Origin of the sequence: Sinimarinibacterium thermocellulolyticum (assembly GCF_040327995.1) — a bacterium.
In the GTDB taxonomy this organism is placed as follows: domain Bacteria; phylum Pseudomonadota; class Gammaproteobacteria; order Nevskiales; family Nevskiaceae; genus Solimonas; species Solimonas thermocellulolyticum.
On sequence record NZ_JBEPIJ010000009.1, the window covers coordinates 1 to 56988 of the forward strand.

The window sequence follows — 56988 nt, forward strand, 5'->3', positions numbered from 1 at the left end:
GGGGAGCTGCGTCCAAAGCGCCGAAAATACCCTCACCGTGTCGTCAAATTGGTCATTCCGAAACCAGAAAGCCTCCGCCCGTGCTCCAGGCGCGTCTATCGGCTCGCTGGTGACGGATCCGGGTTAGCTGCCAGCCCTGCATCTTCCGGGTGTGGCAGTCCATCACCGAGGCCAGTGTCAACCAGCCATCGTGACCGCCCCGCGCTCGGCACAGATCGGCGGCCCGGTGTTCCTCCGGCGCCGGGCGACCGTCGGCAGCGCGCTACATGGCCTCTCCGCCCCGAGATGAGCCTTGGCGGTAATCGGCGTTACATCACCCTCTGGCGCTGGTCGCGTAGGCATGAACGGGTTATCTTGACGTTTGCCCACCGCTGAATCAGGTCAAGGGGTAATCCGCGTGACTGCCGCGCATCCGTTCCGCAACGACGACCATGAAGCCTTCCGCCAACAAGTGCGCCGCTTCGTCGAGCGCGAGATCGCGCCGCACGTGGAGCGCTGGGAGGCCGAGCAAACGCTGCCGCGTGAGCTGCACCGCAAGGCTGCCGAGGCTGGTCTGTTGCAGATCGGTTTTCCGGAGGCCTACGGCGGCGTCGAGGTACCGGACCTCTACTACCTGATCGTGCTCACCGAGGAACTGGCGCGTGCCGGCAGCGGCGGCGTGATCGCGAGCCTGATGTCGCACGGCATCGGCACCCCGCCAATCGTGCATGCCGGCACGCACGAGCAGAAGCAGCGTTTCGTAGCACCGGTGCTCGCCGGCGAGAAAATTGCCGCCCTGGCCATCACCGAACCGAGCGGCGGTTCGGACGTCGCCAACTTGAAGACGCGCGCCGTGCGCGACGGCGATCACTACATCGTCAACGGCACCAAGACCTTCATCACCTCGGGCCTGCGCGCCGATTTCATCACCACCGCCGTGCGTACCGGCGGTGACGGCATGGGCGGCATTTCCCTGCTGGTAATCGAGGGCGATACGCCGGGCCTGACGCGCACGCCTCTGCGGAAAATGGGCTGGTGGTGCTCGGACACGGCAACGCTGTATTTCGACAACTGCCACGTGCCGGTTGCCAATCGCATCGGTCCCGAGAACGCCGGCTTCATGGCGATCATGATGAACTTCAACCACGAGCGCATCATGCTCGCCGCGCAGGCGCTGGCCTTCGCCCAGGTCTGCTACGACGAGTCGCTGGCCTACGCGCGCGAGCGCCAAACCTTTGGTCGTGCGCTGATCAAGAGTCAGGTGATCCGCCACAAGCTGGTCGACATGCGCATGCGCATCGAAGCCCTGCGCGCGAATCTCGACGTGCTCGCCTGGCGCGTCGCGCGCAAACAGATGCCGGTGGCCGAGGTCTGTCTGCTCAAGAACCTGGCGACGACGACGCTCGAATGGGTCGCCAACGAGGCGCTGCAGATCTTCGGCGGCGCCGGCTATCTGCAGGGGGCGAAGGTCGAGCGCATCTACCGTGAAACCAAGGTGCTGACGATCGGTGGCGGTTCACTGGAGATCATGAAGGATCTTGCCGCGCGGCAGATGGGGTATTGACGCGGTCGCACGGCGGCTCCCGCACCCACGCTCGCCCGCCACGCGGCGGGCTCACGGCACCGTGTCGCCGCCGCACCGCTCGCCCAAGGTGCCTACGATCGGTGGCGGCTCGCTGGAGATCATGAAGGATCTCGCGGCGCGGCAGATGGGGTATTGACGTCCGCACGTTGACAATCAACTCGGCGACACCGTAAGACGGCCCTCGACAAGACGAGACCCGGGCAACACGCCCGTTACGGAGGAGAGTCGCCATGGACCGACGATGCCGTGCTGCCGTCGGCGCCGTGCTGTCATCGTGCCTGTTCGTTGCCTGCGGCAGCAGCGAACCACCGACATCAATCGACACGCCGCAGGCACCGTTGGTTGGCTCTCTGTACAACGGCCCCGAACCGCGGCCCGGACCGCCGATCCTGTACGCCCCGCCGCCGCGCGCACCGCAGCTCGAGAACACGGGTGTCTGGCGCGCCCCGCCGATCCTGATCTCCGGCGCCTCGGCCTACCGCGACGGCGAGTTCCTGTATCAGGACTTTCTGTTCGACGATCACGGCGCCAACGGCACGCTGGAGAACGTCGTCGACATCGCCGCCGGACTCGATGGGGTCGCCGACGACGTCTTCTCGCGTCGCGGCGGCAGCTACCGCTACCCGCTCGATCCGGTGTATGCGAACAACGCCGCTGATCTGGTCGAGTTCCGTGTACGCGCACTCGACGAGGCCACGGCGTTCCGCGTGACTCTGAACACCCTACTCGATCCCGACCGCGTCGGACTCACACTGGCGCTCGGTGACAGCGCCGAGCCGCGTGTGCTGCCGCGCGGCGCGAACGTCGTCGTACCGGCACGCTGGGCGCTGACGGTGTTCGAAGCGCAGGCGGAACTCGTCGATCTGGACACCGGGGAAGTGCTCGCCAGCGATCTGCCGGTCGACGTGGATCTCGAACGCGCGCAGATCCAATGGCGCGTGCCGCGCAGCGTCAGGGATCCGGGCCGCGAACGCATCGCGATGGCGTTCGGCGTCGGTCTGTGGGATACGACGGCCGATGCGTATCTGCTGCCGGGCGCGGTCGCCAGCGAGACCAGCCCCGGTGGCGCCCTCGGCTTGAGCGGCCCACCCGCGGCCTTCTTCAATGTCGCCTTTCGTTACGACGAGCCCGGGACCGAGCTTTTGCCGTCGCTGTTCACGGACCTCGTGCTCAACACCGCCTGGTGGCGCAACCAGCGCCAGGGCGCGGCGCTTGCCGCCGGCGACATCAGCGAGTTCCGCGCCATGGTGGACTTCGGCCGCCTGCGCGACGGTGTCCGCGACGACATGCCCAACCAGCCGGGCGGCACGCCGACGGTCGGCGCGATCAGCCGAATTTTCGCCAGCCGCTTCACGCATGCGCCCGGCATCGATCCGGCGAACGACTGCGGCACCGCCCAGGGCTGCCTCGGCCGTTTCGGCGGTCAGTTGCAGCCCTACGCGCTGTACGTTCCGGATCGCGAAGCCCCGGACGGCGGCTTCGGCTTCACGCTGCTTTTGCACTCGCTGGCGGCCAATTATCACCAGTACCACGGCACCCGCCATCAGCGGCAGCTCGGCGAACGCGGTCGCGGATATCTGGTCGCGACGCCGGCGGGCCGCGGTCCGGACGGCTGGTATGTCGAGACCGCCGGAGCCGATGCCTTCGAAGTCTGGAACGATGTCGCCCGGCACTATCCGCTGAATCCCAACTACGCGGCCGCGAGCGGTGTATCGATGGGTGGCTACGGCAGCTACCGCTTCGCGACGCGCTATCCGGATCTGTTCGCGCGCGTGCACACCATCGTCGGCCCGCCTGCGGTCGGCATCTGGGTGCCGCCGCTGCAGCCGAGCCCGGGCCCGCAGTCGAACACCTTCGAAGCGCTGGCGTCTTTGCGCCATGTGCCGACGCTGATCTGGGCAGCGACGACCGATGAGCTGGTGCCCTATCCCGGGCCGCTGACACAAGCCCAGGAGCTCGATCGGCTCGGCTATCGCTATCGCTTCGAAAGCTACGCGCCGGCCGAGCATCTGACGTTCTCGTTCAATGACGAGTACCAGCCCGGCGCCGACTTTCTGGGCGATCACGCGGTCGTGCGCAATCCGGCGCACATCAGCTACGTGGTCAACCCGCGCATGGACTTTGCGAACGTCGGCATGGTCGCCGATCACGTCTACTGGCTGTCGGCACTGGCCACACGCGATGGCGAGCCCGGCAGCATCGACGCGGTTTCCGAGGGTTTCGGCGCGAGCGACGCCGAAGTATTGCCGACGCAGTTCGGCGCCGGGCTTTTGACCGGCGGCAACCTGCCGGCGATTGCCTACCTCAGCCAGTCACGCGATTGGGGTGATGCCCCCGCGGCCACGGCGGCCGACCGGCTGCGGCTCGTGCTGCGCAACATCGCGAGCCTCACCGTCCACCCCGAGCGCGCGCGCTTAAGCTGCGCTGCCGAACTGCAGGTCGACAGCGACGGCCCGGTGGAAGTCCGCTTCGCCGGCTGCGATCGCGTCGAGCGATATTGAGGCGCCGGCGCGACTAGGCGCCGACGCATCCTCCTACTCCTCTTGCGGCTCGCGCGCCACCGCGCAGCTCGAATGCACGTTGAGCGTCGCCGCAGCTGACAGCAGGCCGCCGGAGAAGGTCAGGCGCAGGCCGTTGGCGGCGGCGCTCGCCTCACCCAGCGGCGGCGTCGACAGCAGGTTCACCTCCTCGCCGCCGATGACCCCAAGCAGCGCCAGATACAGCGGCGCGAAACCCACGCCGAAGCTTTCCTGCACGGTGCAGTTCGCGCCCTCGGCATCACAGGTGACGGTGTCGATCGTCACCTCGGACAGCAGTTCGGCGCTGAGCAACGAGGCACTGCGGCTGACCAAAAAGCCAGCCGGCCGGCCCACACGCAGCGGACTGGTCGGCGTCTGTGACACCGTCACCGAGACGCTGGACTGCGTGAGCAGACCGAGCGGGATGCTCATCGTGCCGAAGGTCTCGACATTGGCATCGAAAATCGCCGCCGGCTGCTGCACCTCACAGCCGAGGCAGGCCATCGAGGCTTCGTCGCTGAATACCGAGGGCGGTGCGATGAACTCGGTCTCGCAGAAGGCATTGAGCGGCTCGACCACGAGGGTCGCCGATGCGGACGCCGGGCTGATGCCCTGCGCATCGGCGATCGCACCGGTGATCTGCGCCGAACCGACGGCGAGAGTGCTGAAGTTGTCGTCGTCGGCCGGGTTGTCGGCGACGCTGGCGTCGCTGCTGGTCCAGGTGACGTCGAACATGCTCTCGTCGATCCGGCGCACCTGACCATCGGTGAACGCGCCGTAGATGTCGAACGGCACGTTGGCGCCGGCGGCGACGGTGTAGCGGTCGGCCGGATCGCGTGCCGTCGCCGACTGCGGGCGCACGTGATCGACCCCGACCAATTCGGCATCGGTGACGGTGACGAACGTCGACGCGCTTCGATCTTGGAACGTCGCCGTGATGCGCTGCGGCGTGGTGCTGGGTGCGACGCCGAGCACGACGCCGCGATCGTCAACGGTGGCGATCGCCGTGTCCATTTCCTGCCAGTCGACGCGCTCGGTCACATCCTCGTCGACGACGATCACGCCGTCCTCGGCACCTTCGGTTCCGGGGGGGACGGTCTGCTCGAACGTGGCGATGGCGCGAAAGCTCAGCGTGGTACCGGCCGGAATCTGCGAACCCTGCTGCGGATCGAGGGGCTGCACGCGCAGGCCGGTCAGGGTGACGATCGGCGTGAAGTCGGGGCTACGGATCCCGCCGTCTCCGCAAGCGGACAAAGCGGCTGCCAATGCAGCCGAAACCCAAAAACGCAACGCATTCATCTGCCGACTCCCGCGCAAGAACCAGTGATGTCGAGTGGGCTGACCCAACTCTGCTTATTTACGGCTTTCGTGTGTCTCATCATAATGCATCTGCTTGCGCCGCAGCGGAACCGGCGGCGGCAAAACGTCAACTCAATTCACGGTAGAACCGCGACCTCCACACGCAATCGCGGGCGGTGGCCGGGGCCATTTCAGGGATCGGGAGATCGTCAAGATGTCGAAGCATGCTCGGCTCGCCGCCGCTACAGTCCTTCTGGGCATCGTGGCCGGCGCGTCGGCCAAGGAGTTCGATGACCGCCTCTACGTCACCCCGATGATCGGCGGCGTGTTCGCCGATTCCGATGTGGGTCCGCTGGGCGGCATCGTCGTCGGCAAGAACGTCTCGCCGCGGTTCGGTGTCGAGCTGGATCTCAACTACAGTGCCCTCGACGTCAGCCACCTGCCCGCGGAAAACGATTACGAGCGCCTCACGCTGGGCGTGAACCTGCTCGGCTACTTCGCTGCGGATACCGCGAACGTGCGTCCGTTTCTGCTCGCCCACGGCAATCTGCGCAGCCTCGACTTCCTCGGCGTGGGGCTGGACGGAGCCGGTGTCGCCGTCGGAGGCGGCGCGCTGTTCAAGCTGGCGCCGAAGTGGGATGCGCGTCTGGACGTGCGCTACAACCTCGATTTCATCGGCGAGCGCACCGAGAACAACGTCACCGTGCCCGAGGACACCTTCTACCTGTGGAGCACCGGGCTGGGCGTGAGCTACAAGTTCGGCGCCGACCCGTACGACGCCGACGGTGACGGCGTGCCCGACCACCTCGACAAGTGTCCGGACACGCCCGCGGGTGTCGCCGTGTACTCCGACGGCTGCCCGATGGACTTGGACGGCGACGGGGTGCCGGACTACCTCGACAAATGCCCGAACACGCCCAAGGGCGTGCTCGTCGGGCAGGACGGCTGCGAGCTCGACAGTGATGGCGACGGCGTGCCCGACAGCCTCGACCAGTGCCCGAACACCCCGCGCGGCGCCCGCGTCAATGCGGTGGGCTGCCCGCTCGATGCCGACGGCGACGGCGTGCCGGACGGCCTCGACCGCTGCCCGGATTCCCCGCCCGGCCTGCCGGTCGGCCCCGACGGCTGCCCGCTGGATTCGGACGGCGACGGCGTGCCGGATCACCTCGACGAGTGCCCGAACACACCGCCGGGCGCCAAGGTGCTACCAAACGGCTGCGCACTCGAGGGCGACTGCCGCAAGCCGCGCCCCGGCGAGCAGGTGGACGCCAACGGCTGTGCTATCGACCGCAGCTTCATCCTGCGCGGCGTCAAGTTCGAGTTCGACTCGGACCGCCTGACGCCGGAGGCGCGCGAGATCCTCAACGAGGTGGCCGAGACGCTCAAGGCCTATCCCAACATCGACGTCGAGCTCGAAGGCCACACCGACGCCATCGGCTCGGACAACTACAACCTCGGCTTGTCGGAGCGCCGCGCGATCTCGGTCAAGGCCTACCTCGAAGGCCGCGGCATCCAGGCACGGCGCATGCGCCCCGTGGGCTATGGCGAGAGCCAGCCGATCGCCAGCAACGACACCGAGGAAGGCCGCGAGGAGAACCGTCGCGTCGAACTGACGGTCATCGAGGACTGAAACCGAAACGGCCGTCGTGACGAAGAACCCCGCTCGCGAGCGGGGTTCTTCGTTTGCGCCGGCAACGGCGTCAGTCGGTCTGCGGCTCGACCTGGACCAGCAACTGACGGTTCTTGACCTGCTGTCCGGCCTGTGCGCCGACTGCGATGACCTTGCCTGCGACCGGCAACGAGAGCTGGAACTCCATCTTCATCGCCTCGAGCACCGCCAGCGTCTGACCCTTGGCCACGGTGTCGCCGACCTGCACGTGCACGGCGACGAGCTTGCCGTCGGAGTGCGCGAGCAGACGGCCATCGGAACCGGCGGATGCGGCCTCGACCGGCGCCAGGGTGACATCTTCGTAGCAGTACACCTCGCCTTCGGCATCGAGCCACATGCGATTGCCGTCGCGCGCGGTTCTGGCCTTGCCCTGCACTCCGTCACAGATGTAGTGGAACTCGTGCGCGAGATTGCGCACGACGTCGATCACCAGCGTCTGCCCCGAAATGACGATGGTGAATACATGGCCGTCGTGCACGAGCACCTCCAGATCGTGCGTCTGGTCGCGCCACTTCAGCCGGTAGTCCGCGGGCGACTCGTGCGAGCTGTGCCAGCCGATGAACTCGGGCGCGAGATCGTGCGCCGCGGCGAGCGCGAAGGCCTCGTCCATGTACAGCGCCACCGCGGCCAGCGCGTAGTGACGCGGCGTCGGCTGCATCGCCGCAATCGTCTGCGTAGGGAAATGCTGGCCGATGAAGCCGGTGGAGAAGTCGCCGCCGGCGAAGGCCTCGTGTGCGAGGATGCGCCGCAGATATGCCTTGTTGCTGACGACACCGAGCAGGGTCGTGTCGTCGAGGGCGTGCAGCAATCGCGTGCGCGCGGTGTCGCGATCCTCGCCCCAGGCGATCAGCTTGGCCTGCATCGAGTCGTAGTACGGACTGATCCGCTGACCTTGCTGCAGATAGCTGTCGACGCGGATGCCGACCCCGGACGCCGGCCGCCAGGCGAGCACGGTGCCGGTCTGCGGCAGGTAGTTCTGCAGCGGATCCTCGGCGCACAGCCGCACTTCGATGGCCCAGCCGCGGCGGCGTGCCAGCACCTCGTCCTGCGACATTGGCAGTACCTCGCCCTGGGCGACGCGTAGCTGCCACTCGACCAGATCGATGCCGTAGACGAGCTCGGTCACCGGGTGCTCGACCTGCAAGCGCGTGTTCATCTCCAGGAAATAAAACGCGCCGTCGCGTGCGAGCATGAACTCCACCGTGCCTGCGCCGACGTAGTTCACCGCTCTGGCGGCCGCGACCGCGGCCGCGCCCATCCGCGCACGCAGCGTCTCGTCGACCGCGGGGCTCGGCGCTTCCTCGACGACTTTCTGGTTACGGCGCTGCACCGAGCAGTCGCGCTCGCCCAGATGGATCACGTTGCCGTGGCGATCGCCGAACACCTGGATCTCGACGTGACGCGCATCCAACACCGCCTTCTCGATGAGCAACTGGCCGGAACCGAAGGCGTTCTCGGCCTCGCTGCGCGCAGAGCGGATGTTCTCCAGCAGCGCGGCCGCGTCATGAACCAGACGCATGCCGCGACCGCCGCCGCCGGCGGCGGCCTTGATCATCACCGGCAGGCCGATCTTCTTCGACTCCGCCACCAGCGTCTCGTCGGACTGATCATTGCCCTGATACCCGGGCACGCAGGGCACGCCGGCCTCGATCATGCGGATCTTGGAGGCCGACTTGTTCCCCATCGCCTCGATCGAGGCCGGGTCCGGGCCGATGAAGACGAGTCCCGCGTCCTGCACCGCCTGCGCGAAAGCCTCGCGCTCGGACAGGAAGCCGTAGCCGGGATGGATCGCCTGCGCGCCTGACGTCCTCGCCGCGGCGATGATCTTGTCGATCGCCAGATACGAGTCCTTGGCCGGCCCCGGACCGATGTGCACGGCCTCGTCCGCCTCCAGCACGTGCAGCGCATCGGCATCGGCGTCGCTGTAGACCGCGACGGTGCGGTAGCCGAGGCGCTTGGCCCCGCGGATCACGCGCACTGCGATCTCGCCCCGGTTGGCGACCAGTACCTTGTCGAATCGTTTGGTCATTCGTCTGTCCCGTCAAAACGCCGTGCAAACCGTTCTTGCGCATCCGTGCGCGATTCGGCCTCTCCCTGCCCGGCCAACCCCGTTCGGGCGCTCGCAGCGCCGACTGCCACTCGCCCACGCGGCCTCAAGTGCCGCGCGCCCACTTCGGCGCGCGCTTTTGCATGAAGGCCGCGATGCCTTCCGGCGCCTCGGGCCCGCGCACACAGCGCGCGAACTGCCGCGCCGCATCGTCGAGCACCGCGTCCATGTCCATGCGTGCGACCTTGAGGATGATGTCCTTGGTCACCGCATTGGCCTGTGGTGCGCAATGCAGAATCTGCTCGAGGCTGGCATCGAGGCGCGTCTGTAGCTCGGTTTCGTCGTCGAAGCATTCGTGCACCAGACCCAGCGCCAGCGCCTCGCGGCCACGGAACTGCGCGCCGGTCAGACACAGCCGCCGCGCCTGCGTCAGGCCGATGCGTTCGACGACGAAAGGCGCGATCTGCGCCGGCGGCAGGCCGCGCGTCGTCTCCGGCAGGCCGAACTTCGCATCGACCTGCGCGAACGCGATGTCGGACACGCAGGAAAAACCGAGGCCGCCGCCGAGTACCGCGCCTTCGCACACCGCGATCAGCACCGCCGGCAACTGTCCGGCCTTGCGCAGCATCGCGCCGAAGCGGCGCGACCAGGCTTCGATCGGATCGGCCTCGCCCGGCGCCGGCGCCTTGAGGCCGCCGGCGATCACCTCCTTGAGATCGGCACCGGCACAAAAATGCCCGCCGGCGCCACGCAGCACGACGGCGCGCACCTCGCGACTCGCCGCGATCGCGTCGAACACCGCGTCGAGCTCATCGATCATCAGCGCATTGAGGGCATTGCGTGCGTCGGGTCGGTTGAGCGTCACATGCAGCACGCCGTCATCCGCGCGCAGCAACAGCGTCGTCGTCTCCGGCCAACGCATCGTCTCAAACCTTGCGCTTGCCGCCGAAGCCCAGACGCTTGCTGATGATGCCCAGCATCACCTCGTCGGCACCGCCGCCGATCGAGTGCAAGCGCAGATCGCGGTAGAACTGGCTCACCGGGTTGTCCCACATATAGCCCTGCCCGCCCCAGAACTGAAGGCAGCCGTCGGCGACCTCGCGCGCGACGCGCGCCGTCTTGAGCTTGGCCATCGACGCGGTCAGGGTGACATCGCGGCCGGCGATCAGCTCCTCGGTCGCCCGATGCACCAGCGCGCGACAGGCCTCGATCTCGGTGGCCAGCTCGGCGAGCCTGAACTGCACGTACTGGTTGTCGAGAATGCTCTGGCCGAAGGCGGCCCGCTGGCGCGTATACTCGGCGGTGGTGTCGATACACCGCTGCATGGCGGCGAGGATGCTCGCCGACAAGAACAGCCGCTCCTCCTGGAACTGCTGCATCTGGTAGACGAAGCCCTTGCCTTGCTCGCCGATCAGGTGCCGCGCCGGCACGCGCACGTCGTCGAAATAGATGATCGCGGTATCGCTGGAACGCTGGCCGAGCTTGTCGAGCTTGGTCTTGCGGTCGATGCCCTTGGCATCGAGCGGTACGACGAGCAGCGACTTGTTGCCGTGACGGCCGCCGTCGCCGTCGGCGGTGTTGGCCAGCAGGCACACCCAATCGCCCTGGGTGCCGTTGGTGATCCACATCTTCTGGCCATTGATCACGTACTCGTCGCCCTGGCGCAGCGCGGTGGTCTTGATGCCGGCCACGTCGGATCCGGCGCCCGGCTCGCTGACGCCGATGCAGGCGACCATCTCGCCGGCGATCGCGGGCTTGAGATAGTTCTGCTGGAGATAGTCGCTGCCGTAACGCGCCAGCGCCGGCGTCGCCATGTCGGTCTGCACACCGATCGCCATCGGCAGGCCGCCGACCGTGCAATGACCCAGCCCTTCGGCAAAGGCGACCTGATAGCTGTAATCCAGCCCCAGGCCACCGACCGCCTCGGGCTTGTTGATGCCGAGCAGGCCGAGCGCGCCCATCTTGCGCAGCACCTCGCGCGCCGGCCAAATACCGGCTCGCTCCCACTCGGCGGCGTTCGGGTTGATCTCGTTTTCGACGAACGTCTTGGTCGTCTCGAAGATCTGCCGGTGTTCGTGGGTGTACTGCATGGCCGCTCCTACAGACGTGCGACGCCGAAGCTGTTGGGGAAGGTCTGGCGCAGCTGCGCTTCGCGGCACACCGACAGGCACAAGCCGAGCACGCGGCGGGTGTCGCGTGGATCGATCAGGCCGTCGTCGAACAGGCGCGCGGTGGCGGCAAAGGCGTGGCTCTCCTTGTCGAACTGCGCAACCACCTGGTCGTACAGCGCCTTGAGCATCTTCTCGTCGGCCTCCGACATCTTCTTGCCCTCTTTGGCCCATTTCTCGCGCGTGATGATTTCCATCACGGCGGCGGCCTGTTCGCCGCCCATCACTGCCGTACGCGAGTTGGGCCAGGCAAAGATGAAGTGCGGGCCGAAACCGCGACCGCACATGCCGTAATTGCCGGCACCGAAGGAACCGCCCATGACGATGGTCAGTTGCGGCACGGTGGCATTGGCCACCGCCTGAATCATCTTGCTGCCGTGCTTGACGATGCCGCCCTGCTCGCTCTCGGTGCCCACCATGTAGCCGGTGGTGTTCATCAGATAGACGATGGGGATGTTCGCCTGACAGCAGAGCTGGATGAACTGGCCCGCCTTGGTCGCGCCCTTGGTGGTGATCGGGCCGTTGTTCGAGATGATGCCGATCTGATGCCCGTGCAGCACCGCGCGGCCGCAGATGGTCTGCTGGTCGTACTCGCTCTTGAATTCCAGGAACTCCGAGCCGTCGACGATGCGCGCGATGACCTCTCGGCAATCGAAGGGCTTGCGGTAGTCGGGCGACACCACGCCGCAGAGCTCGTCGATGTCGTACAGCGGCGCGCGCACTTCGCGCAGTTCGAGCTTCGGCCGCTGCGCGTTCCAGTTCAGGTTCCTGACGATCTCGCGGGCGATGCGGATGCCGTCGGCGTCGTTCTCGGCGATGAACTCGGAGGTGCCGGCGATCTGGCAGTGCATCTCGGCGCCGCCCAGATCCTCGTCATTGGCGATCTCACCGGTCGCGGCCTTGAGCAGCGGCGGGCCGGCAAGGAACACCTTGGCGCGCTTGCGCACCATCACCACGTAGTCGGACAGACCCGGCATATAGGCGCCGCCGGCGGTCGACGAGCCGTGCACGACCGTGATCTGCGGGATACCCGCGGCCGACAGCCGGCACTGGTTGGCGAAGGTCTTGCCGCCGGGAATGAACACCTCGGCCTGATACAGCAGATTGGCGCCGCCGGATTCGATCATGGAGATCACCGGCAGCTTCTGCTGCAAGGCGATCTCCTGGATGCGCAGTCCCTTCTGCACACCCCAGGGCGTCATCGTGCCGCCCTTGATCGCCGAGTTGGACGCAGAGACCATGCAGCGCACACCGGACACGTAGCCGATGCCGCAGATGGTGTTGCCGCCGGCGAGCGAGCCGTCCTTGTCGTCGTGCATCTTGTAGCCGGCGAGCGTCGACAGCTCCAGCCACGGCGAGCCGCGGTCGAGCATCAGGTGTACACGCTCGCGCGGCAGGATCTGGCCGCGCTTGTGGTAGCGCTCGCGTTTGGATTCTTCCTCCTTGCGTCCCTTGGCCTCGATCGCGCGCCATTCTTCGATCAGTTTGAGCAAACCCTCGCGGTTCTGCCGAAACTGCGCGCTGCCAGTGTCGATCTTCGATTCGATGATGGGCATATCGGTCTGCGGCTGGCGGGCCGTGCGGGATACGGGACGGGTCATCCTACTCAAGCCTGAGGAAGAAGTGAAGCGCGATTCATTTCTTGAATCTTGGCTCAGGCCGCGACAGACTGGCGCATGGCCTATCGCCGTTCCGCGTTGATGCAAGAGCGCCTCGCCGACAATCGCGAGCGCATCCTCGCGGCTGCCCGCCGGCGCATCGCCGCGCAGGGTTACCGCGGCATGCAGATCGCCGCGGTGGCCGCCGAGGCCGGCATGTCCACCGGCATGATCTACCGCTATTTCCGCTCCAAGGCAGAGCTGTTCGTCGAAGCCTTGTCCGCGGCGATCGGCCAGGAGCTCAAGCTGCTGAACGCGATCGCCGACGGACCCGGCAGCGCCCGCCAGCGACTGTACGCCGCGGTCGAATGCTTCACCCGCCGCGCCCTCGCCGGGCCGGGTCTGGCCTACGCCTTCATCGCCGAACCCGCCGAGGCCGAAGTCGACGCCGCCCGCATCGAGGTGCGGCAGCGCCTCGGCGATGTCATCAAGCGCATCCTCAGGCAAGGCATCGACGCCGGCGAGTTCCCGCCACAGGACGTCGATGCCAGCGCCGCCTGTATCGTCGGCGCCTACACCGAGGCGCTGATCGGACCGCTGGCGCCGCGTGCCGAACGGGTCAAGGACCGTGACCGGCTCACGCGCGCGATCTGTGATTTCTGCGTACGCGCGGTCAGTGCGCCGGCAGACGGGCGCGGCAGGCCTTGATCAACGCAGGGCCTTGGGTTTGACCGCACGGTGAAAGCCCGTGTAGGGCTTGGAGTTCTGGTGGTCGAGCAGCGGAAACGGCCCCACGCCGAGGCTGGCGCCGCCATCGATCTTGATGCAGGCGCCGGTGATGAAGGCCGCAGCCTCGCTGAGCAGGAACACGATCGCGCTCGATACCTCGGCCTCCTCGGCCATGCGCTTGAGCGGGGCAAGGCCCGCGAGCTTGGGAATCACTTCCTGGGCGAAGGCCGGGTCGTAATGATCCATGCCACTGGAGGCGACGAAACCGGGCGCGACTGCGTTGACGCGCACGCCGGATACGCCCCATTCGATGGCCGCGGTCTCGGTGAAATTGAGCATGCCGGCGCGCGCGGCGCCGCTGTGGCCCATGCCCGGCATGCCGCCCCACATGTCGGCGATCATGTTCACGATCGCGCCACCGTGCTGCTTCATGCACTGCTTGTAAGTCTCGCGCGCGACGAGAAAACCGCCGGTGAGATTGTTCGCGACGACGGCGTCCCAGCCCTTCTTGCTGATCATCGCCAGCGGCATCGGATATTGGCCGCCAGCGTTGTTGACCAGCCCGTGGATGCGCCCGCGGTCGCAAAGGATCTGCGCGATGCTCGCGCTCACCGCCTCTTCATCGCGGATGTCGAAGACGACGCGCGACGCCTGCCCTCCATCCTCGAGAATCTCGGCGACCACCGCATCGAGTTTTTCCGGGTTGCGGCCGGTGATGACCACGTGGGCACCGAGCGCGGCGAGCTCGTGGGCGGTGCAGCGCCCGATGCCCGACCCGCCGCCGGTGACGACGATGGTCTGACCGGCGAACAGATCCGGACGAAAAGCCGAGCGGTACGGCATGGAACACTCCCGAACAGGACGCGCAAGAAACCCCGCGACTCAGAACGAATCGCCCGGCACCCGCACCCAGCCTTCCATCAGGATACGCGCCGAGCGCGACATGATCGCCTTTTTGACCACCCAACGGCCGTCGATCGGCTCGGCCGCCGCCCCCACGCGCAAGGTGCCGGACGGATGACCGAAGCGTACCGCCTCGCGCGCGCCGCCGCCGGCGGCGCGGTTGACCAGCGTGCCGGGAATCGCCGCCGCGGTGGCGATGGCCACCGCGCAGGTGCCCATCATCGCGTGGTGCAACTTGCCCATCGACAATGCGCGCACGTTCAGATCGATCTCGCTGGCCTTGATGTGCTTGCCGCTGGAGGCGACATAGTCCTTGGGCGGCGCGACGAAGGCGATCTTCGGCGTGTGCTGACGGCTCTGCGCTTCCAAAGGGGTTTTGATCAGGCCCATGCGCAGCGCGCCGGCGACACGAATCGCCTCGAACCGGGCCAGCAGCTCGGGCTTGGTGTTGACGTCCTCGCGCAACTCGGTGCCGGTCAGGCCGATGGCTTGGGCATCGACGAAGACGGTCGGGATGCCGGCGCTGATCAAGGTCGCCTTGAGCGTGCCGATGCCCGGCACGTCGAGATCGTCCACCAGATTGCCGGTCGGGAACATCGAGCCGCCCTCGTCGCCGTCGTCGGAGGGATCGAGAAACTCCAGCACGATCTCGGCGGCAGCAAAGGTCACGCCGTCCAGCTCGAAATCGCCGGTCTCCTGCACCTGCCCGTTCGTGACCGGAACATGGGCGATGATGGTCTTGCCGATGTTGGCCTGCCAGATGCGCACCGTGCAGATGCCGTCGCGCGGCAGACGCGCCGGGTCCATCAGCCCGGCGTGAATCGCGAACGCGCCGGCCGCCGTCGACAGATTGCCGCAATTGCCGCTCCAGTCGACGAAGGCCTTGTCGATGGACACCTGGCCATAGAGATAGTCGACGTCGTGATCCGGACGTGTGCTCTTGGACAGGATCACGCACTTGCTCGTCGAGGAGGTCGCCCCGCCCATGCCGTCGATGTGTGCGCCATAGGGGTCCGGGCTACCGATCACGCGCATCAGGAAGCGATCGCGCGCCTGCCCCGGCTCCCGGCAGCGCTCCGGCAGATCCTCGAGTCTGAAGAACACGCCTTTGGACGTACCGCCACGCATGTAGGTGGCGGCCACCTTGATCTGAGGAGGGTGCGACATGGCGCTCGAACCTTGAACCTTGGTCAGGCTGCCCGGGCAGACGCGAGAAAATCCTGGGCGAAACGCTGCAATACGCCGCCGGCTTCGTAGATCGAGGCCTCCTCGTCGGAGTCGAGCCGGCAGGTCACCGGCACGTGCACGATCTGGCCGTCCTTGCGGTGGATGACCAGCGTCAGCGTCGCGCGCGGCTTGCGCTCGCCGATGACGTCGAAAGTCTCGGTGCCGTCGATGCCCAGCGTCAGGCGCGTGGTGCCCGGCTCGAACTGCAGCGGCAGCACGCCCATGCCGATGAGGTTGGTGCGGTGGATGCGCTCGAAACCCTCGGCCACGATGGCCTCCACACCCGCGAGGCGCACGCCCTTGGCGGCCCAGTCGCGCGACGATCCCTGGCCGTAATCGGCGCCCGCGATGATGATCAGCGGCTGCTTGCGCTGCATGTAGGTCTCGATCGCCTCCCACATGCGCATGACCTTGCCGTCGGGCTCCACGCGCGCGAGCGAGCCCTTCTTGCCCACCATCTCGTTGAACAGTTGCGGATTCGCGAACGTCGCGCGCTGCGCGGTGAGGTGGTCGCCGCGGTGCGTGGCGTAGGAGTTGAAGTCCTCCTCCGGCAGGCCCATCTTGGCCAGATACTCACCAGCGGCGCTGTCCGGCAAGATGGCATTGGACGGCGAGAGATGATCGGTGGTGATGTTGTCGCCGAGCACCGCCAGCGGCCGCAGATTCCTGAGCGTGCGCTCGCCGGCGAGCGCGCCCTCCCAATACGGCGGACGGCGGATGTAGGTGCTCTGCGCTCGCCATTCGTACAACGGCTTGGTCTTGCCGTCGGCGACGCGCTTGAAATCGAACATCGGCTCGTAGACCCGCCGGAAGTGCTCGGGCTTGACGCTCTGGGCGATCACGGCCTCGATCTCGGCGTCGCTGGGCCAGAGGTCTTTGAGCGTCACCGGCTTGCCGCTCGGGTCATGGCCGAGCACGTCTTTTTCGATGTCGAAGCGAATCGTTCCGGCGATCGCATAGGCGACCACCAGCGGCGGGCTGGCCAGGAAGGCTTGCTTGGCAAAGGGATGGATGCGGCCGTCGAAGTTGCGGTTGCCGGAGAGCACGGCCACGGCATAGAGATCGCGGTCGATGATTTCTTTCTGGATCTTCGGATCCAGCGCGCCCGACATGCCATTGCAGGTCGTGCAAGCGAAGGCGACGATGCCAAAGCCGAGCTGCTCCAACGGCGCGAGCAGGCCGGCCTCCTTCAAGTACAGCTCCACCGCCTTGGATCCCGGCGCCAGCGAGGTCTTGACCCAGGGTTTGCGCGCGAGCCCTTTGGCGACGGCATTGCGCGCCAAAAGACCCGCAGCGATCACGTTGCGCGGATTGGAGGTGTTCGTGCAACTGGTGATCGCGGCGATGATCACGGCACCGTCGGGCATGGTGCCCTCGCCGGGTGCCGGCATGCGCCAGGCGCCGGCGATGCCGCGTTCGGCGAGCGCGCTGGTCGGCAGGCGCTTGTGCGGGTTACTCGGTCCGGCCATGTTGCGCACGACGCTGGACAGGTCGAACCTCAGGCGGCGCTCGTACTCGGCCGTTTTGAGCGCATCCGCCCAAAGACCGGTGTGCTTGGCATAGATCTCGACCAGCTCGACCTGCGCGGCATCGCGGCCGGTGAGTCTGAGGTAGTCGATGGTCTTGTCGTCGATGAAGAACATTGCCGCCGTCGCGCCATACTCCGGGGCCATGTTGCTGATGGTGGCGCGATCGCCGATCGTGAGTGCGGCAGCCCCCTCGCCGTAAAACTCCAAGTAAGCGCCGACGACTTTCTCCTTGCGCAGGAACTCGGTCAGCGCGAGAACCACGTCCGTCGCCGTGATCCCCGGCCCTGGCTTGCCGGTCAATTCGACGCCGACGATGTCGGGCAGGCGCATCCACGAGGCGCGGCCGAGCATCACGTTCTCGGCTTCCAGACCGCCGACGCCGATGGCGATGACGCCGAGCGCATCAACGTGCGGGGTGTGGCTGTCGGTGCCCACGCAAGTGTCGGGGAAAGCCACACCGTCCTGGGTGTAGATCACCGGGCTCATCCGCTCCAGGTTGATCTGGTGCATGATGCCGTTGCCCGCGGGGATGACGTCTACGTTCTTGAACGCGCGCCGGGTCCATTCGATGAAGTGGAAGCGATCCTCGTTGCGCCGATCCTCGATCGCGCGGTTCTTGGCAAAGGCGTCTTTCTCGTAACCGGCATGCTCGACCGCGAGCGAGTGATCGACGATCAACTGCACCGGTACGACCGGATTCACTTGGGCCGGATCGCCGCCCTGCTCGGCGATGGCATCGCGCAATCCGGCAAGATCGACTAGCGCCGTCAGGCCCAGGATGTCGTGGCAGACCACCCGCACCGGGAACCACGGAAAATCCAGATCGCGCCGGCGTTCGATGAGCTGACCCAGATACGCGTTCAACTTCTCCGGCTCGGCGCGCCGCACCAGATTCTCGGCGTGCACGCGCGCGGTGTAGGGCAGCTTGTCGTAGGCCCCGGGCTGGATCGCGTCCACGGCTGCGCGCGCGTCGAAGTAGTCGAACTGGGTGCCGGGGAGTTTCTTGCGGAAGGCTGTGTTCATAATCGGTGCGACGTGAGAGCTCAGACGTGAGACCGGACGGACGAGGCGAAAAGCTGCCGCCTCACGTCTCACGCAAGATCGACTACGGCCGGTCCTTCAGCGGCACGAACTTGCGATCCTCCGGTCCGACGTAGTTCGCGCTCGGGCGGATGATCTTGCCGTCGATGCGCTGCTCGATGATGTGCGCACTCCAACCCGAGGTGCGGGCGATCACGAACAGCGGCGTGAACATGTCGGTGGGCACGCCCATCATGTGGTAGCTCACCGCGCTGAACCAGTCGAGGTTGGGGAACATCTTCTTGATGTCCCACATCACCGTTTCGAGGCGCTCGGCGATATCGAACATCTTCATGTTGTTCTGCTCGGCCGAGAGCTGTCGCGCGACCTCTTTGATGACCTTGTTGCGCGGATCGGACACGGTGTACACCGGATGCCCGAAGCCGATGATGACCTCCTTTCTCTCGACCCGCGCGCGGATGTCGGCTTCGGCCTCGTCCGGGTTTTCGTAGCGTTTCTGGATCTCGAACGCCACCTCGTTGGCGCCGCCGTGCTTGGGCCCGCGCAGCGCGCCGATGCCGCCGCAGATGGCCGAGTACATGTCCGAGCCGGTACCGGCGATCACGCGGCAGGTGAAGGTACTGGCGTTGAACTCGTGCTCGGCGTAGAGGATCAGCGAAGTGTGCATCGCGCGCACCCAGCTCTGGCGCGGCTTCTCGCCGTGCAGCAGGTGCAGGAAGTGGCCGCCGATCGAGTCGTCGTCGGTCTCGACCTCTATACGCTTGCCGTTGTACGCGTAGTGGTACCAGTACAACAGCATCGACCCGAGCGAGGCCATCAGCTTGTCGGCGATGTCACGCGCACCCGGATGGTTGTGATCCTCCTTCTCCGGCTTGACACAGCCGAGCACGGAGACGCCGGTGCGCATCACGTCCATCGGATGCGCCGAGGGCGGCAACTGCTCGAGCGCGGCCTTCACCGCGGCCGGCAGTCCGCGCAAGGCCTTGAGCTTGGCCTTGTAAGCCGACAGCTCGGCGACGTTCGGCAGCTTGCCATGCACCAAAAGGTAGGCGATCTCCTCGAACTCGCAGCTCGTCGCCACGTCGAGAATGTCATAACCGCGATAATGCAGATCGTTGCCGGAACGGCCCACGGTGCACAGCGCGGTATTGCCTGCGGCGGTACCGGACAGCGCGACCGACTTCTTGGGCTTGAATCCAGCGGCGGCGGGAGTCGCTTCGCTCATGATCTCTCCTGGGGACGGTTCTGGTCGGGACGGGATGGGGCCTACTGCTTCTTGGCCGCAAACAATGCGTCGAGCTTGCTTTCGAACGCGTGATAACCGATACGGTCGTAGAGTTCGGCGCGGGTCTGCATCAACTCGATGACCTCCTTCTGATGACCCTTCGCGCGGATGGAAGTGTAGACCGCTTCCGCGGCCTTGTTCGCGGCACGGAACGCCGATAACGGAAACAATTGGATGGCGACACCGACGCTCGCGAGCTCCTCGCGCGTGAACAAGGGCGTGGCGCCGAATTCGGTGATGTTGGCGAGCACCGGCACCTTGACTGCGTCGACGAAGCGCTTGTACGTGGACAGATCGTGCGCGGCCTCGGCGAAGATACCGTCGGCACCGGCCTCCACGCAGGCCACGGCGCGCTCGATCGCCGCGTCGACGCCTTCGGCCTGGATCGCATCGGTGCGCGCGATCAAAAAGAAGTCGGGATCGGTCTTGGCATCGGCCGCCGCCTTGACGCGATCCACCATCTCCGCCTTGGACACGATCTCCTTGCCCGGGCGGTGGCCACACCGCTTGGCGCCGACCTGGTCCTCGATATGGCAGGCCGCCGCACCCGCCTTGATCAGCGACTTGATGGTACGCGCGATGTTGAATGCACTCGGGCCGAAACCGGTGTCGATGTCGACCAACAGCGGCAGATCGCAGACATCGGTGATGCGACGCGTGTCGACGAGCACGTCGTCCATCGTGTTGATGCCCAAGTCGGGCAGCCCCAACGAACCCGCAGCAACGCCGCCACCGGACAGGTAGATCGCCCGAAAGCCGGCGCGCTGGGCCAGCAGCGCATGGTTGGCGTTGATCGCGCCGATCACCTGCAGCGGCTTCTCGGCGGCCAGGGCCGCGCGAAAGCGCGCGCCGGCGGAGGATGCACTGCTCATCTGGGGTCTCCTGGATACCGTGCTGCGGCAGCGTGCCGCAGCGTCCTGTCGAATGTCGCTACTGTGGCATTCCGGTATCTATTGATCAATCTTGATTGCGAAGATCAACATATCTGGCGCAAGATGGCGTTCATGCCGACACCGACCCGTGCCAGCGACTACATCGGCGCCGACGAGGCCGCCGCGCTTCTCGGCGTGACCCGCTCGACGCTGTATGCCTACGTCAGCCGTGGCCACATCCACTCGCGGGCCGGCGACGAGCCGCGCAAGCGGCTGTACCGCGTCCAGGACATCGAGCGCCTGATCGAACGCCGCGCCGTCGGACGCAGCGCCGCGCAGGGCGCCGCGCACAGCCTCGCCTGGGGACTGCCAGTGCTCGAAACCCGCGTTTCGCTGATCCGCCCCGAAGGGCATTACTACCGCGGCCGCGCCGTCGCCGAGCTGGTCGAACAGGGGCTGGGGCTGGAAGACGTTGCGCGGCTGCTGTGGGACTGCGACGAGGACGATCCCTTTGCCCTGCCGCCAGCGTCGGCGTGGCCACCCGCGGTGCGCGCGCTGCTGCGCGATCCGCGGCTGCCGGCGCTCGAACGCACCGCCGCCGCCCTGCCGCTGCTGTCATCGACGTCGGTGCGCGATCTCTCGCCGGATCCGCGCCGACGTCGCGAAAGCGCCGCCCAGCTCTTGCGCCAGACCACGGCGCTGCTCGCCGGTGTCGCGCCAGACCGGCGGCCCGCCCACGAGGTGCTCGCGCACGGCTGGCGCCCAGGCGACGCCAGCCTGCCCGAACTGGTGCGCACGGCGCTGGTGCTGTGCGCCGACCACGAGCTCAACGCCTCGGCCTTCGCGGCGCGCGTGGTGGCCTCGACCGGCGCCAGCCTGACCGGCGCGGTCGCCGCAGGCCTCGCCGCCCTGCTCGGCCCGGCGCACGGCGGCGCCACCGCACGCGCCTACGACTTCATCCAGGACGCCCTGCGTGCCGAATCGCCGCAGCGCCATGTCCTCGCCCGACTGCAACGCGGCGAGGCGCTTCCGACCTTCGGCCACCCGCTCTACCCTTCGGGCGATCCGCGCGCGCGCCTGCTGCTCGCCAAGCTCGACGCGGTGCGCCCGCGCCCGCCGCGACTGGCGCGCATCCGCCAGCTGCTCGATGCCGCCGAGGAGGCCAGCGGCCAAGCGCCGAGCACGGACTTCGCGCTGGCCGCGCTCGCCGACGTCTACGAACTCGGCGCGCAGGCCGCGCTGATCCTGTTCGCCGCCGGCCGTGTCGCCGGCTGGATCGCGCACGCGCTGGAACAGCAAGCCGGCGGCGGCCTGATCCGGCCACGCGCCAGCTACGTCGGCATCGCGCCGGCGCCGCGGCTCGAGGAGATCGAGCCTCAGTCTCCGCGCCGCCGCGGTGGACTCAGGCCACAGCCTTGAACGGCGCCGGTGCCGACACACGCGCCGGCGTGAACTCCAGGTACGGATCCTCGATCGGCGCGTCGAGCAGCATGCGCTTGTCGCGGCCATAGTGGTGCAGCACGCGCCACGGCACCGCCTTGCCCTGGCGTGGCAGCGCATCGGCGGCGCGGCGCACGTATCCGGACATCAGCGATCCGAGGATGGTCTGATCGGACTCCATCATCTCGGCCGGCGCCCGCGGCGTCACCACGGCATAGCCCTTGGCGTCCATGTGCTGGAGCAGTCGGCAGACGTACTTACAGGCAATGTCCGCCTTGAGCGTCCACGGTGCATTGGTGTATCCGACGATGAAGGCGAGGTTGGGCACGTTCTGCAGCATCACCGCTTTGTAGGTCATGACGCTGCTGGGCGGCGCCACGTGTCCGTCGATGCTGACTTCAGCGCCGCCGAACAACTGGACCTGCAGGCCGGTGGCGGTGACGATGATGTCGGCGTCCAGATGCCTGCCCGATTTCAGCTCGATGCCGGTCTCGGTGAAGGTCTCGATGTGATCGGTGACCACCTCGACCCGGCCTTTACGGATCTCGGTGAACAGGTCCGCGTCCGGCACCGCGCACAGGCGCTCTTGCCAGGGCATGTAGCGCGGCGTGAAGTGCGACATGTCGTAACCGTCGCCGAGTTGCTTGTGGACGTGCCGGATCAGCAGGCGGCGCATGAGCCGCGGCCAACGCATCGAGGCGAGATACAGCGCACGCTGGATCAGGATGTTGCGCTTGCGCGCGAGCGCGAACACCCATGCCTGCGGCAGCACCCGCTTGAGCATCGCCGAGACGCGGTCCCAGTTCGGAATCGAGAGAATGTAACTCGGCGAGCGCTGCAGCATGGTCACGTGACCGGCGCCGCCCATCGCCAGCGCGGGCACCAGGGTCACCGCGGTCGCGCCGCTGCCGATGACGACGACCTTCTTGCCCCGATAGTCCAGGCGCTCGGGCCAGTGCTGGGGATGGATGCGCAGCCCCTTGAAGCGCTCCTCCCCGGGAAAGCGCGGCAGATAACCCTGATCGTAGTTGTAGTAGCCGGTGGCGCCGATCAGCATCCTGGCGTAGAACACGCGGGTTTCGCCGCTGGCCTCGTGCAGCGCGCGCACCGTCCAGCGCTGCTCCTGGCTCGACCATGCGGCATGCGTCATCTTCAGGCCGAACTCGATTCTCTCGTCGACACCGTACTCGCGCGCCGTGTCGGCGATGTACTGGCGAATCACCGGGCCGTCGCCCATCACCTTCAGGCCCCGCCACGGGCGGAACTCGAACCCGAAGCAGAGCATGTCCGTGTCGGAGCGAATCCCGGGATAGCGGAACAGATCCCAGGTTCCGCCGATCGCGTTGCGGCGCTCGATGATGCCGACCTTCTTGTCCGGGCACTCGCGCGCCAGATGACAGGCGGCGCCGATGCCGGACAGGCCGGCGCCCACGATCAGGACGTCGTACTGCGTCATCTGCGGTCTCCTTCCGATCGCTGCCGCTTCATCGGCGGCGATGGTCGGCGACGGCGGCGCAGGTACGCCATACCCGATCGGGTGGTTCGGCCCCGACGACGCTCCGGCGGCCGCGGCGCAGTGCCAACCGTGCGCGTTCGCACCGCACCGGGGAGCGGCGAAGGCCTCGCAGGATTAAGACTTTGCCAGCTCCTCGTCCAGCACCGCGCGCAGCGCCGGATCGTCCGGCTTGGTGTCGGGCGAGAAGCGTGCAACGACGCTGCCGTTGCGGCCGATCACGAACTTCTCGAAGTTCCACAACACCTCCGGCGCCGGGTTGGGGGTGATGCCGTAGCCCTCGAGGTTCTTGCGCATGCCCTCGGCATTGCGCGTCTGGGGCTGCGCCCGGGTGAGTATCGCGTACAGGGGATGCTTGTCGGCGCCGGTCACCTTGATCTTGGAGAACATCGGAAAACTCACGTCGTACTGCGTCTTGCAGAAGCTCGCGATCTCGGCCTCACTGCCCGGCTCCTGGCCCATGAAATCATTGGCCGGAAAGCCCAGCACCTCCAGCCCCGCATCGCGCTTCTCGCGGTAGAGCTTTTCCAGTCCCTCGTACTGCGGCGTCAGTCCGCACTTGGAGGCGACGTTGACGACCAGCAGCACCTTGCCCTTGAAATCGGCCAGAGACGCCGGCCGGCCATCGATGCGCTTGAGCGCGATGTCGTGTAACTCACTCACGGTCTTGCTCCTCGTTCAGGTCTTTTTCTTGATCAACCGATACAGCACCAACAGCACCACCGCGCCGCCGGTCGCGACGAGGATGCCCTGCAGCGTGAAGCCATCGAAGCGGGCGATGCCGAGCTGCGTGCCGATCCAGCCGCCGACGAAGGCGCCGGCGATGCCGAGCACGATGGTGACGATGAGGCCGCCGGGGTCCTTACCCGGCATCAACGCCTTGGCCAAGACGCCGGCGATCAAGCCCAGCACGATCCACGAGATGATGCCCATGACCACTCCTGAGTCCGCATGCGCCGTCATCCGGCGATGTGTGGACCTTAGCGCAAATTGCGTGAGGATGCGCCCACGAAAAAGGGCGCGGAGAAGCGTCCGCGCCCTTTGACTGACCGGGCTCGGGGAGCGATCAGAGCTTGTTCGTCAGCTCCGGCACCACCTGGAACAGGTCGCCGACCAGGCCGATGTCGGCCACCTCGAAGATCGGTGCCTCCGGGTCCTTGTTGATTGCGACGATGGTGCGCGCATCCTTGATGCCGGCCAGATGCTGGATCGCACCGGAGATGCCGATCGCGAAATACAGCTCCGGCGCGATGATCTTGCCGGTCTGGCCGACCTGCATGTCGTTGGGCACGTAACCGGAGTCCACGGCCGCACGCGAAGCGCCGACACCGGCACCGATCTTGTCGGCGAAATCGAAGATCAACTTGAAGTTCTCGGCCGAGCCCAGCGCGCGGCCACCGGAGACCACGCGCGCCGCCGACTGCAGATCCGGGCGCTCCGACTTCTGCGCCTCGAGCTTCACGTAGCGCGTGTGCGCGGGCAACGCCGCGCTCACGCTGACGGTCTCGACGCCGGCCGAGCCGCCGGTGCCCACGGCCTGGAACGACGCCAGCCGCACCGTGGCGACCACGATGCCGGCCGGGGCCTCGACCGTGGTGATCGCGTTGCCGGCGTAGATCGGACGATCGAAACGGTGCGGACCGTGCACCGCCATGACATCGCTGACCTGCTGTACGTCGAGCTTGGCGGCGATGCGGGGCGCGAGGTCCTTGCCGAAGGTCGTGCCCGGCACGAAGACATGCGTGTAACCATTCTTGGCCAATTCGACGATCTGCGGCGCCAGCACCGCGGCCACCGGATGGGCGTTGGCGGCGTTGTTGACCGCCAGCACCTTGCTCACGCCATCGAGCTTGGCCGCCTGTTCGGCCACGGCGGCGGCATCTGCCGCCAGGACCGCGACGTGAATCTCGCCGCCCACGCCCTTGGCCGCGGCCACGGTCTTGGCGACACCGCCGTTGAGCTTGCCCTCGGCATGCTCGGCAACGATCAGAATCTTGCTCATGTCTGGTCTGTCCTCGATGTGCGTTTACAGCAGGCCCTTGCTCTTGAGAGCCTCGACGAGCTCGTCGGTGGTCTTGACCATGATGCCCTTGGAACGCGCTGGCGGCGGCACGGTCTTGATTGTCTTCAGGCCCGCGGCCGGGGTGACGCCCAGATCGGCGAAGCTCACCGTCTCGATCGGCTTCTTCTTGGCCTTCATGATGTCCGGCAGCTTGAGATAACGCGGCTCGTTGAGGCGCAGGTCGGTGGTGATCACCGCCGGCAGATCCACTTCCAGCGTCTCTAAGCCGGCATCGACTTCACGCGTGACCGTAGCCTTGTCACCCTCGATCTCGACCTTGGACGCGAACGTCGCCTGCGCGATGTCGAGCAGCGCGGCGACCATCTGACCCGTCTGGTTGGCGTCGTCATCGATCGCCTGCTTGCCGGCGAGGAACAACTTGGCGCCCTCCTTCTTGAGTACCGCGGCGAAGGCCTTGGCGGCGGTCAGCGGCTGCACCTCGCCCTCTTCTTTGATGTGGATCGCACGATCGGCGCCGAAGGCCAGCGCGGTACGCAGCGTCTCTTCGTTCTTCGCGCCGCCGATGGTCACGGCGACGATTTCGGTCACCTTGCCCTTCTCCTTCAGACGTACCGCTTCTTCCATCGCGATTTCATCGAAGGGGTTCATCGAGTGCTTGACGCCATCGGTGACCACACCGCTGCCGTCGGACTTCACCTGGATGCGGACGTTGTAGTCCACGACGCGCTTGACGCTGACGAGTGCCTTCATCGTTCTTCCTGTCTGGGAACTGGGAACTAAACTGCCTCTCACATGTTGGCGTAGTTCGGACCGCCGCCACCTTCCGGCGCCACCCAGTTGATGTTCTGCGCGGGGTCCTTGATGTCGCAGGTCTTGCAGTGCACGCAGTTCTGCGCATTGATCTGGAAGCGCTTGTCGCTGCCCTCGCCGACCACCTCGTAGACGCCGGCCGGGCAATAGCGCTGCGCCGGCTCGTCGTACATCGGCAGGTTCTTGGCGATCGGAATGCTCGGATCCTTGAGCTTGAGGTGGACCGGCTGGTCCTCCTCGTGATTGGTGCTCGACAGGAAAACGCTCGAGAGCTTGTCGAAACTCAGCTTGCCGTCGGGTTTGGGATAGTGGATCTTGGGCGCCTGCGATGCGAGCTTGAGCGTCGCGTGATCCGGTTTGAGATCATGGACGGTGAACGGAAACTTGCCGCCGAACCAGTTCTGCTCGATGTAGTTGAGCGCACCGCCGATCAGCGCGCCGAACTTGTGCAGTAGCGGCCCGAAATTGCGCGCGCGATACAACTCGTCGTAGAGCCAGCTCGCCTTGAACTTGGCCGGGTAGCTGTCCAACGTGTCGCCGCCCGCACCGCCGGCGAGCAAGGCCTCGGCGATGGCCTCGGCGGCGAGCATGCCGGACTTCATCGCCGTATGGTTGCCCTTGATCTTGGCGAAGTTCATCGTGCCGAGATTGCAGCCGACCAGCAGCCCGCCGGGGAACACCATCTTCGGCAGCGAGTTGAACCCGCCCTTGGAAATGGCGCGCGCGCCGTAGGCGGTGCGCGTCCCGCCTTCGAGGTACTGGCGGATCACCGGGTGATGCTTGAAGCGCTGGAACTCGTCGAACGGCGACAGGTGCGGATTGGTGTACGACAGATCGACGATCAAGCCGACCAGCACCTGGTTGTTCTCGAAGTGATACAGGAACGAGCCGCCGAGTGCGCTGGTGCCGACGAGATCGAGCGGCCAGCCGGCGCCGTGCACGACCAGACCGGGCTTGTGTTGCGACTGCGGGATCGTCCAGATTTCCTTGATGCCGATCGCGTAGTGCTGCGGGTCGGCGTCCTTGGCGAGCTGGTAATGCGCGATCAACTGCTTGCCGATGTGGCCGCGGCAACCCTCGGCGAACACCGTGTACTTCGCCCGCAGCTCCATGCCCGGGGTGAAGTCGGGCTTGCGCTCGCCTTCGCGGTTCACGCCCATGTCGCCGACGGTGATGCCCTTGACCACGCCGTCCTCGATGATCGCGGTCTGCGCGGCGAAGCCGGGATAGATTTCCACACCCATCGCCTCGGCCTGCTGCGCCAGCCAGCGGCACAGATTGGCGAGCGAGATGATGTAGTTGCCGTCGTTGTGCATCGTCTTCGGCACGAACAGATGCGGCATCTTGAACGCCGCCGTCTCGCTGCGGAAGAAGTAGATGTCGTCGCGGGTCACCGGCACGTTGAGCGGCGCGCCGCGCTGTTTCCAGTCCGGGAACAACTCATCGAGCGCGCGCGGCTCGAACACCGCGCCGGAGAGGATATGGGCGCCCACTTCCGAGCCTTTCTCGACGACGCAGACCGAAAGCTCTTTGCCGGCGGCCTCGGCGAGCTGCTTGAGGCGACACGCGGTCGACAGGCCGGACGGACCGGCGCCGACGACGACCACGTCGTACTCCATGACATCGCGTTCTACGGACATGCGTTGTGCTTCCTGGCGGGCCCGCGCACGGGCGCTCGGACTCGTGGACTTGAGGCTGACAAGCGCGGAATTGTAGTCGACCGCGCCCGGGCTCGCAGCGCCAGGCGAACAAGCCGCGCTGGCGTTGCGGCCATGCCGGGCTCAATCCGCGAGGAGTGCACGCGGAACCGACACCGGAAACTCCAGCAGCATCTGCGCAAACGCCTTGCCTTGTGGGTCGGTGCGCAGCGAGCCGGCGCCGCCGCCCCCGAGCGCGTGGTAGAGCAGAAAGTTCAGGCTGTGCGAGCCCGGCAGCTCCCAGCGCTCGACGCGTCCCTGCTCTGCGCCCGCGAGCACGTGTGCGAACCAGCGGCGCACGGCCGCGGTCGTCAGCGCGGCGCGGATGTAGGGCAAGAACCGCGGTTCACGCGCGATCACGCCGATGTTGGCGTGATCGCCCTTGTCGCCGGAGCGCGCCAGCGCGAGCCTGATCAGCGGCACTTCGACGGCGTCGTCGATGGCGAGCGCCGTTGTGCTTTCCGGCGCCTCGGGCAGCGCTATGAAACCACCTTCGGTCGCGACAGCGACGGAAAAGCGCTCGTCGCCGATCACCACTTCGATTGGCACCGCGGACTTGGGCACCAGCGTCGAGAACAGCTTGGGGATCATGTGCGGCTCGGGTCTGCCGCCGCCGAAATAGCCGGTGAAGCCCGGCGCCATGCCGGTCGCGGCCTGCGCGATCTCGCGCGCGAACAGCTTGAGCGCCTTCGGGTTCGGATGCTGGACCGCGATCTTGACGACGACCTCACGCGTGGCCCGGGCGCCGGGCCGCGCATGAGGGCCATAGCTTTCCTCGGCGCCGATGCAGTGGACATCGACACCGGAGAAATCGCCGAGCCCCGCGGCCAGCAACTGGCGCCGCACCTTGTCGACGATGGCGTTCGCCGACGCGCGCCCCTTCTTCGCCGCGTCGATGCCGCCGATCATGAACAGTGCCGCGCAGCGCATGCCCGCCGGATAGGTCGCACTGACCTTGTAGGTGTCGGTGGGCGCCTGGCCGCGCGCGCCGCTGACGCGCACCCGATGCTCGCCGACTTGTTCGAGTCGCACCTGCGTGAAGTCGACACTCACATCCGGTAGCAGGTAGGCGCGTGGATCGCCGATCTCGTAGAGCATCTGCTCCAGCACGGTGTGTACCGACACGATACCGCCCGTGCCCTCGGGCTTGGTGACGACGAATGCGCCGTCAGGCTCGACGTCGACGATCGGAAAGCCCATGTCGGCATAGCCGTCCTTGACCAGCTCCCAATCGGTGAAATTGCCGCCGGTGCACTGCGCGCCGCACTCGATGATGTGCCCGGCGACCGAGCCGGCGGCGAGCTTGTCGTAGTCGGTCTCGCGCCAGCCGAAGGCATGGATCATCGGCCCGAGCGCAACGGCCGAATCGACGCAGCGGCCGGTGACGACGACATCTGCTCCGGCATCGAGCGCCCGCGCGATCGGAAACGCGCCCAGATACGCGTTCATCGACACCAGCGTCGGCGGCATCGCCGCGCCGCTGTCGATCTCGCGGCAGTCGGCAAACTCCTTCCTGCGCGGGAGCAGATCGTCGCCCAGCACCACCGCGACCTTGAGCGCGACGCCGGCTTTCTGCGCCACCGCTTCGAGGGCGCGCTTGCACGCCAGCGGATTGACGCCACCGGCATTGGCGACCACGCGAATGCGCTGCTCGCGCAGGCGCGGCAGCAGCGGCGCCATCACGTGCTCGACGAAGTCGTTGGCGTAGCCTTCGTTGGCGTCACGCATGCGCTTGGCGGCGAGGATCGACATCGTGATCTCGGCCAGATAGTCGAACACCAGAAAGTCGATGTCACCGCGTTCGACGAGCTGATGCGCGGCGGTCGCCGTGTCACCCCAGAACGCCGAGGCGCAGCCGATGCGCAGTCGTGTGTTCATGACACAACCCCCGTCCACCCGTACAGCGCGGCCCAGAGTGGCAGCGCCGCGAACGCACCGGCGAGTAAGTCGTCGAGCATGATGCCGAATCCGCCACGGACACGGCGATCGAGTACGCCGATCGGCCAGGGTTTGCAGACGTCGAATAGCCGGAACAGCGCGAAGGCCAGGACGAGACCGCCGACAAAAGCGACCGTGGTCAGATCCGGGAACAGGGTCAGCGGCGCGGCGGCGACCAGATAACCGACGATCTCGTCGAACACGATACCGCCGTGGTCGTGCACGCCGAGCAGGCGCGCGCTCTCGCCGCAGACCCAGCAGCCGAACGCGAACAGCAGCGCGACCACGGCGGCATAGACCTGAGCGTCAAGCAGCGACAGGGGCAGGAATAGCAGTATGCCGACCAGCGTACCGAATGTCCCCGGCGCGACCGGCGACAGTCCGCTGCCAAAACCGAAGGCGATCAGGTGCTCGGGCGTCGTCAGAATCAATTGCCGCGGTGGCGGCGGCGACTTGCGTGGGCTCATGAGAAGTGACGGTAGGCGGTGAACGATGGTGTGATGCTATGCCCTTGCGCGTCGACCAGGCGCAGGCCCGGCGCCGCGTCGATGCGGCCGATGCGCGTCAGCGGCACGTCGAGCGCTGCACGAGCGCGATCGAGTGTGTCCTCGGGCAGACAGATACACAGTTCGTAGTCGTCGCCGCCGGCGAGCTGATCGGCACGGCGTGTGCCAGCGGTAGTCAGGCGCGCAAAGGCCGGTGACATGGGCAGCGCATCGACGTCGAGGGTCGCACCGACGCCGCTGGCATCGAGAATGTGCTGCAGATCGCCGATCAGTCCGTCGGACAGATCCAGCGCCGCGTGGGCGATGTCGCGCAGTGCGAGACCCGCGGCGATGCGCGGCTGCGGGCGGTCGAGACGCGCGCGCAACTCCGGCACCGCCGCGGCGCCGAGCCGCAGCGCCAGCGCCGCGTCGCCGAGCGTGCCGGTGACGCAGATCGCATCGCCGATACGCGCACCATCGCGGCGCAGGGCACGACCGGCCGGCACCTCGCCGAGCGCGGTGATCGTGATCGACAGCGCGCCGCGCGTGGTGTCACCCCCGACGAGCGCGCAGCGGTGCACGCGCGCGAGCGCCGCAAAGCCGGCGGCGAATCCATCGAGCCAGGACGCATCGGCCTCAGGCAAGGTCAGCGCCAGCGTACACCAGCGCGGCCTTGCCCCCATCGCCGCGAGGTCAGAGAGATTCACCGCCAGCGATTTCCAGCCGATGTCAAAGGGCGTGGTCGTGTCGGGAAAATGGCGGCCGGCGACCAGGGTGTCGCTGGTGACGACGAGCTCGCAGCCGCTCGACGGTCGCAGCAGCGCGGCGTCGTCGCCGATGCCGAGCACGACCCCCTCGCCGTCCAGCGTCAGCTGCGCGAAATATCGGCGGATCAGCGCGAACTCGTCCATCGCGCCGGCAGCGCTCAGGTTTCGTGCGGCCGCAACTGCCGTGCCAGCTTGTCGAGCACGCCGTTGACGAATTTGTAGCCGTCCTCGGCACCGAAGGTCTTGGCCAGGTTCACGGCCTCGTTGACGACGACCTTCCACGGCACTTCGGGCTTGTGGCGCAGCTCAAAAGCCCCGAGCAGCAGAATCGCGTGCTCGACTGGATCGAGCTGATTCAAGGCGCGGTCCAGATGCGGCACGATCTCGATGGTCAGTTCCGGCGCATGCGCGACCACGCCCGTGAGCAGTTCCTCGAAGTAAACCGGGTCCGCACGCCCCAGGCCCTCGTCCTGTTCGCGAAACTGTTTGAGTAGCGCAGCCGGTGCGGTTTCGTTGACCAGCCACTGATAGAGCGCCTGCACGGTGACACGGCGCGCCAGACCGCGGCGGCTGGGATGCGGCGCCTCGCCGCGCGCGCTGGCGCGCATGCGCGTTCCTTGGGCGCCGGCGTCTGGGCCGTTCGAGCTGCTCACTTCAAGCTCCGTGCGAATCGGATCATCTCCAGCGTCGCTGCCGCAGCCTCATAACCTTTGTTGTCGCGCCCCTTACCGGCACGCGCCCAGGCCTGCTCCACGGTATTCACCGTGAGCACACCGAAGCCCACCGGCTTGCGCGTCTTGAGCTGCACCTGCATCAGGCCGCGCGCGCACTCACCGGCGACGAAATCGAAATGCGGCGTCTCGCCACGGATCACCGCGCCTAGTGCGATCACCCCGTCGAAGCCGCCATCGCGCAGGAGCTGCAGTGCCGCCAGCGGCACCTCGTAGGCCCCGGGGGCACGGAACTCGACGAGGTTCGCCGCCGGCAAGCCCCAGTCGCGGCAGCAGGCCTTGGCCCCCTCGCGCAAGGCGTCGACGATACCGACGTTCCAGCGCGTCGACAAAAGCGCCACGCGCACGCGCGCAAACTCGCCCCTGCTGGGCCGCTCGGGTGCGGCATAGCCAGTCTTGGCATCGGCCAGCGCGGTCGATGCCGCGCCCTTCGCAGTCACTTTTTTCATCATCAATCGCAGGGCACGTAGTCGACGACTTCGAGGCCGAAGCCGGAAATGCCCTGCATGCGTTTGGGCGCCGAAAGCACCCGCATCTTGCGCACGCCCAGATCGGACAGGATCTGAGCGCCGATGCCGTAAGTCCGTAGCACCTGGCGCGGATCGTGCGAAGGCTCGTCGAGCGGCTGCTGCTTGTTCAGTGACACGATCTGCTGCAGCAACTCGCGCGAAGCCTCGGGCTTGCGCAGCAACACGATCACGCCGGCACCCTCCTCGGCGATGCGGTGCATCGCGCGGCGCAGCGGCCAGCCGAAGTCCTCGTGTTGTACGCACAGCACGTCCTGCAAGGTATTGCGCAGGTGCACGCGCACCAGCGTCGGCTGCTGCGGGTCGATCGCGCCCTTGATCAGGGCGATGTGCACGGTGTTGTCGATGGTGTCCTGGTAGGTCACCAGGCGGAACTCGCCGAACTCGGTCGTCACGTGCGTCTCGGCGACGCGTTCGACGGTGTGCTCGTTGTCGAGGCGGTAGCGGATCAGATCGGCGATCGTGCCGAGCTTTAAGCCGTGCTCGCGGGCGAAGCGCTCGAGATCGGGCCGCCGTGCCATGGTGCCGTCCTCGTTGAGGATCTCGACGATCACGGCTGCCGGTGTGAGTCCGGCCAGACGCGCCAGATCGCAGCCGGCCTCGGTGTGGCCGGCGCGGGTCAGCACACCGCCGGGCTGCGCCATCAACGGGAAGATGTGCCCCGGCTGGACCAGATCCTCGGGACGAGCATCGGGCTTGACGGCGGTGCGCACGGTGTGTGCGCGATCGTGCGCCGAGATGCCGGTGGTGACCCCGCTGGCAGCCTCGATCGACACCGTGAACGCGGTGCGGTGACTCTCTTCGTTGCGCGACACCATCTGCGGCAGACGCAGTTGACGGCAGCGCTCCGGCGTCAGCGTCAGGCAGATCAGGCCGCGTCCGTAGCGCGCCATGAAGTTGATGTCCTCGGGCCGCACGAGTTCGGCGGCCATGATCAGATCGCCCTCGTTCTCGCGGTCCTCGTCGTCCATCAAGATCACCATCTTGCCGGCCTTGATGTCGGCGATGATGTCCTCGATGGAGTCCAGTGCGCGGTCGCGTACCGCTTCCCGTACCGTTTCGATGTTGCTGACCTTGTTCATCGGTGACTCACGTGCGCATCCCGTGCGCGGCGTAGCGGCCCATGGCGCCGGGGCCCGTACCCCCGCGGCGCGCCTCAATCCACATCGCCGCGTCCCTGCAGTAGACGCTCCAGATAGCGCGCGATCAGATCGACCTCGAGATTGACCCGATCGCCGACCGCGCGCTCACCGAGCGTCGTCTGCTGCAGCGTGTGCGGGATGATGTTAACGCCAAAGACCGCGCCCTCCACCTCATTGACCGTCAGGCTCACGCCGTCGATACAGATCGATCCCTTGCGCGCGATATAACGCGCGAGCGCGCGCGGTGCCTCGAAGCGCAAGCGCCAGGAACGTGCGTCCTCGTGGCGTGCGACGACGCAGCCGGTGCCGTCGACGTGACCGCTGACGATGTGGCCGCCGAGCGGCTTTTCGGGGGTCAGTGCCCGTTCGAGATTCACGCGCTCGCCGCGAACCCAGTCGCCGGCGGTGGTCAGCGCCAGGGTCTCCGCGGACAGGTCCGCGGTGAAGCCATCCGCGTCACAGGCGATCGCGGTGAGGCAGCAGCCATTGACCGCGATGCTGTCGCCGATCCGCACGCCGGCCAGGTAGCCGGGCGCGGTGAAGCGCATGCGCGCATCGCCGCCGATGCGTTGGATGTCGTCGATGCGCCCAAGCGCTTCGATGATGCCGGTGAACATGGTTACGAGTGGGGATCGGGACTCGGGGATAGGGAATCCGGTTCGAGCACGAGGCGCAGATCCTCGCCGAGGCGCTCGACCGACCGCCAGCGCCAGCGCAAGCGCTGCTCCAGGGTTTCGGGGCCGGGCAGCGTCACCAGCGGTCGCGCCTCGTGCCCGAGCAGCGATGGCGCGAGATAGAGCACGAGCTCGTCGACGCAAGCCGATCGCAGCAGTCCTCCCGCGAGGGTCGGCCCGCATTCGGCCAGCACTTCGTTGACCTCGCGGCGCGCCAGTTCGGTCAGAACCGCGCCGAGGTCCAGTCCGCTGCCGGCGCGCGGCACTGCGATGCGCTCCACGCCCGCCGGCGTCGGACCGTCGGCCGCCGTGAACCAGAAGCGCCGCGCACCTTCGGCCCAGACCTTGGCGGTTGCCGGCGCGCGTGCATCCGCATCGAGCACGATCCGGTCGGGTTGGCGCAGAAACGAGCCTCGATACGCGCAGCTCGACTCCCGGCAAGTCAGCTGCGGATCGTCCGCGAGCACGGTGCCGATGCCGGTCAGCACCGCCCCGGCCTCGGCACGCCGCCGGTGCACCTCGGCGCGCGCCGCGCTGCCGGTGATCCAGCGGCTCTGGCCGTTGGCCAAGGCGGTGCGGCCATCGAGGCTCGCCGCGAGCTTGAGCGTCAGCCACGGCCGGCCGCGACGCATGCGCGACAAAAAGCCGCGATGCAGCCGTTGCGCCTGCTCGGCCAAAAGACCGACCTCGACCTCGATGCCGGCCGCACGCAGCCGGGCGAAGCCGCCGCCATCGACGTCGGGGTTTGGGTCGGCGAGCGCCGCCCAGACCTTGCGCACGCCGGCAGCGATCACCGCGTCGACGCAAGGCGGCGTGCGACCATGGTGGGCGCAGGGCTCCAGCGTCACGAACAGCTCGGCGCCGCGGGCGCGCGCGCCGGCCTGCGCCAGCGCCAGGGGCTCGGCATGGGGCTGCCCCGCGCGCGCGTGAAAGCCCTCGCCGACGATCTCGCCGTCGCGCAGCACCACGCAGCCGACGCTGGGGTTCGGATGCGAGCCGCAGAGCCCGCGCGCACCCAGTTCCAACGCGCGCGCCATCGCGTCATGCGGGGTGATGTCTGAGGTCTTGGCCGTCACTGCGCTACCGTCTGGCCTTGTCCTTCAGCCCCGGCGCCCGACCTGCGTTCCCCGATTCTTCGATCAACGGCAACTGCGAGCGACGCTCCTCGGCGCTGGGCAAGGCTTGCAGGCGCTCGATTTCCTCGCGAAAGGCGTTCACGTCCTCGAATCTGCGATAAATCGAAGCGAAGCGCACGTAAGCCACATGGTCGAGGTCACGCAGCTCTTCCATGACCCACTCGCCGACCTGACGCGACGGCACCTCGCGCTCGCCACTCGCGCGCAGCTTGCGCATCACCGACTCCACCGCGTGATCCACCGCCTCGGGCGTCACCGGCCGCTTGTAGATCGCGTGTTCGATACCCTGGCGCAGCTTGTCCTCGCGAAAGGGTTCGGGATCGCCGCTGCGCTTGATCACGTTGGGCATCGACAACTGCGCGCGCTCGAAGGTGGTGAAGCGATTGTTGCAGCGTTCGCACTCGCGGCGGCGCCGTACCTGGGTGCCGTCCTCGGCGAGGCGCGAGTCGACGACGCGGGTGTCGGGCGCCTTGCAGAAGGGGCATTGCATCGCGCTACACGCTCGTCAGACGTGAGATGTCAGACGTGAGACGTCTGCAGGCGGCACTCACGTTCACTTTCCGACTCACACCTCGCTCCTCACGTCTCGCATCAGGCCGCGCGCCGCGCGGCCTGATACACCGGATAGCGCGCACAAAGTCTCTCGACCTCGCCGCGCACACGCGCAAGCGTCGCCTCCACGTCGCCGCCGGTGGACATGGCGTCGACGATGTCGGCGATCCAGTGGGCGATCTGCGCCATCTCGGCTTGTCTGAAACCGCGCGTGGTCGCCGCCGGCGAACCGAGCCGCAGACCCGAGGTCACGAAGGGACTCTTCGGATCGTTGGGAACGGCGTTCTTGTTGACGGTGATGTGCGCACGCCCGAGCGCCGCCTCGGCGTCCTTGCCGGTGATGCCGCACCCCCGCAGATCGAGCAGGAACATATGGTTGTCGGTGCCGCCGGAGACGACCCCATAACGGCCATCCCTGCCGCGTTCGAGGAACACCTCGGCCATCGCCCGCGCATTGGCCACCACCTGCTTCTGATAACCCTTGAAGCCGGGGTCCAGCGCCTCCTTGAACGCCACGGCCTTGGCGGCGATGACGTGCATCAAGGGTCCGCCCTGGATGCCCGGGAACACCGCCGACTGCAACTTCTTGTTGAAGTCCTCCGGCTGCCCTTTGGTCAGGATGATGCCCCCCCGCGGTCCACGCAGGGTCTTGTGCGTCGTGCTGGTGACCACGTGCGCATGAGGCAGCGGGCTCGGGTACTCGCCGGCCGCGACGAGTCCGGCGACGTGCGCCATGTCCACCCAAAACCAGGCGCCGATCTTGTCGGCGATCCGGCGCATACGCGCCCAGTCCTTGATGCGGCTGTAGGCGGAGAAGCCGCCGATGATCATCTTCGGTCGGGTCTCGACGGCGATGCGTTCCATCTCATCGTAGTCGATCAGCCCGGTCTCGGGGTTCAGGCCGTAGGGCACGATCTTGTACTGCTTGCCCGAGAAGTTCGCGGGATTGCCGTGGGTCAAATGGCCGCCCTGGGCGAGGTTCATACCCATGACGGTGTCGCCGGGACTGACCAAAGCGAGAAAGACCGCGGCGTTGGCCTGGGCGCCGGAGTGCGGCTGGACGTTGGCATAGTCGCAGTCGAACAACTGCTTGACGCGGTCGATCGCGAGTTGCTCGGCCACGTCGACGTGTTCGCAACCGCCGTAGTAGCGCTTGCCCGGATAGCCCTCGGCGTACTTGTTGGTCAGTGGCGAACCCTGCGCCTGCATCACCGCTGGGCTGCAATAGTTCTCGGAAGCGATCAGCTCGATGTGCGCCTCCTGGCGCACACGCTCGGCCTCGATCGCGGTAGCGAGCTCAGGGTCGTAGGCGGATAGCGAAGGGGCGTTGGTCCACATAGCGTATTGGTGAGACGGCAGACGTGAGGCATGAGACGTCGGCGCGGCGCGAGACCTCGTCTCACGCCCCACCTCTGGCGTCTCACGGAAATTCAATCGACCACTTCCAGCATCAGGTCCAGCGCCGCGCGCGCCGGATCGGCGATCTCCTGCGGCACACGGATCCGATTGACGACCGTGCCGGCGACGAGGTTGTCGAGCGTCCACGCCAGATGCTGCGGATCGGTGCGGAACATGGTCGAGCACATGCACACGGTCGGCGACATGAACTCGACGGTCACGCCCTTCTCGCGCATCTCGTCGGCCAGACGGTTGACCAGATTCAGCTCGGTTCCGACCAGCCAGTGATCGCCGGGATTGGACGCACGCACGGTGCGCAGGATGTATTCGGTGCTGCCGACGAAATCCGAATTTTGACAGACCTCGAAGGCGTTCTCGGGATGGCTGATGACCTTGCCGTGCGGCACGCGCTCGCGGAAGTGCTTGATGTGCGCCGGCTGGAACATCTGGTGCACCGAGCAGAAGCCCTTCCACAGGATCATCTTGGCCGCGCGAATCGCGTCCGGCGTGTTGCCGCCCATGGGCTTGGTGTAGTCCCAGACGATCATCTCGTCGAGACCGATGCCCATTCCGTAGGCCGTGTTGCGGCCCAAGTGCTGATCCGGGAAGAACAGGACCTTCTCGCGCCGCGCGAACGACCATTCGAGCACCGCGCGCGCATTGCTCGAGGTGCAGACGATGCCGCCGTGACGGCCACAGAAGGCCTTGAGGTCGGCCGCCGAGTTGATGTAGGTGACCGGGGTCACCTGCTGGTCCGGATCCAGCACCTCGGCCAGTTCCGACCAGCACTGCTTGACCTTGGCCAGATTGGCCATGTCCGCCATCGAACAGCCGGCGGCGAGATCCGGCAGGATCACGATGCGCTCGCCGTGGGTGACGATGTCGGCCACCTCGGCCATGAAGTGCACGCCGCAGAAGACGATGAACTCGGCATCGGTCTTCGCCGCCATCTGCGAAAGCTTGAGCGAATCGCCGGAGAAATTGGCGTGCTTGAACACCTCGTTGCGCTGGTAGTGATGGCCGAGGATGCACAGGCGATCGCCCAAAACGGCCTTCGCCGCGACGATGCGCGCGTCGCACTCTCCATCGTCGAGCAGATTGAATTCATCGAGTTTGAGCACCGCCGCCATGACCCCGAACCTCCGACAGTCACGCAGACTGCCGCCAGCACATTACGCGAGAAACACCAGACATTGTAGCGTCGCGTCCAGATGAACCACTACGGCTTGGACCTCGCCGACGGCAGCGGTGTTCACGGGGTGGACTCTTCGCCCTCCTCCGGTGGCGGGCATGTTGCCTCGGGAGTATTGGGCTTGACCACGCACAGCACGGTCGAGCGAACGATGCTGGCATTGCCAGACCCGCCGCTCGATGGCAGCCCGCGCGTCGCGGTGATCTTGTAGGTGCCGGCCTCGACACTGTTCGAGACCACGCGACCTGCACGCAAGAGATCGCTGAACGCGGTGACCTCGGCGGTCGACTCGTCGTTCAGCGTCGTGTCCGACCATACCACGCCGCGCGTGATCGTCTGCGAGCGCGTCTGGCCGGCCACGTTGAAGCTGCCGATGGCGACGAACTGCTGGAAGCCACGCGCATTGATCGTCGGGTTCGACGGCGCGATCTGGAAATCCTGCAACTCGCCGTCGACGACGTTGAGCGTGATCGTGTTGCTGCGCACCTGTGGCGGATCGGTGTCGCCTTCCTCGTCGTTGTCGTCGTCGCCGCCGTAGACCGCCTGGATCTGCACCGTCCCGGCCTTGAGCGCGCTGAGAAACTGCGGCGCGGTGATCAGCGCGGTGGCGATCTGCGCGTCGCTGCTCTCGAGACGCACCTGGCCGGTCAGATCCATCGTGGCCCCATCCGCGAAGCTGCCCGTCGCGCTGATCCGTTCGGAGGTCGCGACGATCAGCTCGTCGTTCGGCGCATCGGCGAACTCGCGCGTGATCTGCAGGCCGGTCAGCGCCTCGACGACCACGGTCGCCGTGAAATTCGAGTAGCGCGGATTGTCCGTGCACAGCGGAAACTCGGCCTTGGCCGTGAGCGGCCCACCGATGCCGACACCCGTGATCAGTCCGGTCGACTGGCCGATGGTCGCGATCTGGTTGGCGTTCTCGTCGTCGGTGTCGAAGGACCACAGCGGCGAGCTGGTCACGTCCAGGGTGTAGCCATCGACGGTCGCGGTCAGCGTCAACAGATCACCGGTCTCGGGCGCGAGCTTGACCGCGGTCTTGTTGATCGTCACCGAATCGAACTCGCGGATCTGGACCTTGAAGTCCGCGCTGGTCAAGCCGACGAACTCGGCGGTGATCGTCGCCGTGCCGACGCTGCGCGGCACCAGAATCCCGGGGGCGAAGGCTCGGTCCGTGCTGCCCGGAATCAGCACCACCTCGCCGCCGGTGCGCGGGTCGTTGCTGACTTGGACGACCGCCGGATCCGAGGACGACCAGCGCACGCGTGTGTTGAGCAAGCTGCTCGCATCGACGTTACCGTTGCTGAACCTCAGCACCGCCTGCAACTGCTCGGGGAAGCACAGAAAGTATTGCTCGACCTCGCCGCCTAAGTCGATCAGGCTGGTATTCGGGTTACGGATGATCTCCAGCTTTTCCGGCCGGTTGCCGCTACCCACGCCGCTGATGTCGCAGGCGGAGACGGCCGCGGCGATGAGCGCGACGGCAATGAGGTGAGGCCATCGATGCGAGCGGTTCATACCGTCAAACTCCGGGGTTCAGGCGGCGGTGTCGGTGCCGGGGACCAGCTTGGACTGCACCGTCGAGCGCAGGTGCAGTTCCCGCAATTGGCGCGCATCGACCAGACTCGGCGCCTCGGTCAGCGGACAATGCGCGGTCTGCGTCTTGGGGAAGGCGATGACGTCGCGGATGCTCGGCCGGCCGGCCATCAGCATCACCAGGCGGTCCAGACCCAGCGCGATGCCGCCATGCGGCGGCGCGCCGTAGGACAGAGCCTGCAGCAAAAAGCCGAACTTCTCGCGCTGCTCCTCAAGACCAATGCCGAGCAGGTCGAATACCGCCTGCTGCACGTCGGCGCGATGGATGCGCACCGAGCCACCGCCGAGCTCGATGCCGTTGAGGACGATGTCGTAGCCCTGTGACAGGGTCTCACCCGGATTGGCGCGCAGGGCGTCGGCGTCGAAGGGCTTGGGTGCGGTGAACGGATGGTGTAGCGACACCCAGCGCTGCGACTCCTCGTCGAACTCGAACATCGGCCAGTCGACGACCCAGAGTGCGCGCCAGCCGGGCACCGTCAGGCCCAGCTCGTTGCCGAGCTTGATGCGCAGCGCACCGAGTGCGTCACAGACCACGCGCCACTTGTCGGCGCCGAAAAAGATCACGTCGCTATCCTGCGCGCCAGTGCGTTCGAGGATGCCGGCGAGCGCCGCATCGTGCAGGTTCTTGACGATCGGCGACTGTAGGCCGTCTCGACCCCTCGCCTTGTCGTTGACGACGATGTAGGCCAGACCCTTCGCACCATAGATCTTCACGAACTCGGTGCATTTGTCGATCTCGCCGCGGCTGAGTTTCTCGCGCCCGCCGGGCACACGCAGCGCGGCGACGCGGCACTTCGGGTCCTTGGCCGGAGTCGAGAACACCTTGAAGTCGACATCGGCGACCAGATCCTTGATCTCGACCAGTTCGAGCGGATTGCGCAGGTCCGGCTTGTCCGAGCCGTAGCGCGCCATCGCCTCGGCGTAGCTCAAGTGCGGCAGCGTGCCCAGGTCGACGTCGAGCAGGTTCTGGAAGATGTCCTTCACCAGACCCTCGATCAGGCCCATGATCTGGTCTTGGGTCAAAAACGAGGTCTCGACGTCGAGCTGCGTGAACTCGGGCTGACGATCGGCGCGCAGATCCTCGTCGCGGAAGCAGCGCGCGATCTGGTAGTAGCGGTCGAGACCCGAGATCATCAGCAACTGCTTGAACAACTGCGGCGACTGCGGCAATGCGAAGAACTTGCCGGCGTGGGTGCGCGAAGGCACGAGATAGTCGCGTGCCCCCTCCGGCGTCGCCCGTGTCAGGATCGGGGTCTCGACATCGATGAAGCCGTGCGCATCCATGTAGTGGCGGATGCGCTTGATGACCTCGTGGCGCAGGCGCAGATTCCGCTGCATCTCGCTCCGGCGCAGGTCGATGTAGCGGAACTTCAGCCGCGTGTCCTCGCCGACGGTGTCATCGTCCGGATGGAACGGCGGCGTCTCGGCGCGATTGAGCAGCTCCACCGCCTCGCCCAGCAGCTCGATCTTGCCGGTCGCCATCGCGGCGTTCTCGGTACCGGCGGGACGCGGCCGCACCCGGCCGGTGATGCGCACGACGTATTCCGAACGCAGCCGGTCGGCGGCGGCGAATGCGTCTTTCGCATCCGGATCGAACACACACTGCAGCAGGCCCTCGCGGTCGCGCAGATCGATGAAGATAACACCGCCGTGGTCGCGCCGACGATGGACCCAACCGCAGACGGTCACGGTCTGGCCGACGATCTGCTCGGTGACCTGGCCACAGTAATGACTACGCATGTTCGTGCTGGATGAGATCGACGGCGCGCGGGCCGCCATGAGGACTTCGGGTGCGCGCCCAAACCAGGACGACGCGCCGGCGAGTCGTTTAGTTTAGAGCCTTGCGTGCGTTTGCACACGCGACCTCGACGTGCACACGGCGGTGCTGGCGGCAGCGCCAGCCGACCGTCCAAGCCTCGCGGCGATCGATCCCTGCTCCAGCGCTACGGACTCGCCAGCTCACCGCGGTTCGCGCACCAGCGTAGCCATGAAGGCGCAATTGGCAGCGCACCGGCGTCGAGGAAGGCAGAGGACGAAGCAGAAGACCCGCAGCGTAGCGTCCGGCAATCTGCCGGCGACCCGAGCGATGCGCCTTCCCCGGAAGGACGCCGCGCTGCGCGCACGGCGTCTTCGGCTTGGCATTCACGCGGCGGCTTCGGACTTTGCCGCGCATCCCGGCTTGTCACAGCCGCTCGGCGTGCAGCTCGCGCCGTCGTTGGCCGCATTGCCGCCGTTGTCGCCGGCGAGATTGCGCTTGTTGGCAGTCTTGAAGTCGGTCTCGTACCAGCCGCCGCCGGACAGGCGAAAGCCGACGGCGGAAATTTGCTTGGTCAAGGCCGGCTCGTCGCAAGCCGGGCAGTTGCCGGGTGCCTCCGACACCTTGTGCATCACTTCCGCCTCCGCCCCGCAGGCAGCGCAAACATATTCGTAGATCGGCATGAATCCCTCGTCGAATCCGGCAAATCGGAGCCGCCACCATGGGGCCGGCGCGCGGATTTTCAAGCCTCGGCGCCGCGCGGTCCAGCGCGGTTCGTACAATGCCGGCCGTAAACAGCCGAACTCCCATGCACCAGGATCTGCGCCGCGGCGCCACGCATGCCCTGATCTCCGCCACCTCGTTCTCGATCATGGGCGCCTGCATCAAGCAGGCCGCACTGACCACGCCCAACGAGCTGGTGGTGTTCATCCGCTGTGCGGTCAGCCTCGTGATCCTGCTGCCGTGGCTGACGCGCCGCGGCGGCGTCGGCATCCGCACGCAGCGCCTCGGCGGCCACCTCCTGCGCGCCGGCTTCGGCATCGCCTCGATGTACGCGTTCTTCTACGCGATCGCACACCTGCCGCTCGCCGAGGCGATGCTGCTGACCTACACCATGCCGCTGTGGATCCCGTTCATCGCCTGGCTCTGGCTGCGCGAGCGGCCAGCACTGGTGGTGTTTCCGGCGGCGCTGCTCGGGCTCGTCGGCATCGCGCTGATCACCCGGCCGGGTCTGCATCCGGTGGATCCCTTCGCCGCCATCGTCGGAGCCGTCTCCGGACTTTTGGCGGCTTGCGCCATGGTCAGCATCCGCCGGCTGACCGACACCGAGCCGGCGACGCGCGTGGTGTTCTACTTCGCTCTGCTCGGCACGGCCATCGCCGGCGTGCCGCTGCTGTGGGCGTGGCAGACGCCGTCGCTGCCGGCACTCGGCCTTTTGATCGCCGCCGGCGCGCTCGCGACGCTCGGCCAGATCCACCTCACCCGCGCCTACGGCTGCGCGCCAGCGGCGCTGGTCGGCCCCTTTACCTATGTCACCGTGCTGCTGGCGGCGCTGATCGGCTGGCTGGTCTGGGGCGAAAAGCTCGACCGCTGGTCGCTGCTCGGCGCGGCGCTGGTGATCGCAACCTGCCTGCTGGTGACGCTCGGCCCGCGCCCAAGAGCGGCGGTGTGATCAAGCCGCAGGCGGCTCGCACAGCCATTCGACCTGCACATCGGCAAAGGCACGCAGGCCCTCGTGGAAATGACGGCAGGCCCGAGCCGCGAGCGCCGCCTCGCCCTTGAAGCCGAACTCGATCTGGCGCGGACGCGTCGCATCGCCGCGAAACGGCAGGCTCGACAGCTTGATGCCGGGATGCCGCGCCAAGGTGTCCTCCATCAGCGGCAGCAGATCGCCCTCGCCGCTGGTGCCGAGCACGCGGATGCGGTACTCCACCGGCGGTGCGCTGCGGTGCAGATGCGCGTAGCGCGTGTCGAGCACCCATTCGAGCATCGGCCAGGCCATCTCCGGGAAGCCGGGCACGAAGTGGCAGTCGCCGCACCAAAAACCGGGGACGCGATTCACCGGATTCGGAATCAGCCCGGCGCCGCGCGGAAAGTCCGCCATGCGCACGCGGTTCGGTCGCGCCGCCGCGCCATACTGAGCGACGATGAGGGCCTCGGCCTCGGCGTGGCGCGTGAGCGGCACACCGAAGGCGCGCGCCGCCGCCTGGCGCGTGCGATCGTCCGGCGTCGCGCCGATGCCGCCGCAGCTGAGCACCAGATCGCCGCGCGCGATCGCCCAGCGCAGCGCGTCGGCGATGTCGTCCTCGTCGTCACCGACCAGGCGCGCCCACGCCAGCTCGAGGCCGCGCGTACGCAGCAGCTCGATCACCGTGGGCAAGTGCCGGTCCTGGCGCTTGCCGCAGAGGATCTCGTCGCCGACGACGATCAGGCCGATACGGGGCGTTTGCCGAGGCATACCGCTGGCCTGACCACCGTTCACTCTTGCGTCCAGGCGAATTTCTCCACGGCATTGAAGATGTCGGTCTCGGTGACGATGCCGATGATCTTGTCGCCCTGGGCCACGGGCAGGCGGCTGAAGTTGGTGTCGGAGATCATCGCCGCTGCCTCGCGGATGCTCATCTCCGCCGGGACCGACGTCACCGGCCGGCTGCAGATGTCGCGCACGCGCGTAGTCGCCGGATTTTTGTTCATGCGCACGATGCGGGTGACGATGTCACGGCGCGTGAGGATGCCCCAGCGCCCCTCGTCATCGGGCTCGACGACGACCGAGCTGATGTCGTTGTCGGTCATCACGTGCATCGCGCTTTCCACGGTCTCGCCGTCGCTGACCGTGATCAGCGAGCGCGTCATCAGGTCACCGACCGTGGTGGGTACACGTCCGGTGTCGACCATCTCCTCCAGCGGCTGCAGCAGGCGGCGAATCTCGCGCTGCTTGCGCTCCTTGGCGAGCTGCGCCTGCTGTGCCTTGCGCTTGGCTTCGAGATCGACGCCGCCGCGGATACGCTCGATCAAGGCATCGGCGAACTGCGAGGTGCCGACCTCGGTGGCACCGTCGATCTGCCGCGCGAAGTCGTAGGTGACGATGCCGTCGGACACCACCTCGGGATAGACCAGGGTGATCAGGTCCGCGGCCTCTTTCCAACCCATGTACTCCAGCATCATCACACCGGAAAACAGCAGTGACCCGGGGTTGACCTTGTTGAGGTTGGCGTACTTGGGCGCGGTGCCGTGGGTCGCCTCGAACACGGCGACGTGATCGGCGATGTTGGCGCCGGGAGCGATGCCGACGCCGCCGACCTCGGCCGCGATCGCGTCGGAGAGATAGTCGCCGTTGAGGTTCATCGTCGCGATCACGTCGAACTCCTCCGGCCGCAACAGCATCATCTGGAACATGATGTCGGCGATGCGATCCTTGATGACGATCTTGCCTTCGGGCTGCTTGCCCTTGTACTCGCCGTAAAGCTGCTCCTCGGTGATGGTGACGCTGCCGAACTCCTCGCGCGCGACCTCGTAACCCCAGTTACGGAAAGCGCCCTCGGTGAACTTCATGATGTTGCCCTTGTGCACCAGGGTCACCGATTCGCGGCCGTTGTCGATCGCGTACTGGATCGCCTTGCGCACCAGGCGCTTGGAACCGAACTCGGAGATCGGCTTGATGCCAAGGCCGGCACCGTCGAAGAACTTTGCATTCATTTCCTCGCGCAGGAAGCGGGCGAGCTTTTCGTTCTCGGGCGTGCCGGTCTTGTACTCGATGCCCGCGTAGACGTCCTCGGTGTTTTCGCGAAAGATCACTACGTCGACCTTGTCCGGACGCTTGAGCGGCGAAGGCACGCCGGCATAGTGGCGTACCGGACGCACGCAGGCGTAGAGATCGAGCTCCTGACGCAGCGCGACGTTGAGACTGCGAAAGCCGCCGCCGACGGGTGTCGTCAATGGCCCCTTGATCGAGACGACCAGATCCTTGAGCACCTGCAGGGTCTCGTCGGGGCAATAGTTGCCGTCATAAAGGCTGGCGGCCTTTTCACCGAGATAGGTCTCGCACCAGTGGATTTTGCGCTTACCGCCATACGCCTTTTCGACCGCCGCATCCCAGACGCGCAGACAGGCGCGGGTAATGTCCGGACCGATGCCATCCCCTTCGACATAGCCGATGATGGGCTGGTCCGGCACGTGCAGCCTGCCGTTGCGGATGGTGATCTTTTCGCCGGTGGTAGGGATCTTGATGTGCCGATAGACAGACATGCAGGCAAACTCCGTTGAAACGATGGGTCATGACCGCGAAGCAGGCCGTCGGATTCTACGCCGCTTTCCAAGACTTCAGGCACCATGCATGCTGACGACCGCCGCCGCTGCGGCGGCACGAGGAGCGCACCGATGAATGCCCTGGTCCCGGTCAGTCACGGATCGGAATCGATCGAGACGGTGACCATCGTCAACGTCCTGCGCCGCGCCGAGGTTGAGGTGACGCTCGCCAGCATCGCCGACACCTGCCGCGTAGAGGGCACACGCGGCGTCCACCTGTACGCCGACTGCCTCTTCGACGAAATCGCCGCGCAGGACTTCGACCTGATCGTTCTGCCTGGGGGCGAGGCCGGCGCACGCGCGCTCGGCGCGCACAAGGGCGTCATGGACAAGATCGCGGCGCAGCGCATGCAGCACCGCTGGTACGGCGGTATCTGTGCGGCACCGGCACTGGCGCTGGCACCGCGCGGCCTGCTCGACGGCAAGCAGGCCACCTGCTACCCAGCATTTCGCGACGCGCTGTTGCACTGGGTCGACCGTCCGGTGGTCGTCGACGGCCACTGCATCACCGGTCAGGGACCGGCATCGGCGATGGCCTTCGCACTCGCACTGGTCGAGGCACTCTGCGGTGCTGCGAAGCGGCGCAGCGTCGCCGAAGCCCTACTGCATCACCGCCCGTAAAACGAAAGCGCCCGCATCTGCGGGCGCCTCGCTCTGCAGCGCGCTTGCGCGCTACGCGGCTTTTTTTGCGCCGACCGCTTCCTTGAGCATCTTCTCCAGCTCGCCCGACTGGTGTAGGTCGAGCGTGATGTCGCAGCCGCCGATCAGTTCACCCTTGACGTAGAGCTGCGGGAACGTCGGCCAGTTCGCGAACTTCGGCAGCGCGCGATAGATCTCCTCGTCCTCGTAGACGTTGACGTAAGCGAATGGAACCCCGCAGGACTTGATCGCCTGGACCGCGCGTGCCGAGAATCCGCACTGTGGAAAATCGGGCGTGCCCTTCATGTACAGCATGATGGGATTGTCGGTGACTTGCTTCTTGATGCGCTCGAGTGCATCCATCGAGGTCTCCAGCGGATGGGAGTGGTGACGGTCGCGGATTATACGCGCCGAGGTCGGCGGCCGTTGAACGACTATTGAATTTGACTCCCCCGTCGCCTATTTTGTTCACCCCCTGAAAACCCCCAGGCGCCGGCGCCTGCATGCGCCGGACATACCAAGGAACGACGATCATGGCTCTTTCGCTCCCCGAACTCCCGTACGCCCGCGATGCCCTGGCACCGCACATGTCGGCAGAGACCCTGGACTACCACTACGGCAAGCACCACAAGGCTTACGTCGACAATGGCAACAAGCTGATTGCCGGCACCGAGTTCGAGAACATGTCGCTCGAAGACATCGTGATGAAGTCCTCGGGCAAGATCTTCAACAATGCCGCACAGGTGTGGAACCACACGTTCTTCTGGAACTGCCTGACGCCCAAGCAGGGCGCGCCCGGCAAGAAGCTGACCGATGCGCTGGTCAAGGCTTTCGGCGGGGTCGAGGACTTCAAGAAGCAGTTCACCGAATCGGCGCTCGGCAACTTCGGCTCGGGCTGGACCTGGCTGGTGAAGAACAGCGACGGCAGCCTCGCCATCGTCAACACCAGCAACGCCGGCAATCCGATGACCGACGGCAAGAAGCCGCTGCTCACCTGCGACGTCTGGGAGCACGCCTATTACATCGACTACCGCAACGCGCGCCCGAGCTATCTGGAACATTTCTGGGCGCTGGTGAACTGGGAGTTCGTCGAGGGCAACCTCGGCTGAATCCGGTTCGCGTTCCAACGGGGCCGCGGCGCGCCGCGGCCCTTTTCGTTTCTGCAACGGTACACGGACATGGCGGTGAAGCTGCGGCATTTCCTCAAGTTGTCGGACCTGAGTGCGGATGAGGCGCGTTCGATCGTCGAACGCGCGATCGTCCTGCGCACCGACCCGGCACATCATCGGCGCCAGTTCACCGGCCGTACGCTGGCGATGATCTTCATGAAGAACTCGACGCGCACGCGCGTGAGCTTCGAGGCCGGCATGGCGAAGTTCGGCGGCCACGCACTGTTCCTGCAATCGAGCGCGACCCAGCTCGGACGCGACGAGCCGATCGCCGACACCGCGCGTGTGCTGTCGCGGATGTGCGACGCGATCATGATCCGCAACGACTCGCAGGCCGACCAGATCGAGCTCGCCGCGCATTCACGCGTACCCGTGATCAACGGCTTGTCCGAGCTGCATCACCCCTGCCAGATGCTCGCCGACCTGCAGACATGGATCGAGCATCGCGGCGATCCGCGCGGCAAGATCGCGGCGTGGATCGGTGACGGCAACAACGTCTGCCACTCGTGGATCGAGGCAGCAAAGATGTTCGGCTTTATGCTGCGCATCGCCGCACCGGATGGCTACGGGCCGGATGCGGACATCCTCGCCGCCGCCGGCGCGCATGTCGAGATCGCCGCCGACGCGCGCAGCGCCGCGCGTGGCGCCGACGTGATCGTGACCGACACCTGGACCAGCATGGGCCAGGAAGCCGAAACCGCCAAGCGCCTCGCTGCCTTCGCCGGTTATCAGGTGGACGCCGCGCTGATGGCGCTGGCCAAGCCGGATGCGATCTTCATGCACTGCCTGCCGGCGCACCGTGGCGAGGAGGTCAGCGCCGAGGTCATCGACGGTGCGCAATCCGTGGTCTGGGACGAGGCCGAGAACCGGCTGTGGGCGCAGATGGCGCTGCTCGAATTCCTCTGGGCATGAGCCGTTCCGATCGCGAGCACGGCCTGCCAGCGTACGTCGACGATCTCGCGCAGACGGTCGCGCGCGCGCTCGCCGAAGACCTCGGCAGCGGCGATGTCACCGCACGCCTGGTCGCCGATCACGCACAGGCACGCGCACGCGTCATCGCCCGCGAAGCGGCGATCATCTGCGGGCGCCCCTGGGTCGACGAAGTGTTCCGGCAGCTCGACGCGCGGGTGAGCTTGGACTGGCAGGTGGCCGAGGGCCAGCGCGTCGACCCCGATGCCACTGTGTTCACGCTGCGCGGGCCGGCGCGCGCCCTGCTCAGCGGCGAGCGCACCGCGCTCAACTTCCTGCAGACGCTGTCCGGTACGGCGACCGCGACCGCTGCCTTCGTCGATGCCGTCGCCGGCACCGGCTGTCGCATCGCCGACACACGCAAGACCCTGCCTGGTCTGCGCAACGCACAGAAGTACGCGGTGCGCTGCGGCGGCGGCGTGAATCACCGCATCGGCCTGTACGACGGCATCCTGATCAAAGAAAACCACATCGCCGCGGCCGGCGGTATCGCGCAGGCGATCGCCCAGGCACGTGCGCTCGACGCCGGGGTGCCCCTGATGACCGAGGCGGAGAACCTCGACGAGGTCGATGCCGCGCTGACCGCCGACGTCGACCTGCTGCTGGTCGACGACTTCACCCTCGATGCCTTACGCGAAGCCGTGCGCCGCACGCGCGCGCACCGTGCCGCCGGCGGCCGCACCCTGATCGAATATTCCGGCGGCGCCAGCCTGGAGCGGGTGCGCGCGATCGCCCAAACCGGCGTCGACCGCATCTCGGTCGGCGCCATCACCAAGCACCTGCGCGCCATCGACCTGTCCATGCGCTTGATCTGACTCGGGCGCGCCATCGCGCGCTCGCCGACCAAGCGCGTGCTTCACACCGTGGTGCCGACCGCAAACAGGCGCTCGCACAATCCGAGCACCTCGGCGGCATCCCCGCTGGTCAACCACTGCAATCGGCCGTTCGCGGCTCGGGCGAGCAGGCCTTCGCGTTCAAGCACGCGCCGCACCTGCCGCGCGACCGCCGCGCCGGTGTCGATCAGGCGTGTATCCGCGCCCGCGATCTGCTGGATGATCGGCCGCAGGAACGGATAGTGGGTGCAACCGAGGACGAGCACGTCGGCATTCTCGGCGAGCAGCGGCCGCACGTCGCGCTCGACCAGCGCGCGGGTGCGCACGCCGTCGAGTTCGCCGGCCTCGACCTGTTCGACCCATCCCGGACAGGGCCGGGTGATCACACGAACATCGCGCGCGTGCGCCGCCAGCAGACGGTGGAACTTCTCACCGGCCAGTGCGGCGCCGGTCGCGAGCACGCCGACGACGCCGCTGCGCGTCGCCGCGACTGCGGGCTTCACCGCGGGCTCCATGCCGACGAACGGCACCGGATAGGTCGCGCGCAGGTGCTCGACGGCGGCGATCGTCGCCGTGTTGCAGGCGACGACGATCAGTTTGCAGCCGCGCGCGAGCAGCAGCTCGGTGATCGCGCAGGCGCGTGCCTGGATCGCCTCGCGCGGCTGGCCACCGTAGGGGCAGTACGCGCTGTCGGCGTAGTAGATCAGCTCTTCGCCGGGCAACAGCGCACGGATCTCGCGCAGCACCGAAACGCCGCCGACACCGGAGTCGAACACGCCGATGGGCGCGTCGCTCACGCGCCGGCCTTGCGCCACGCCGGCGGCGGGCCGTCGAGGAAGCGTTCGACCACGGCGTTGAACGCCTGTGGCTGTTCACTCGGCAAACCGTGGTGCGCGCCCTTGAACACGTGCAGGCGCGCGCGCGGCAGCGCGTGCGCGAACATGACCGTCTGGTCGTGGCCGAAGTAGTCGTGCTCGGATGCGGCGACCAGCACCGGCAAGCGCAGTTCGCCGAGTCGCTCGATCACCGACCATGCCGCCAACGCGCGCAGCGCCGCCAAGTAGTTGCGGCGCGAGTTGCGCGCGCCACGCGCGATCGCGCGTGCGCGCTGCGCAGCCTGCTCCGGTGCCGGAAAAGAACGCTGCGCGCCGATGCGGGCGAGCCGTTCGGGGCCGAGCAGCCCCATCACCGCGAACCGGTAGAAAAACTCGATGTGATGGCGCAGCGAGCGCGGCCGAAAGCTCGGCGCGCTGTTGGCGATCACCAGCCGCTCGACGCGATCGGGGTGGTCGAGGGTGAACTGCTGCGCCACCGCCCCGCCCATCGAATGTCCGATCAGGCGACAGCGCGCAACGCCGAGCGCATCGAGGAACGCGGCGACGTCACTGGCATGTTCCGGCACGCCGAGGCCGCGGCGACCGCGCGGGCTGGCGCCAAAGCCACGAAGGTCCGGCGCCAACACGCGGTAGCGCCGGGCAAAGAACGGTATCTGGTGTTCCCAGTCGAAGTGACTGCCGCCCAAGCCATGCAGCAGCAGCAGCGGGCTGCCGCAGCCGGCCTCGGCGTAGTGCAGATCGACATCGCCCACACGCACTCGCGCCCGCACGACCGTCGGCGCCCAGTCGGAACCGGCATCAGCGCCGAGCGCGTCCACCCTCGACGCCGCAGAAGCAGTGTGCGTACTGTCCATTTGGGTCGTTGAACGCGGCCAGCACACGACGCAGATCGACGCGCGCCTGGGCGCCCTCGAACCAAGTGCGCCAGGGTGCCGGCACCCAACTGGAGACGCGCCCCGAGAACCGTGACAGGATCTCGGCCGTGAAGCCGCGCGCGGGGCGACGCTCGTCGAGCACGTAGGCATCGAGGGCAAGTCCGGCCAGCGTCGCCGCGGCGTCGGCGGCGTCGCGCCGGCCACCGAAATGGTCGATCAAACCGAGCGCGCGCGCATCGGCGCCGCTCCACACCCGCCCCTGCGCGATTTCGTCGACGCGTGCCAGGTCCAGCTCGCGGCCGGCAGCCACGCCCTCGATGAAGTCGCGGTAGACCTTCTCGATGCCCGACTGGATGATCGCGCGCGCGTCCTCGCCGAGCGGGCGGTCGAGGCGAAAGGCGCCGGCGAGCCGGGTGGTGCCGACACCGTCGGTGTGGATGCCGAGCTTGTTCAGGGTGCCGTCGAAAGTCGGCACCAGACCGAACACGCCGATCGATCCGGTGATGGTCGTCTCGTGTCCCCAGATCTGGTCGGCGTCCATCGCCACCCAGTAGCCGCCGCTGGCGGCGACGCTGGACATGGACGCGACCACGGGCTTGCCGGCCGCCTGCAGGTTGCGCACGCCGCGGCGGATCTGCTCCGCCGCCCAGACGCTGCCACCGGGGGAATCGATGCGCAACACGACGGCAGCGACCGTCTCGTCCCGACGCGCCTCGTCGAGCAGCTCGAAAATCGTATCGCCGCCGGCTTGGCCGGGCTCGCCCGGACCATCGACGATCTCCCCTTGCACCACCACCAGCGCGACCTTCTTGGCGCGCTTGCCGGCGGACACCTTCTTCGCGCCGCGTACGGCGTTGAGATAATCGAGATAGTGGATCTGGCGAAAGCTGCCATGATCCTCGTCGAAGCCCACGGTCTCGCCGATCCGGGCACGAAACTCGGTGAGGTTCTCAAGGCGCGTCACCAGACTCTGGTCACGCGCATAGGCCGCCGCATCGCCACCGAGTGCTTCGAGCCCGGCGCGCAGGCCGTCGACGTAGCGATCGGCAGCATCGGGGGCAAGCCCTCGCCCCTCGGCCACCGCGGCGCTGTAAGCCGTCCACAGATCGCCGAGCCACTCGCGGTTGGCCATGCGCGCCTCATCCGACATGTCATTGCGAGTGAACGGCTCCACGGCGGATTTGAAGGCACCGACGCGGAACACGTTCATGTCGATGCCGATCTTTTCGATCGCCTCGGCGTAGTAGTTGTGGTAGACGCTGAAGCCCTCGATGTAGACCATGCCGTAGGGATCGAGGCTGATCTCGTCGGCCTGGGCTGCGGCGTAATAATGCGCCTGGTCGTACCACGGCCCCCAAGCGACGATGGGCTTGCCCGCCGCCTGAAACGCGCGCATCGCGGCGCGGAGCTCGTCGAGCTGCGCAAGGCCCGCGGACCACAGACCGTCGAGCTTGAGCACGGCCAGGCGGATGCGCTCATCCTCGCGTGCCGCATCCAGCGCTTCGATCAAGTCATGCAGGTTCGACTGCGAGGGCATCTCGCCGGTGATGTTCTCGAAGAACTGCTGACCGGGGTCGATGTCGATCTGCTCGACGAGCACGCCGCTCGGCGCCAGCACCAGCGCGACGTTGTCCTCCACCATCACCGGCGAGCTGCTGCGCAGCACCATCCACAGCAACCCCAAGCCGAGCAACAGCGAGGCGATGACGATCACGCGGTACAGCAACACGACGGCGCCCCAGACGAGATCGAAGGCGCGGCGCAGCAGGGGTTTGTTCTCGCTCATGCGGCTATGGGATCGGTTGGAATCAACGGCGCTTCATCACGACCGAGCCGGCCGAGTAACCGGCGCCGAAGGCGCACAGTACACCGACGTCGCCAGGCTGCAAATCGCGATGGAATTTGTGAAAGGCGATCACCGAGCCGGCCGAGCTGGTGTTGGCGTATTCGTCGAGGATGACCGGCGCCTCATCGGGACTGGGCTCGCGCCCGAGTACACGCTTGGCGATGAGCTGGTTCATGCCCAGATTGGCCTGGTGTAACCAGAAGCGGCGCACGCCGGCCGCATCGATACGCAGGTCGGCGAGATGGCCGAGCATCAACTCCGCCGCCAGCGGCACGACCTCCTTGAATACCTTACGCCCCTCCTGGTGGAACAGCACATCGTCCCAGCGGCGCTGCGGGCGCTCGCAGGCGTTCAGAAAACCGAAGTTGTTGCGGATGTTGTTGGAGAACTGCGTCTTGAGGCGCGTGCCCAGGATCTCGAAGCCCCGCCCTGCGCCGGCGTTGTCGGCCGGCTCGACCAGCACCGCCGTCGCCGCATCGCCGAAGATGAAATGGCAGTCGCGATTGCGCCAGTTCAGATGGCCGCTACAGATCTCCGGGCTGACCACGAGCGCCGCACGCGCATTGCCGATGCGCACCGCATCCGCCGCCGCCTGGATGCCGAAGGCCGCCGATGCGCACGCGACGTTCATGTCGTAGGCGTAGCCGCGCGCGCCCAGATAATGCTGAATCTCGACCGCGACCGCCGGATAGCCGCGCTGCATGTTCGAGCAGGCGACGACGATGAGATCCACGTCCGCGGCCTCGCGCCCGGCCGCGGCCAGTGCCTCGCGCGCGGCGGCGACGCCCATCTCGCACATCTGCGAGGGCTGATCGTCGCCGCGCATCTCGATGCGCGGACGCATCCACTCGACATCGAGCACACCCTCGCGGTCGATCACGTAACGCGACTTGATGCCCGAGGCCTTGACGATGAACTCGCTGCTCGACGCCTGCAGCGCCGGCGTGCGCCCGGCAGCGATCTCGTCGGCATGCTCGCGGTTGTAGCGCTCGACATAGGCGTTGTAGCAAGCGACCAGCTCGTCGTTGGAGATCGACTGCGACGGCGTGTACAGGCCGGTGCCGGTAATCGCGACTGGGATCATGGGGAGGATAGGGTAAGGCCGGGGGATCGGAGTTTAGCGCAGCGTCCAGCCGGCCCCATCCAACGCCGCGCGCACCGCCTGGCGCATCGTGCGCTCGCGCCGCACCGACAGATGCGATCCCTGATACCAGGTCACCGGCACCTGCCAGTGTGCGCTCAGCGCCAGCGGATGCTCGGGCGGCACCAGGCGGTCGCCGGTCGCGGCGAAGATGTGGCGGCGCTCGATCGGCTGTAACGGCGGCCGCGCCAGCGGCGAGACCGGCGCAAGCAGCCGGCGATAGCGATGTTCGTCGAGGCCGTGCGCGGCGAAGTAGCGCAGATGCGCCGGCGGCAACACGCGCCACAGCGCCGCGGCGAGGTCGATCACCGGAATGCCGGCGATGACGAAATCGAGGTCGGCCTCGTAGGTCGCGAGCAGCGCGGCGTTGTAGCCGCCCAGCGAAAAGCCGAGCACGCCGACCCGCGCCCCGGGTTCGTGCTGACGCAGCCAGGCCAGCGTGCGCCGCAGATCCCACAGCGTCTGCATCTCGGCGTGCAAAAGGTCGGTCAGATCGCCGTCCAGGAAGTGATCGCCGGACTTGGTGCCGACGCTGCGCGGGCCGTGCAGCGGCAGCACCGGCTGGATCAGGTTCAGGCCCAGACGATGGTGCAGCCAGTTAGGCGAGAAGAGACTGAAGTCCATCCACGCCCGCCCCATGCGGTAGCCGTGGATGCACAGCAGCCACGGCCGCGGCGCGCCGGCGTGGCGCAACAGGCGCACGTGGCAATGGCGATTGGCGTCATGCTGCAGCCAGCGGTCGTCACCGGGCAAGGACGGCGGTGTGCGAAAACCCGACTCGAACCTGAGGATCTCGTAGTCGATGCCCCACAGCCGTGCACGCTCGACCTGCGTGTCGTCCGGCGGTGGCGGCGGCAGATGCAGCGCCGCCGGGTCGTCGTCCCAGCCGTTCTCGGTGATTGCCTTTTCCAGTCGCGCCGCGTCCTCGCAGATGCGCGTCGCCAGTGCGCCGCCGGGGATCGACGCCGCGGTGACGAAATAGCCGAGCACCAATTCATCGAGCGCGAGCTTCAAGTCCATCGACGTCGAGCGCTCGACTTCCGGCACCCCCTCGTAGCTCGCCGTGCGCAGCCAGCTGAGGCGGCCAGCGATAACGAAACTCGCCGCCGACAACAGCAACAGCCAGAACGCATCGCCGAGTCCGGCGGCCCAGCACGCCAGCGGGCTGAGCACGGCACCGAGGGCGCTGCCGATCGCGATCGGACCGAGCGTGCGCGCATCGCCAGGGAACAGCAGCAGCCCCAGGCCACCGCCGAGCAGCAGCAAGCCGGGCGCCAGCGCCAGCAGCAGCCAGGTGCCGCCGCTGTCGGCAAGCAGCCAGTACAGGCCGGCGACGATTGGCAGCAAAGCGAGCCACTCGCGTGGCCGCGGCGGCGGCAGATGCACGACAGCCATGCGGATCAGCTCCTGAGGAGATCGATCAACAGCAGCGCGCCGACGACGAGCGCGAGGACGCTCGCGGCCTGCGCCGGCCATCGGAAGGACCAGAGGCGGCGCTGTGCGAGGAACGCGAGCCCCGTGAACACGCTCAATACCCAGAACACGGCGGTCACGGCGGCGACGGTCGGCCACTCCGCGCGCATGCGCGGCGAGGCATCGAGATAGATCGCGTAGATCAGCGCGACGACGCCCAGCGTGACCGCGAAGGTCGCGCACAGCGCCAGCGCAACGGCGTTGAAGATCTGGACGGCCTTCATCCGCGCCTGCGCTTGCGAGCGCCGCTGGGGATCAGGTGGCCGACGACCTTGGGGCTGGAAAGCCCGGCCCGGAACATCAGCGTGACGAAGGTTCGTAGGATACGATCGCGATTCTGGAACACCGAGTTGACCATCGGAATGCGTTGCCGGTTGATCGGCGTGATGCGCTCGTCCGTCTCGTCGCCGAAGCGCAAGCTCACCGTGAGGTCGACCTCCAGCGGATCCTGCTGCTTCGCAGACCGCGACCGCGACCGCGGTGGCTTGCTTATCATCGCTATCCCCTGCTGAAGACCCGCCCGATGACCCTGCCTGCCGATGCTGCCGATCTGGTCTGCTTTGCCCATGGCAAGGAAAGCGGACCCTGGGGTCTGAAGATCACACGGCTGGCCGACGTGGCCCGGCAGCAGGGCTTCGAGGTGATGAGTCCGGATTATAGACAGACGCAGAATCCGGACGAGCGCGTGGCGATGCTCGTGGCGCTGCGCCCGCGGGCTCGGCGCCTGGTGCTCGCCGGTTCGAGCATGGGTGGCTACGTGTCGGCGATGGCCTGCGCCGCACTGCGGCCACAGGCCCTGTTCCTGATGGCCCCGGCGCTGTACTTCCCCGGCTGGGACGCCGAACCCGAAGGCATTCCGGCGCTGTGCAGCACCGTTCACGGCCTTCGCGACGACATCGTGCCGGCCGAGCGCAGCCTGCGCTTTGCGAAGACGCACGGCGCCGAGCTGCACCTGATCGACGCGGAGCATACGCTCAACGCACGCATCGATCTGATCGCGGCACTGTTCGCCGATCTTCTGCAACGCGTGCGTGCGAGCTGATGTCGCGGCGCGACGCACTCACCCAAGCCTACACGG

Annotated in this window: 52 protein-coding genes (1 of these 52 only partly in view); 12 read left to right on the top strand and 40 right to left on the bottom strand. The window is 66.9% G+C overall.

Features of this window, described 5'->3' with window-relative positions; genetic code table 11:
• Positions 1–397 precede the first annotated feature (397 nt).
• Positions 398–1543 carry an acyl-CoA dehydrogenase family protein gene (locus tag ABSH63_RS09105; RefSeq protein ID WP_352889178.1) on the top strand — a complete coding sequence of 382 codons (1146 nt, stop codon included), beginning with the start codon at positions 398–400 and terminating at the stop codon, positions 1541–1543.
• Positions 1544–1794: 251 nt separating this feature from the next.
• Complete coding sequence (locus ABSH63_RS09110) at positions 1795–4065, top strand: alpha/beta hydrolase-fold protein (RefSeq protein WP_352889180.1); 2271 nt, start codon at positions 1795–1797, stop codon at positions 4063–4065.
• 33 nt (positions 4066–4098) lie between these two features.
• On the opposite strand, the gene ABSH63_RS09115 is transcribed toward ABSH63_RS09110, so the two are convergent.
• The gene (locus tag ABSH63_RS09115; RefSeq protein ID WP_352889181.1) at positions 4099–5382 is read right to left on the bottom strand and encodes a hypothetical protein; all 1284 of its coding nucleotides are present in this window, start codon (positions 5380–5382) and stop codon (positions 4099–4101) included.
• Between the two features lie 214 nt (positions 5383–5596).
• Here ABSH63_RS09115 and ABSH63_RS09120 point away from each other — a divergent pair, with 214 nt between their 5' ends.
• On the top strand, positions 5597–7012 hold the full coding sequence (locus ABSH63_RS09120) for a thrombospondin type 3 repeat-containing protein (protein ID WP_352889183.1): 1416 nt from the start codon (positions 5597–5599) through the stop codon (positions 7010–7012).
• Positions 7013–7082: 70 nt separating this feature from the next.
• Here ABSH63_RS09120 and ABSH63_RS09125 read toward each other — a convergent pair whose 3' ends face one another.
• The 4 genes from ABSH63_RS09125 to ABSH63_RS09140 all read right to left on the bottom strand — a co-directional run bounded on the left by ABSH63_RS09125 (position 7083) and on the right by ABSH63_RS09140 (position 12822).
• On the bottom strand, positions 7083–9080 hold the full coding sequence (locus ABSH63_RS09125; RefSeq protein ID WP_352889185.1) for an acetyl/propionyl/methylcrotonyl-CoA carboxylase subunit alpha: 1998 nt from the start codon (positions 9078–9080) through the stop codon (positions 7083–7085).
• 124 nt (positions 9081–9204) lie between these two features.
• The gene (locus ABSH63_RS09130; protein ID WP_352889187.1) at positions 9205–10020 is read right to left on the bottom strand and encodes an enoyl-CoA hydratase/isomerase family protein; all 816 of its coding nucleotides are present in this window, start codon (positions 10018–10020) and stop codon (positions 9205–9207) included.
• A gap of 4 nt (positions 10021–10024) precedes the next feature.
• Positions 10025–11188, bottom strand: coding sequence for an acyl-CoA dehydrogenase family protein (locus ABSH63_RS09135; protein ID WP_352889188.1), 1164 nt, complete (start codon positions 11186–11188; stop codon positions 10025–10027).
• An 8-nt stretch (positions 11189–11196) separates the two neighbouring features.
• On the bottom strand, positions 11197–12822 hold the full coding sequence (locus ABSH63_RS09140; RefSeq protein WP_352889189.1) for an acyl-CoA carboxylase subunit beta: 1626 nt from the start codon (positions 12820–12822) through the stop codon (positions 11197–11199).
• Between the two features lie 120 nt (positions 12823–12942).
• On the opposite strand from ABSH63_RS09140, the gene ABSH63_RS09145 reads away from it, so the two are divergent.
• Complete coding sequence (locus tag ABSH63_RS09145; protein WP_352889190.1) at positions 12943–13572, top strand: TetR/AcrR family transcriptional regulator; 630 nt, start codon at positions 12943–12945, stop codon at positions 13570–13572.
• On the opposite strand, the gene ABSH63_RS09150 is transcribed toward ABSH63_RS09145, so the two are convergent.
• The 5 genes from ABSH63_RS09150 to prpB all read right to left on the bottom strand — a co-directional run bounded on the left by ABSH63_RS09150 (position 13573) and on the right by prpB (position 20450).
• Positions 13573–14436, bottom strand: coding sequence for an SDR family oxidoreductase (locus ABSH63_RS09150; protein ID WP_352889191.1), 864 nt, complete (start codon positions 14434–14436; stop codon positions 13573–13575).
• A gap of 39 nt (positions 14437–14475) precedes the next feature.
• Positions 14476–15663 carry a 2-methylaconitate cis-trans isomerase PrpF gene (gene prpF / locus ABSH63_RS09155; RefSeq protein ID WP_352889192.1) on the bottom strand — a complete coding sequence of 396 codons (1188 nt, stop codon included), beginning with the start codon at positions 15661–15663 and terminating at the stop codon, positions 14476–14478.
• Positions 15664–15686: 23 nt separating this feature from the next.
• Positions 15687–18275 (bottom strand): Fe/S-dependent 2-methylisocitrate dehydratase AcnD, encoded by a 2589-nt coding sequence (gene acnD, locus ABSH63_RS09160; protein WP_352889194.1) that lies wholly within the window; start codon positions 18273–18275, stop codon positions 15687–15689.
• 82 nt (positions 18276–18357) lie between these two features.
• The gene (prpC, locus tag ABSH63_RS09165; RefSeq protein WP_352889195.1) at positions 18358–19518 is read right to left on the bottom strand and encodes a bifunctional 2-methylcitrate synthase/citrate synthase; all 1161 of its coding nucleotides are present in this window, start codon (positions 19516–19518) and stop codon (positions 18358–18360) included.
• Between the two features lie 41 nt (positions 19519–19559).
• Entirely contained in the window at positions 19560–20450 is an 891-nt protein-coding gene (gene prpB, locus ABSH63_RS09170; RefSeq protein ID WP_352889197.1) for a methylisocitrate lyase, read from the bottom strand.
• A gap of 132 nt (positions 20451–20582) precedes the next feature.
• Here prpB and ABSH63_RS09175 point away from each other — a divergent pair, with 132 nt between their 5' ends.
• Positions 20583–21869 (top strand): citrate synthase family protein, encoded by a 1287-nt coding sequence (locus tag ABSH63_RS09175; RefSeq protein ID WP_352889198.1) that lies wholly within the window; start codon positions 20583–20585, stop codon positions 21867–21869.
• Here ABSH63_RS09175 and ABSH63_RS09180 read toward each other — a convergent pair.
• The 20 genes from ABSH63_RS09180 to ABSH63_RS09275 form a co-directional block, all read right to left on the bottom strand.
• Entirely contained in the window at positions 21853–23346 is a 1494-nt protein-coding gene (locus ABSH63_RS09180) for a flavin-containing monooxygenase (protein ID WP_352889200.1), read from the bottom strand. The two genes, ABSH63_RS09175 and ABSH63_RS09180, sit on opposite strands and share 17 nt — an antisense overlap.
• 174 nt (positions 23347–23520) lie before the next feature.
• A complete protein-coding gene (locus ABSH63_RS09185) occupies positions 23521–24066 on the bottom strand; it encodes a glutathione peroxidase (protein ID WP_352889201.1) in 546 nt (181 codons plus the stop codon).
• A 15-nt stretch (positions 24067–24081) separates the two neighbouring features.
• Positions 24082–24336 (bottom strand): GlsB/YeaQ/YmgE family stress response membrane protein, encoded by a 255-nt coding sequence (locus ABSH63_RS09190; protein ID WP_352889202.1) that lies wholly within the window; start codon positions 24334–24336, stop codon positions 24082–24084.
• A gap of 133 nt (positions 24337–24469) precedes the next feature.
• The gene (locus ABSH63_RS09195) at positions 24470–25405 is read right to left on the bottom strand and encodes an electron transfer flavoprotein subunit alpha/FixB family protein (RefSeq protein ID WP_352889203.1); all 936 of its coding nucleotides are present in this window, start codon (positions 25403–25405) and stop codon (positions 24470–24472) included.
• A 24-nt stretch (positions 25406–25429) separates the two neighbouring features.
• Positions 25430–26176: an electron transfer flavoprotein subunit beta/FixA family protein gene (locus ABSH63_RS09200; protein WP_352889205.1), complete on the bottom strand. Its 747-nt coding sequence runs from the start codon at positions 26174–26176 to the stop codon at positions 25430–25432.
• 38 nt (positions 26177–26214) lie between these two features.
• On the bottom strand, positions 26215–27876 hold the full coding sequence (locus ABSH63_RS09205; RefSeq protein WP_352889206.1) for an electron transfer flavoprotein-ubiquinone oxidoreductase: 1662 nt from the start codon (positions 27874–27876) through the stop codon (positions 26215–26217).
• A gap of 141 nt (positions 27877–28017) precedes the next feature.
• Entirely contained in the window at positions 28018–29811 is a 1794-nt protein-coding gene (locus tag ABSH63_RS09210; RefSeq protein ID WP_352889207.1) for an acyclic terpene utilization AtuA family protein, read from the bottom strand.
• Positions 29808–30338: a phosphatidylglycerophosphatase A family protein gene (locus tag ABSH63_RS09215; RefSeq protein ID WP_352889208.1), complete on the bottom strand. Its 531-nt coding sequence runs from the start codon at positions 30336–30338 to the stop codon at positions 29808–29810. Before ABSH63_RS09215 ends, ABSH63_RS09210 begins: the two co-directional genes overlap by 4 nt.
• Positions 30335–31267: a thiamine-phosphate kinase gene (gene thiL, locus ABSH63_RS09220; protein WP_352889209.1), complete on the bottom strand. Its 933-nt coding sequence runs from the start codon at positions 31265–31267 to the stop codon at positions 30335–30337. Before thiL ends, ABSH63_RS09215 begins: the two co-directional genes overlap by 4 nt.
• Before the next feature lie 14 nt (positions 31268–31281).
• The gene (gene nusB / locus ABSH63_RS09225) at positions 31282–31731 is read right to left on the bottom strand and encodes a transcription antitermination factor NusB (RefSeq protein ID WP_352889210.1); all 450 of its coding nucleotides are present in this window, start codon (positions 31729–31731) and stop codon (positions 31282–31284) included.
• Positions 31732–31772: 41 nt separating this feature from the next.
• Entirely contained in the window at positions 31773–32303 is a 531-nt protein-coding gene (gene ribH, locus ABSH63_RS09230; protein WP_352889211.1) for a 6,7-dimethyl-8-ribityllumazine synthase, read from the bottom strand.
• A 2-nt stretch (positions 32304–32305) separates the two neighbouring features.
• Positions 32306–33463, bottom strand: a complete 1158-nt coding sequence (gene ribBA / locus ABSH63_RS09235) for a bifunctional 3,4-dihydroxy-2-butanone-4-phosphate synthase/GTP cyclohydrolase II (protein ID WP_352889213.1) — start codon at positions 33461–33463, stop codon at positions 32306–32308.
• A gap of 74 nt (positions 33464–33537) precedes the next feature.
• Positions 33538–34140 (bottom strand): riboflavin synthase, encoded by a 603-nt coding sequence (locus ABSH63_RS09240; protein WP_352889214.1) that lies wholly within the window; start codon positions 34138–34140, stop codon positions 33538–33540.
• A gap of 2 nt (positions 34141–34142) precedes the next feature.
• The gene (gene ribD / locus ABSH63_RS09245; protein WP_352889216.1) at positions 34143–35234 is read right to left on the bottom strand and encodes a bifunctional diaminohydroxyphosphoribosylaminopyrimidine deaminase/5-amino-6-(5-phosphoribosylamino)uracil reductase RibD; all 1092 of its coding nucleotides are present in this window, start codon (positions 35232–35234) and stop codon (positions 34143–34145) included.
• A gap of 43 nt (positions 35235–35277) precedes the next feature.
• Positions 35278–35823: a transcriptional regulator NrdR gene (nrdR, locus tag ABSH63_RS09250; protein ID WP_352889217.1), complete on the bottom strand. Its 546-nt coding sequence runs from the start codon at positions 35821–35823 to the stop codon at positions 35278–35280.
• A gap of 101 nt (positions 35824–35924) precedes the next feature.
• Positions 35925–37223: a serine hydroxymethyltransferase gene (gene glyA / locus ABSH63_RS09255; protein WP_352889219.1), complete on the bottom strand. Its 1299-nt coding sequence runs from the start codon at positions 37221–37223 to the stop codon at positions 35925–35927.
• 92 nt (positions 37224–37315) lie between these two features.
• Positions 37316–38413 (bottom strand): quinolinate synthase NadA, encoded by a 1098-nt coding sequence (gene nadA / locus ABSH63_RS09260; protein WP_352889220.1) that lies wholly within the window; start codon positions 38411–38413, stop codon positions 37316–37318.
• 122 nt (positions 38414–38535) lie between these two features.
• A complete protein-coding gene (locus tag ABSH63_RS09265) occupies positions 38536–39990 on the bottom strand; it encodes a hypothetical protein (protein WP_352889221.1) in 1455 nt (484 codons plus the stop codon).
• 18 nt (positions 39991–40008) lie between these two features.
• Positions 40009–41808 carry an aspartate--tRNA ligase gene (aspS, locus tag ABSH63_RS09270; protein ID WP_352889222.1) on the bottom strand — a complete coding sequence of 600 codons (1800 nt, stop codon included), beginning with the start codon at positions 41806–41808 and terminating at the stop codon, positions 40009–40011.
• Between the two features lie 402 nt (positions 41809–42210).
• Positions 42211–42507: an FmdB family zinc ribbon protein gene (locus tag ABSH63_RS09275; protein ID WP_352889223.1), complete on the bottom strand. Its 297-nt coding sequence runs from the start codon at positions 42505–42507 to the stop codon at positions 42211–42213.
• A 125-nt stretch (positions 42508–42632) separates the two neighbouring features.
• Here ABSH63_RS09275 and ABSH63_RS09280 point away from each other — a divergent pair, with 125 nt between their 5' ends.
• Positions 42633–43496 (top strand): DMT family transporter, encoded by an 864-nt coding sequence (locus tag ABSH63_RS09280; RefSeq protein WP_352889224.1) that lies wholly within the window; start codon positions 42633–42635, stop codon positions 43494–43496.
• On the opposite strand, the gene ABSH63_RS09285 is transcribed toward ABSH63_RS09280, so the two are convergent.
• Together ABSH63_RS09285 and icd are read right to left on the bottom strand one after the other, a co-directional pair.
• Positions 43497–44282, bottom strand: coding sequence for a competence/damage-inducible protein A (locus ABSH63_RS09285; RefSeq protein ID WP_352889226.1), 786 nt, complete (start codon positions 44280–44282; stop codon positions 43497–43499).
• Between the two features lie 20 nt (positions 44283–44302).
• The gene (gene icd, locus ABSH63_RS09290) at positions 44303–46069 is read right to left on the bottom strand and encodes an isocitrate dehydrogenase (NADP(+)) (RefSeq protein ID WP_352889228.1); all 1767 of its coding nucleotides are present in this window, start codon (positions 46067–46069) and stop codon (positions 44303–44305) included.
• A 132-nt stretch (positions 46070–46201) separates the two neighbouring features.
• Between icd and ABSH63_RS09295 the strand changes: the two genes are divergently transcribed.
• Positions 46202–46750, top strand: coding sequence for a DJ-1 family glyoxalase III (locus tag ABSH63_RS09295; protein ID WP_352889230.1), 549 nt, complete (start codon positions 46202–46204; stop codon positions 46748–46750).
• Between the two features lie 51 nt (positions 46751–46801).
• On the opposite strand, the gene grxD is transcribed toward ABSH63_RS09295, so the two are convergent.
• Complete coding sequence (grxD, locus tag ABSH63_RS09300) at positions 46802–47131, bottom strand: Grx4 family monothiol glutaredoxin (protein WP_352889231.1); 330 nt, start codon at positions 47129–47131, stop codon at positions 46802–46804.
• Positions 47132–47301: 170 nt separating this feature from the next.
• On the opposite strand from grxD, the gene ABSH63_RS09305 reads away from it, so the two are divergent.
• The 3 genes from ABSH63_RS09305 to nadC all read left to right on the top strand — a co-directional run bounded on the left by ABSH63_RS09305 (position 47302) and on the right by nadC (position 49721).
• On the top strand, positions 47302–47877 hold the full coding sequence (locus ABSH63_RS09305; protein ID WP_352889232.1) for a superoxide dismutase: 576 nt from the start codon (positions 47302–47304) through the stop codon (positions 47875–47877).
• 75 nt (positions 47878–47952) lie between these two features.
• Complete coding sequence (argF, locus tag ABSH63_RS09310; protein ID WP_352889383.1) at positions 47953–48849, top strand: ornithine carbamoyltransferase; 897 nt, start codon at positions 47953–47955, stop codon at positions 48847–48849.
• Entirely contained in the window at positions 48846–49721 is an 876-nt protein-coding gene (gene nadC / locus ABSH63_RS09315; protein WP_352889234.1) for a carboxylating nicotinate-nucleotide diphosphorylase, read from the top strand. The genes argF and nadC overlap by 4 nt, the downstream gene beginning before the upstream one ends.
• Positions 49722–49762: 41 nt before the next feature.
• On the opposite strand, the gene murI is transcribed toward nadC, so the two are convergent.
• The 7 genes from murI to ABSH63_RS09350 are packed head-to-tail and all read right to left on the bottom strand — an operon-like array spanning position 49763 to position 56406.
• The gene (gene murI, locus ABSH63_RS09320; RefSeq protein WP_352889236.1) at positions 49763–50536 is read right to left on the bottom strand and encodes a glutamate racemase; all 774 of its coding nucleotides are present in this window, start codon (positions 50534–50536) and stop codon (positions 49763–49765) included.
• Entirely contained in the window at positions 50533–51393 is an 861-nt protein-coding gene (locus ABSH63_RS09325; RefSeq protein WP_352889238.1) for an alpha/beta fold hydrolase, read from the bottom strand. Before ABSH63_RS09325 ends, murI begins: the two co-directional genes overlap by 4 nt.
• The gene (sppA, locus tag ABSH63_RS09330; protein WP_352889240.1) at positions 51374–53236 is read right to left on the bottom strand and encodes a signal peptide peptidase SppA; all 1863 of its coding nucleotides are present in this window, start codon (positions 53234–53236) and stop codon (positions 51374–51376) included. The genes ABSH63_RS09325 and sppA overlap by 20 nt, the downstream gene beginning before the upstream one ends.
• A 22-nt stretch (positions 53237–53258) precedes the next feature.
• Entirely contained in the window at positions 53259–54380 is a 1122-nt protein-coding gene (locus ABSH63_RS09335; protein ID WP_352889242.1) for a beta-ketoacyl-ACP synthase III, read from the bottom strand.
• Positions 54381–54413: 33 nt separating this feature from the next.
• Complete coding sequence (locus ABSH63_RS09340) at positions 54414–55832, bottom strand: alpha/beta hydrolase family protein (RefSeq protein ID WP_352889244.1); 1419 nt, start codon at positions 55830–55832, stop codon at positions 54414–54416.
• Positions 55833–55837: 5 nt separating this feature from the next.
• Positions 55838–56134: a hypothetical protein gene (locus ABSH63_RS09345; protein WP_352889246.1), complete on the bottom strand. Its 297-nt coding sequence runs from the start codon at positions 56132–56134 to the stop codon at positions 55838–55840.
• Entirely contained in the window at positions 56131–56406 is a 276-nt protein-coding gene (locus ABSH63_RS09350; protein ID WP_352889247.1) for a hypothetical protein, read from the bottom strand. The genes ABSH63_RS09345 and ABSH63_RS09350 overlap by 4 nt, the downstream gene beginning before the upstream one ends.
• Before the next feature lie 27 nt (positions 56407–56433).
• On the opposite strand from ABSH63_RS09350, the gene ABSH63_RS09355 reads away from it, so the two are divergent.
• Positions 56434–56952: an alpha/beta hydrolase gene (locus ABSH63_RS09355; RefSeq protein WP_352889249.1), complete on the top strand. Its 519-nt coding sequence runs from the start codon at positions 56434–56436 to the stop codon at positions 56950–56952.
• Positions 56952–56988, top strand: partial view of a DUF3293 domain-containing protein gene (locus ABSH63_RS09360; protein WP_352889251.1) — the beginning only. It continues 395 nt past the right edge of the window; the window shows 37 of its 432 coding nt (coding positions 1–37); it begins with the start codon at positions 56952–56954; its stop codon lies beyond the right edge, outside the window. Before ABSH63_RS09355 ends, ABSH63_RS09360 begins: the two co-directional genes overlap by 1 nt.

Coding starts and splice junctions, on each gene's coding strand:
- ABSH63_RS09120 (WP_352889183.1), top strand. CDS start 5,597: ATGTCGAAGCATGCTCGGCTCGCCGCCGCTACAGTCCTTCTGGGCATC.
- ABSH63_RS09110 (WP_352889180.1), top strand. CDS start 1,795: ATGGACCGACGATGCCGTGCTGCCGTCGGCGCCGTGCTGTCATCGTGC.
- ABSH63_RS09200 (WP_352889205.1), bottom strand. CDS start 26,176: ATGAAGGCACTCGTCAGCGTCAAGCGCGTCGTGGACTACAACGTCCGC.
- ABSH63_RS09275 (WP_352889223.1), bottom strand. CDS start 42,507: ATGCCGATCTACGAATATGTTTGCGCTGCCTGCGGGGCGGAGGCGGAA.
- ABSH63_RS09265 (WP_352889221.1), bottom strand. CDS start 39,990: ATGAACCGCTCGCATCGATGGCCTCACCTCATTGCCGTCGCGCTCATC.
- ABSH63_RS09130 (WP_352889187.1), bottom strand. CDS start 10,020: ATGCGTTGGCCGGAGACGACGACGCTGTTGCTGCGCGCGGATGACGGC.
- ABSH63_RS09285 (WP_352889226.1), bottom strand. CDS start 44,282: ATGCCTCGGCAAACGCCCCGTATCGGCCTGATCGTCGTCGGCGACGAG.
- ABSH63_RS09150 (WP_352889191.1), bottom strand. CDS start 14,436: ATGCCGTACCGCTCGGCTTTTCGTCCGGATCTGTTCGCCGGTCAGACC.
- ABSH63_RS09215 (WP_352889208.1), bottom strand. CDS start 30,338: ATGAGCCCACGCAAGTCGCCGCCGCCACCGCGGCAATTGATTCTGACG.
- nrdR (WP_352889217.1), bottom strand. CDS start 35,823: ATGCAATGCCCCTTCTGCAAGGCGCCCGACACCCGCGTCGTCGACTCG.
- prpF (WP_352889192.1), bottom strand. CDS start 15,663: ATGTCGCACCCTCCTCAGATCAAGGTGGCCGCCACCTACATGCGTGGC.
- aspS (WP_352889222.1), bottom strand. CDS start 41,808: ATGCGTAGTCATTACTGTGGCCAGGTCACCGAGCAGATCGTCGGCCAG.
- thiL (WP_352889209.1), bottom strand. CDS start 31,267: ATGGACGAGTTCGCGCTGATCCGCCGATATTTCGCGCAGCTGACGCTG.
- icd (WP_352889228.1), bottom strand. CDS start 46,069: ATGTCTGTCTATCGGCACATCAAGATCCCTACCACCGGCGAAAAGATC.
- ABSH63_RS09345 (WP_352889246.1), bottom strand. CDS start 56,134: ATGAAGGCCGTCCAGATCTTCAACGCCGTTGCGCTGGCGCTGTGCGCG.
- ABSH63_RS09305 (WP_352889232.1), top strand. CDS start 47,302: ATGGCTCTTTCGCTCCCCGAACTCCCGTACGCCCGCGATGCCCTGGCA.
- ABSH63_RS09205 (WP_352889206.1), bottom strand. CDS start 27,876: ATGTCCGTAGAACGCGATGTCATGGAGTACGACGTGGTCGTCGTCGGC.
- nadA (WP_352889220.1), bottom strand. CDS start 38,413: ATGGCGGCGGTGCTCAAACTCGATGAATTCAATCTGCTCGACGATGGA.
- ABSH63_RS09115 (WP_352889181.1), bottom strand. CDS start 5,382: ATGAATGCGTTGCGTTTTTGGGTTTCGGCTGCATTGGCAGCCGCTTTG.
- sppA (WP_352889240.1), bottom strand. CDS start 53,236: ATGAGCGAGAACAAACCCCTGCTGCGCCGCGCCTTCGATCTCGTCTGG.
- grxD (WP_352889231.1), bottom strand. CDS start 47,131: ATGGATGCACTCGAGCGCATCAAGAAGCAAGTCACCGACAATCCCATC.
- acnD (WP_352889194.1), bottom strand. CDS start 18,275: ATGAACACAGCCTTCCGCAAGAAACTCCCCGGCACCCAGTTCGACTAC.
- ABSH63_RS09145 (WP_352889190.1), top strand. CDS start 12,943: ATGGCCTATCGCCGTTCCGCGTTGATGCAAGAGCGCCTCGCCGACAAT.
- nusB (WP_352889210.1), bottom strand. CDS start 31,731: ATGCGCGCCAGCGCGCGCGGCGAGGCGCCGCATCCCAGCCGCCGCGGT.
- ABSH63_RS09335 (WP_352889242.1), bottom strand. CDS start 54,380: ATGATCCCAGTCGCGATTACCGGCACCGGCCTGTACACGCCGTCGCAG.
- ABSH63_RS09340 (WP_352889244.1), bottom strand. CDS start 55,832: ATGGCTGTCGTGCATCTGCCGCCGCCGCGGCCACGCGAGTGGCTCGCT.
- glyA (WP_352889219.1), bottom strand. CDS start 37,223: ATGTGGACCAACGCCCCTTCGCTATCCGCCTACGACCCTGAGCTCGCT.
- ribD (WP_352889216.1), bottom strand. CDS start 35,234: ATGGCGCGCGCGTTGGAACTGGGTGCGCGCGGGCTCTGCGGCTCGCAT.
- nadC (WP_352889234.1), top strand. CDS start 48,846: ATGAGCCGTTCCGATCGCGAGCACGGCCTGCCAGCGTACGTCGACGAT.
- ABSH63_RS09125 (WP_352889185.1), bottom strand. CDS start 9,080: ATGACCAAACGATTCGACAAGGTACTGGTCGCCAACCGGGGCGAGATC.
- ABSH63_RS09140 (WP_352889189.1), bottom strand. CDS start 12,822: ATGCCCATCATCGAATCGAAGATCGACACTGGCAGCGCGCAGTTTCGG.
- prpB (WP_352889197.1), bottom strand. CDS start 20,450: ATGAGCAGTGCATCCTCCGCCGGCGCGCGCTTTCGCGCGGCCCTGGCC.
- prpC (WP_352889195.1), bottom strand. CDS start 19,518: ATGAGCGAAGCGACTCCCGCCGCCGCTGGATTCAAGCCCAAGAAGTCG.
- ribBA (WP_352889213.1), bottom strand. CDS start 33,463: ATGAACAAGGTCAGCAACATCGAAACGGTACGGGAAGCGGTACGCGAC.
- ABSH63_RS09190 (WP_352889202.1), bottom strand. CDS start 24,336: ATGGGCATCATCTCGTGGATCGTGCTGGGCTTGATCGCCGGCGTCTTG.
- ABSH63_RS09355 (WP_352889249.1), top strand. CDS start 56,434: ATGACCCTGCCTGCCGATGCTGCCGATCTGGTCTGCTTTGCCCATGGC.
- ABSH63_RS09295 (WP_352889230.1), top strand. CDS start 46,202: ATGAATGCCCTGGTCCCGGTCAGTCACGGATCGGAATCGATCGAGACG.
- ABSH63_RS09210 (WP_352889207.1), bottom strand. CDS start 29,811: ATGAACACACGACTGCGCATCGGCTGCGCCTCGGCGTTCTGGGGTGAC.
- ABSH63_RS09175 (WP_352889198.1), top strand. CDS start 20,583: ATGCCGACACCGACCCGTGCCAGCGACTACATCGGCGCCGACGAGGCC.
- ABSH63_RS09240 (WP_352889214.1), bottom strand. CDS start 34,140: ATGTTCACCGGCATCATCGAAGCGCTTGGGCGCATCGACGACATCCAA.
- ABSH63_RS09180 (WP_352889200.1), bottom strand. CDS start 23,346: ATGACGCAGTACGACGTCCTGATCGTGGGCGCCGGCCTGTCCGGCATC.
- ABSH63_RS09350 (WP_352889247.1), bottom strand. CDS start 56,406: ATGATAAGCAAGCCACCGCGGTCGCGGTCGCGGTCTGCGAAGCAGCAG.
- ribH (WP_352889211.1), bottom strand. CDS start 32,303: ATGAAAAAAGTGACTGCGAAGGGCGCGGCATCGACCGCGCTGGCCGAT.
- ABSH63_RS09280 (WP_352889224.1), top strand. CDS start 42,633: ATGCACCAGGATCTGCGCCGCGGCGCCACGCATGCCCTGATCTCCGCC.
- ABSH63_RS09195 (WP_352889203.1), bottom strand. CDS start 25,405: ATGAGCAAGATTCTGATCGTTGCCGAGCATGCCGAGGGCAAGCTCAAC.
- ABSH63_RS09135 (WP_352889188.1), bottom strand. CDS start 11,188: ATGCAGTACACCCACGAACACCGGCAGATCTTCGAGACGACCAAGACG.